Below are 52,483 nucleotides of genomic sequence, written 5' to 3'. Positions count from 1 at the left end.
ACACATCTCCCGGTACCTCCATATATTTTCGGGCCCGGGAACTCTGCAAGCTTAACCTTGAGTTCTTCAATTGTTGTATTTTTAAATTCCCTTTTTCCATTGCCAAAGACCGAATCCAAAGCTTCCATATATTCATAGGGCCCAAGGTCGTCGGAAAAACCTACGTAAAAAGCTGTAACCTCGTAGATCCGGTCCCATTTCTCAAGAAGTTCAGGCTCACTCTGGAGCTGGGAAGCGATCAGGCTTGCTTGGATAGTCTGGATGCGGGCATCCTTTGCAGGATCTTCCGATTCAATCAGCTTCTCCTTCAAGAGCATGCTCATTCTGCCATGCCACATAAAAGCCTTGAAATAGTTTTGCAGTTTTTCGGAACGAGTATAGTGGCCTCGCGGGGCATACTGGGAATAGTCTTCCTGATATTTGAAAATAGGAGAAAGTTCAAAACCCTGGTGGGCTTCGATAAGGGCAAGTTCAGCTTCAACCTCTTTTTTTACGAATTTTGAAATTTCGAACTGATATTGCTTTTCTGCACCTCCAGGGAAAAGGGATTCTTTATCCATATCCTCATAAAGATCTACTTCTTTCACGTCTTGATAAAGATCCTCTTCTGCTGCCTGTATCTGTGCAGGTTTAGGCTGGAGAAGGCTCAAAGCAACTGAGAAGTAAGCTGCATTTCTTTTTGCAGCTTCCTTTTCGTCCCCGGAAGCGCTGTTATACTTCTCGATAGAAGCATTTAGCAGGGCAAGGTCGGTCTTCCAGAGAGTATCGTAAAACTCCTGTTCTTCGATCTGGCGCAGAGTCTCATCAAACTGGATATGGTAAAGATGCAGCAGGGAATCCGTAGTAATAAAAACAGGAATTTCCTGGTCTTTGAGTGTCGAATACATTCTAGTTATGTCTTCTTCGGCGGAACCGTAAGGATTTTCGATTACTACAAAACCATTGCTTTCCAGCATTTTAAGAGCTGAGTCATCTAGGGAAATTTTCTCGGAAAAGTCTCCATAGTTCGAAATTTCGTTACTTTGTAAGGGCAGCTCATAAGAAGGCACTTTTAACTCAACATCAAGAGCCTCAAGCGTGTAATTTCCTGCAATGTAGGAAGTTCCTGCCTCTGAACCTGAAAGAGTTACTTCTTCGGTTTTAAGGCGGCCCTCTTGAGAGAGTCCGTGGGTGTCAACTTCTCCTTTAACTTCTGTTCCGTTTTCCCTGCTTAACCCGGAACCCTGCCCCAGGCATCCTTCTGTAAGTAGGGAAGCTAAAACAATTAAAAGAATTAAGCTAGTTACAACTATCTTTTTTCGATGCTTCATTATCTCATCCCGGTAGTTTTGGATTCTATATTGAACCGGAGCCTGCCTGCCCGAAAGGTGGGGGGTTTACTGCAAGCCTTTTTAAAAAAGGCTTGAGCGAAAAAGCGAATTTTACTTTTTCCGCCTTATTTCTCAAGCCTTTTAAAAAAGGCTTGAGAGAAAAATGGTTTTTATTTTTCCATTTTTATTGATACAGATATTTCTATTATTTATTCAGATTTCCCATTATTTATTCAGAATTTTCCCGTTTTGCGATTGAAGGAGCGTATAAGGACCAGAGGGGTCAAAACTTTTAAAGGTTAACTTTCTTATATAGTTATCAACAAAAATATTTAAAATTATTTAGAATCAGTTAATTAATTCATAAGCGTTATTATGTGGATCAAAATCAGACAAAATAGAAGCTAACTGTAAAATGTAAAAAGTAAGAAAAATTCCAGAATGGATAAAATGCTGTAATCTTGATAATTAAATTTTTGAGATTTAGGCAAAGAAAAGAGAGCCTTTATTTCTCCCTTTTCTCCTTCGTTTTCTCCTTTCTTCTTTTTCGTATTAATCGTTCGGACTTAGAGGATCTAGCCTGAAAAGCAGAATCATGAATAGTGCAGTTACAGTCCCAGTTCCCCATATAAGCGGGTCTTTGGTAAAATTCAGGAGCAAGCCCATTACCAGCAATAAAGCTCCGATTGTCAGTAAAATCTGAAATTTTCTCTCCAATTTTTCCCCCTCACACCTTTTGAGTATTAATTCTAAGTTTCTGTTAAAGCGCCGAAAAGCGCCCAACAATTTTCCCTAAACTTAATTGATTTTTCTTCATTATCAATTTTTTGATATGATTTTTTATTTATATATCCAGTAAAAATAATATTAATATAATTAGAAAGTGATGCATAAACCAGAAAAATATCACGGTGTGAATATTAATAGTTGGTAAGACAAAAAATATTGTAAAAACGCTAGAAAATAATTCTGTTTTATTTTCAGGTCTATCTTCAGAGGGAGATTATAAATATTTTGATCTTGGAATTGGATAGGCGGATATGGAACTTTAAATAAAATACAAAAGATTTTATGATCGATATTTCCTGCACTTCCCTTTTATGAATATTACGGAAAGCCCGGGAAGCGCAAGTTTTGCCTGGATCAATTCAGGAAGTTTGGGATTTGATATTTGCTTTTCCATTTCACGCCCTGCTTCCTTCTTATTTCCAGTTTTATCCATCATTTTCTCAGTTCCATCTGTCATATTTCCAGTGTCATCTGGCGCTTCTTTCTCATTAGTATCAATATCGAAGACTGAAACGTCAAGGGTTATTGCCTCAACCACTTTCCTGAGATCAGAGACTGACTGTCCGCCAGTCATGGCTGCAACCTCATTTTGGAGTACAAGCACAAGCACATTGCAGCCTGTAGTCGCCGCACTTAAAAGCCCGAGAATACCCGAATGTGCCAGGGCGAAATCTCCGATTACGGCTATGCCCTTTTTCTCAAAGCCACATGCAACAGAGATTGCCGAGCCAAGAGCAAAGCTAACATCGACTGCCGCAAGGGGATCAGGTGCGCTCCGGACGGAACAGCCCATGTCGCCGGCAACCCGCACATCAAGAGTGTTGAGAAAACGGTAGAGGGGAAGGTACGCGCAATCGTCGCAGATTCCGGTCCTATTATTTTTCTTTGCGGCTTTGAGAGAAGTAATATCTGCAGGTTCTAAAATTTCGTCTTCAAGGTGTTCAAGGGCGAATTCAATATCTTCATGCCTGACCTGCCCGTATGGGAGGTGCCCTGTCTTTTTCCCATAAACGTTGCCTATGATCCGGATCTGTTCTTCTATAAAAGGCTCGGACTCTTCGGCGACGAGTACCTTCTGGTTAGACCTCAGAAAAGCCTTTATCTTTTTGAGGGGAAGAGGGTTTACAAGGCCAAGGGACAGGTGAGAGATTTCAGGATAAAAAACCTCAGCGCGGAACTCTTCCTGCGTATTCAGTATTTCTTCAACGATCGAAGATGTGAAGCCTGAGGAAATAATCCCTATATGTCCATATCTCGAATTTAATCCGTACCCTGTATTTCCGGCTGTCCTTTTCTTTACCACGTTAAGGTCAGTGTTTTCAGCTTCCTCTTCCAGCAGAGGGTAGGTTCTGGAGTGAAAAAGTCGGTGTTTTTCCACCATCCGATTTTTCCAGATTGCACGGTCGAACTCAGGATGAGGAGCTGAAGACTTTGGAAGGCGTATTATATTTCCTTTACTTCTTTCCAGGCCTGCAGTGATCCTCAGAATAACAGGCGTCTTTGTCTCTTCCGAAAGCTCATAAGCCCGTCTTAGAGCCCTGTATGCCGTATCGGGAGAGGCAGGATCAAATACAGCTATTTCTGCTATTCGGCCATACCAGCGGGAGTCTTGTTCATTCTGAGAGCCCTTTGCGCCAGGATCATCACCTGCAATTATTACAAGGCCGGCTCCTATGGTATGTGTGACCGAGGTTATAAGAGGGTCTGAAAGCAGATTCATTCCCACATGCTTTACAAGCACAAGTGCCCTTCTGCCCGAAACCGATGCCCCTAGAGCTGTTTCAAGGGCAACTTTCTCGTTTGTGAGCCATCTGGCACTATAATCTAGCACTATCTTGGAAGTTGCTGATCCGGAGACAAGCGTCTTCGCTTTTGAGGCATTTAAAAGCTCTTCTTCCGCGGGTTTTCTCAAAAAAAGTTCCATAAGCGAGGTAACAGGATATCCGGGAACACCTGTTATGAAGCTGACATCACTGTCAAGAGCTGCAAGATAAAGGGCTTCAAACCCGGTACATTTTGATGCTTCTTTTTCTTCTTTCAAAGTGATCCCACGCTGCTGGAATTTGAAGGATGCTGAATTCAAAATTTCTTATAACTTGAGATTCCATGTAACCAAAGATTCTAATGACTTAAATCTCAATTTGAAGCTTCTTTTCAGCGTTCTTGCTTTCTGGTTTCTTTTTCTTAAATGTTACTTTTAGTCTTGTCCATGGCAAGAGGCTTGATCTCAGTACCAGGAATTATGGACTCCTCAGGCCTTCCGAACCAGGGGAGAGAGGCAAGTGCACCTATTACTCCGTTGCCGTCAAGAAGGACTTCCACACCGTTTTCGATTGCACATTGCAAAGCCTCGGCTTTCGAAATCCTTTCAGTCCGACAGCGGTTGCTGTACTTGTATAGTCCTTTTGCATAGAAATCCGAAAGGACAACCATTCCGGTTTGGGATGAAGCAGTATATTTCTTAAGTGCTTTTTTGAAATTGTCTACAAGCCTTGATTTTGCTTTTTCATCTACACAGCCAAATTCAAGCACTGTGGACATGCAGTTCTGGGTCTTTTCTGGAACCGGAAAAAGCTGGACAAGAGCATGGGAAAGATAAACGGCTTCCTGGCAGTCCAGTTCCTTTGCAATATTGTGAGTCAGAGTCCAGGTAGCTCCGATTTCTTTTGAGTCGGTATCATCTATACCTATGAGGACGCGGTTCCTGCGTGGAACTGTAATCGTCCCCCTTGCGCATTTCTCGCCTCCTGACTCGGAAATCTTGTAGCGAAGAATTCCGTCTGCAAATGCCCTGCACCGTGTTGCGCCCACACCTCCGCCTCCTAACCCGGCATAGGTGATTTCTACTTCATCCCCCTGCACGATCACGGATTCAATACCTGCAGCTGCGACGGAAGGTTTAAGTTCGAGCTCTGAAGTCCCGGTTTTCATTAAATAACGGATCATATTTCCGGTTGAATGGGCTTTCAGGACAAGGGGTGCTTTTGCGTAATGGTAAAGGGACCAAGAGGCCCCGCTATAACAGTTGGAGTGCTCAATTATCTCCGCATACTCATTTGCCGCGTCACAGATAGCATAAATGCCCTTATAAGGCACAGTATAGGGATCATCCAGGATTACTTCCTTAATGTCTCTGCTGTCCAGTGCACAGGCGTTTATATGTTTTGTAATTCAGAAAACCTCCTTTTTAAGGGAAATAGAAACAGGGAGGGAAATTTGTTTGATCGAAAAGCCCATTTCTTATAGATATATATAGATATCGTAATTTTAGTAAGTTATTAAAGTGGATTTTACAGGTGATCAGGCTGAATACAAATTATTAATCATATTTGACTATAATCCTTGAAAGTAAATTTTCGGCAGGCTTTGGTCAATAAAGTCATATTCGACAGAAGACTGTAATCCGTGAAAGACACTATTCTAAGCGGGCAGATATGGCTAAGAGTATTCAGGTAAAAAGTTCTCTTCTATAGGAGTTCGGATTCACATTTTTACCTTACAAAGCCTTCATCCTTGAGGCTTACATATCTGCCATCTCCAATAATAATATGGTCAAGCACGTCAATTCCAAGGAGTTTTCCTCCTTCGACTATTTTCTTGGTGACCATTATGTCCTCTCGGCTTGGGCTTGGATCCCCTGAAGGGTGATTATGTACCATAATTACCGATGCTGATGATTCCATAAGAGCAGACTTGAAAACCTCACGCGGATGAACGATGCTCGCGTTTAAGCTGCCGATAGATACTACTTCTTCTTTCAGGATCTGGTTTTTTGTATCAAGACAAAGCGTTATAAATTTTTCTTTTTTTTGTTCACGCATTTTAGGATACATGAGCGTGTATACATCTTTTGGGGAGCAGATTTTCCTTTTTGGCTCTTCCACAAAAGTCTCAAGTCGGCGGGCAAGTTCGAAAACCGCAGCTATCTGGGCAGCTTTTGCCTTTCCAACTCCATTTTCCTGCATAAGCCTTGAGACATTTGTAAGACTGAGCTGCTTGATGCTATATTTTGAGAGTATCCGGTTTGACAGGCTGACAACATTCTCTTCTTTTGACCCTGTCCTCAGGATTATTCCCAGCAGTTCTGCGTTAGAAAGCGATTCCGGCCCATTTCGAATAAGCCTTTCCCTTGGGCGTTCCTCTTCAGGAATATCATGAATCCTGACATTATTAATTTCCATAATTGACCCCCTTTTTCCCATCTTTCCTTCTTTCCCGTTTTTTCTGTCTTTTTTCGATTAACAGACAGTAAACTCATGTAGAAAATTCTATAAAAACAAATTTGCTATAAAACTAAGATTTTGAAGGTACCTAACTCTTACTAGATAATATTGAAGTCTCAATATTTGAATCTTCACAAAACATTCTGTAAAATGAATAAGAGATATATAAATATGAGAGGCACGAAAGTGCCGACCCTTACTTATACCGGAAAGTCCATAACGCTCTTTGATGAAAGTCATTTCAGTTGTCGGGTATAAAAAATCGGGTAAGACATCCGTAGTTTCAGCCCTTGTTCGGAATCTTTCCGGGTTCGGGACAGTAGGCACTATAAAACATATGGGTGAGCAGCGTCTCAATCCAGCAGAGACCGATACAGGCAGGCACTTTGATGCCGGGGCTGATATGGTAATAGGAATAACGGGCACAGAAGCGATAGGCACTGAAGTTGTCAGCTTTTCCAGGAATTTGAACCTTGAAGACGCGCTTGACCTGCTTTGCGACCAGGGGCTCGATTTTGCTGTGGTAGAAGGGTTTAAGGAAAGCAATCTTCCGAAAATTGTGATTGGTAACCTTCCTAACGTTTCCAACGTTGTTTTCAGGATGCCGGCAGACATTGATATGCACGAAGAGCTTATAGCTTCCCTTGTAGGACTCTCCCTTGCTCAGCCTGACCGCTATACACTGGAAGCTCTTATAAAGAAAGCCAGAAAAAACCCTGTCATCCGAAAAGCAGGCGCAATCGGCACCTTTACAGGCATCGTTCGCGAGCTGGCCGAAGAAGAGAGAACTTCCAGGCTCGAATTCGAAAAGTACGAGCCAAAAGCTTCAAAAGTCCTTGATCTGATCCGGGAAGAACTCAAACAAAAAGAAGGCATCCTTGAAGTCCTGATCCACCACAAAACAGGCGTTATCAAAGCCGGAGAAGATATAGTATACATTGTTATCGCATCTGCGCACAGGACAGAACTTTTCCCTGCTCTCAGCGAAGCTATAGAACGTATAAAGTCTGAAGCTCCAATTTGGAAAAAGGAATTCACGGAAAAAGAGGAATTCTGGGTTCACGATAAAGAGCAAGATAAAAAGCAGGCATGAAGTCTAAAGACAAGCCGAAAGAAAAAAATGCAGGTAAGCAGAAAGGAAAAACGAAAGTTAAACCTAAACCATAAAGTCCCGGAAATGATCAAATGGGCGAAAAAACAGAACCAGAAAGAGAACAAATAAAATTCAAAAGTGCAGTCGTGCTGGCGGGTGGCAGGGGCAGGCGGATGGGCATGGTCGAAAAAGCCCTTCTCGAATTTGAAGGAAAAACAATTCTTGAGCGCCTGCTTGAAAGCCTTTTTCGGGTTGTGGACGAGGTTATTCTCTCGGTCCGGGACAAAAACCAGGAAAAAAAGTTCAGACCTGTGCTTGAAAAATTCCCTGCTCGTAAAATTCTTTTCTGTTTTGATACTCTGGAAGACGCCGGCCCTCTTGAAGGCATCCGGGCGGGACTGCTTGAATCTAGATCAGAATACTCTTTTGTGTGCGCCGGAGATATGCCTTTTGTAAACCCCGAAGTTGTAAACCTGCTGTTTAAGAAAGCAAGCGGACATGATGCTGCCCTTCCAAAATGGGAAGATGGAAGGTTCGAGCCTCTGCATGCAGTTTATTCAAAAAAAATGATTTCTGAAATCGAGAAAGCCTTTAAGAAAGGAAAACGCTCAGTACTTACGCCGGTTTTTGAAATGAAGGATGTGGTTTTTGTTGAGATTTCGGAAATTCGTGAAATTGATCCTGAGTTAAGAACTTTTGCGAATATCAATACGGTTGAAGATATGGAATTTATTATAGGTTCTTCTGATAAAAATGAGAAACTGAAACAAAATTCGATCAACAGTTGTTGATCAAATTCTATTGACTAAAAACCAGAATGTTTTTCTCTGTCATTTCTGTCCCGTATATTGCGCGGCTTTCTTAGCCTACATCTTAAAATCGAAAGTTATTTCGACAACAGCATCTCTTATTTTTAAAATCAGTTATCATTTGCTTAATAAAGCTTTATTGACGGTAATTTCAAAAGCTTATTGAGTTTTCGATTATTTTTACTTAACGCGGTATCATATGGAAATGAATGAAAAAGAAATCCTGAAGATACTTCAAAATATACAAAAAATTGAATCGGAATCAGATGTAGAAGATTCTCTACTGGAAAAAATCAATAGAAGTATCACGCTAAACCCCAATATTTGTGGTGTAGGGCCGAACATTAACGAAATGATCAGATTATATTTAAAGAGGAAAAAGCGGCGGTCATAAAATTTCTTAGTTTTTTACTTTCCCGCATCCTCTATCTCAAACTTTACATTCCTCTTTTTAAGCTCTTTTATAACTTCTTCCATAAACACCCCAGGTCCCGGTGCATGCCTGTGATGGAATTCTTTTACCTTGCCTGGCTCTCCACCAATGCTGGTTATATCCACGCCGCAGGAGGGACTTTTCGGGACGCCGAGGATTTTTATTTTTACACCGTTTGCTGCAAGATCTTCGAGCAGGTCTGCAAAATGGGTAAAGATTTCTCTGCAAAAGCGCCTGTAGGCTGGGTGGTCGAGCTGGTCTTTAGTAATTTCCCGGCGGCTCATGCCGAAAAACATTGCTTCAGGGCAGGGGAGCTGGATAACATTCGCACCCTGCGTATCGATAGGTTGGACTGGTTTTACTCCTTTTACCCTTACAAGAGGATTAAGCAAGCAGTGGCTTATAACCAGAACTTCGTGTTTATCGTCGCCTGCCGAGGGTTTTTCGGGAACCTGAAAACATTCGTAAGTTTCCAGCTTTTTCATACAGTCACCATAATATCGCCTTTTATTCACCTGCTAATACACATATTCACTTTTCGTTTAACTCCAATATTAAATTAATATTAACCTGATACTTACATGAGTATTGGTCTTTATGAAAATAAGAGATTTTATATTTATCTTCCGCATATGTATTCGAAAATAGTATCTGTGAGCCTGCATACCAGCTATATTTTTGCGGTATGTCAGGTATATTTGCAAGAGAAATGCAAGAGCATTGCTCTTATAATTGGAAGGTCACGGCACATGTATGAAGATTTTGGAACAATACTTAACAAAGGATTCAACAGCTGGATTAGAAATTTAAATATCTGTATTCCGTTCATCCTTAATTTTCTTATCAATATGATTCTTTATTTCCTTTTCTTCGGCTTGATAGGCATTCTGCTCTTTACTTCAAGCACCGGAAGTATAATAGATCCTGCTACTCTTTCCGAAGAGGAAATTGTTACCATGGTGTGGAAAGGGTTTTCTGAGAATCTCGGACTGTCCTTAGTTTTGATTCTTGGATTTTACCTATTTGCGACGTTCGTACAGTCCTTTTTCACAGCAGGAGCGATAGGGATGGCAAAAAAGGCCTCCGAAACCGGAGATGCCGGGTTCTATGATATGCTGGTTTCGGGTTCAAAAAATACATTCAGGCTTTTCCTGACATTCCTGCTGATTACCCTACTCCTGCTTGTAGGAATAATATTTATAGTGCCCGGAGCCTTTGCAGTAGGGGATATGAGTACGCTTATAGAAAATCCAGAAGCCTCGGTAAATGGCGTGGCCGCGCTCGCCATAGGAGTCATCCTCTGGACGGCTTATATAATAATTCTCAATCTTGTACTTTCCCTCAGTAGATATGCCCTTGTAATAGACGAGCTTGGGCCCCTTGAGGCTTTGAGTGAAGGCTTTCGTTTCTTTACTAATAATAAGCTTGACGTATTCTTTATCTGGATAATCACTATTGGGCTAGCTTTAATTAATAGTTTTGTCAGCGAATTTGCAGGCTCGGGAAGCATCATGTTCGCAGCAATTGCATCTCTAGTTCCGATTGTGATCCTGGAGCCTCTCACCGCTGTCCTGTGGACGCGCCTCTACCTTACCAGGAAAGGAGGAAAGCTCTATGATCCTTCATATCTGCTTTCTGACCCAGATAGCTTCTAAAAGGGCTTCTTAGAAGCTACTATTTTATTTTTAAGCCCGGCCGAGCAATTTGCAGGCCTGGCACACATCTTCGGTGCATGTTTCCCCGCAAATCCTGCATTTTCCAATTTTTGCCGGTGGCATCTCCTTTGCAAGCGCTCCTGCAAGCTTGTCAAAGCCCCTGAGCAGGGAATATTTGGTTCCCGGATGGTTTGCCTCAAAATTATTCAGAAGCTCCCTTATCTCCCCCCGCAGGGCTTCTCCTGCATACGGGCATTCACTGAAGTCCACAGGAAGGGAATTTACAAGGGCGTAGAGTGCCACTTCTTTTTCAGGAATTTTCCTCAGAGGTTTTGCCCGCAAGACAAGACCTTCAATAGCTGCAGGCGGAGCAAGCCTGACCATGCGCTCCATATCTCCCCTGAAGTGATTGAGAAGAATTGTCTGGGCTTCATCATCTAGGTTATGCCCTGTGACAAGTTTTGTTGCCCCGATTTCAAGCGCAGCCTTATTGAGGACGTTTTTCCTGAGGACGCCGCAGTAGCTGCATGCGCCTTTTTCCCGGTCCATTGCAGCCAGCTCATCCATAGTTACTCCGTGTACCTCTTTGAAGGATTTTATTATATGCCGCACTCCAAGCATCTTAGTGAGACTTTTTGCAACTTCGAGAGAATGGGGACGATATCCTTGTATTCCTTCGTCTACTGAAATTGCAACGATTTCAATGTCCGGCCTGTTCCCCAGAATTTTATGCACTACATAGAGGGCAACCGAGCTGTCCTTACCCCCACTCAGGGCAACAGCTACTACATCATTTTTACAGATGCTGTACTCTTTTCGGATTGTCAGTTTGATTTTCCTCTCGACATCTTCTACAAAATGCTTCTTGCAAAGGTGCATTCCGGAATATTTCTGAAAAATGATGGCTTCATGATTGCATTTTTTGCATCTGATTGTCATTTGAATCCTTTTTTCTATCAATTGCCTGAAAATAATCTAAAAAGCTGAAACCTAACAAACACGCATAATAAATTTTTTTAATTATGCTGTGCTAGAATTCTTTTAGGAAAGGAATCGCTCTTATATATGGCTTTTTATATTTTTTACGGAAAAAAGTTTTTACAGCTTTTTTTGTTTATTTACCATATATTTTTTCTGTTTATTTTCTGTTTATTTTCTGTTTGTTCTTTCAGGGGATATGAACATTGTTTAGAATCTCTGTTTCCGGATGTATTATCCATGTCAGTAAATAAAAGTTAATTATTATGTAAATAATTACATATTATTTAGGCAGCAAGGAGATTTAATAATAAGATTATTCAATAAAAATAGGGCACAATTCGGATAAGCCTAGGTTAAAGGTTTCTTTCTTTTCACTTATCAGGAATATTGTAATCCGGGGAAAATTTTCAGTAAGAGGACTTACACGCTTTTACTGATTAATTTTAGAACCAATAAAGGGATTTTCATTTCCTCTTCATACTAAAAAAATAAAAGTGAAGCAGAGAAAAATAGAGAAAAGTAAAACAAAGAAAAAGAGGCATTAAATGAATCAGGATATTCCTGAAAGAGAGAATGACAAAGAAGAAGGAAAAGAACAACCTCGAAGGGGGAGTGATGGAAAAAGAGAGCAATCAGGAGAAATTGAACAGAACCAACCTCGAAGAGAAAGTGCTGAAAGGCAGGAAACATCAAAAGAAAGCGAGAAAGAACAACCAGAGAGAGGAAGTGATGGAAGGTCGGACCAGTCAAGAGAAGCTGAAGAAGAAAAACCTGATAGAGGAAGTGACAAAAAACAAGAACTGCCGGGGAGAGGAAGTGACAAAAAACAAGATCAGCCTAGAAGAGGAAGCGGCTGAGGAATAAATGATCAGAAAAGGGGGTAGGCTAGAAGTTAAAGGCAGATTCAAAAATATCCTATAGAAGTTAAGGGCAGACCCAAAAATATTCGATAGAAATCAAATGAAGGATTGCAATAAGAAGAGAATTGAAGTGAGAGGTAAAAATAGTTAAGAGAGGGATTTGCCTCTCACTTCTTTTTTGCTTCTGATATTCCGGGAACATGGAGTGAGGAATGGCGAACCTCATTTCCGTTCCCTTCTTGAAACCTCTTCCGAACTGAAGATTGAGGAATGGCAAAAACCTCAATACATTCTGTTCGAGTGGGATTTCGTATTTGTGGAGGGCAGGGTTGAGGAATGGCGAACCTCATTTCCCTTGCTCTACGTTTTCGCTAAATGCTACTCATGAACCCCATTCAATATTAGCATTTAGAACTGCATTTAATAGAATATCAATCACATATAAAACATAAGTGGAAATGATTTTTTATTTTCTTTGATGTAATAAAGAATGCCCAAAATTTTTAAGCGGCTTATCATTACACACAGACTTAAATTATCTCCTTCCGCCAATCTCTATGAAAAATAACCCGGTTCTGAGCACAAGATATATATATTATAAATTTTTGAATTAACATGTTACATTTTCTGATTCCAAGTAGATTTATTATTTTCTGATATGTAGTTTTCTCTCTATCTTTTCTAATGCTAATCTTGAATAAAAATTAATCTCTTATACATGAGATTTAAAATATCTATAAATAGTGATAATTGTAACTACTGTGTATAGATCCTTAGGCTTTAGATAAGTTTTAAAGAAAAAGATCCTGAGGGATGGTCAAGTGGAAGATATCTCTTTACTCTTGCTTTTCTTTTCAGTTCTAGGAGGTTATCTGCTTGGTATAATTTCCGGGCTCCTACCTGGAATACACAACAATAATTTTGCGCTTGCACTTGTAGCCCTTGCGCCTTTTCTTGCTGAGAAAGGGCTTTCACCTTTTTACATAGCTGCGATTATTCTCTCCAATGCTGTCTCTCAAACTTTTCATGATACAATCCCCTCTATATTTTTAGGGGCCCCAGACGGAGACACAGCGCTAATGGTCCTGCCAGGGCACAGACTTCTTCTTGACGGAGCAGGAGCTGAGGCAGTCCGGCTTTCAGCACTAGGAAGCGCAGGCTCGGTAGTTGCTTCCCTGATATTCGTGCTACCATTTTCTCTTTTCTTTAAGGCTGTTTATCCTTATATTGAAGCGCATATGGCATTGATTCTTATTTTTATCGTCTTTCTGATGCTTGCAAGTGAAAAAGGTGAAAATGTTGAAGATTCAGAGGAGAAAAGACCATTTGCAAAATATAAGTACAAAATTTTTGCCCTGATTTTGTTTTTGATTACAGGCGTACTTGGGCTTTTTGCTTTTGCCAGGGAATCGCTTATGGTTCCGGTTGTTAATTTTGGAGAGCCTTCCATACTCCTGCCCCTGCTGAGCGGGCTTTTCGGAGCTTCCCAGCTAATTATAAGCCTTCTCACAAGCTCGAAAATTCCCGAAGAATCCGTATCAGCACTCAAGCTTTCTCGAAAAAGAATTCTAAGAGGGATCCTTACAGGCAGCGCAGCAGGCTCGCTTGTAGCATGGCTGCCAGGTCTCTCTTCTGCAATTGCGGCACTCCTTACGGGTCTTGTTGCAAAAGTAGATTTTGACAGAATTCATCTTAAGAAAAAAACCTCCGAACCTGAGCTTGGAAGGTTAAAAACCTCTCTATATTCGGACCCTTATGCCAGTAATCCTTCAACGCTTGAAAGTTCAAAAGAATTCATAATTTCAAATTCCGGAGTAAACACTTCTAACGCGATTTTCGGGCTGGTCGCCTTTGTGGTGATTGGAAGGACTCGAAGCGGGGCAATGGTTGCCATAGAAGATATGCTAGGAACAAATAAGCTTGATATACCTGTATTATTGCTCTTTTTTGCTGCTATCGTATTAACAGCCCTGTTTTCCTACTTTTCCACGGTCTGGATAGGGAACAATGCTCATCTCCTTCTAAAGAAAGTTGATTATAGTAAGCTCTGTGCAGGTGTCCTTATCGGGCTTGCAGTAATGGTTTACCTTTTCACAGGGCTTTTCGGTTTTTTTATTTTTGTAATTTCGACTCCTATAGGCATGTTAGCCTCTTTTATGAATGTCAGGAAATCTCATGCAATGGGAGTCATCTTACTGCCTGTGATTCTGTATTTCTTGTAAAAAAACCACTTTTTGAAATTTAGCTTGTATTTAGAGAAAATTTTTTGTGTTCCAAAAATTTTATTTTTTCAATACGATGGCATGTAAAAATATAAAACTTAAAATGTATTGGGCTGGAAATGTACAGAAAGCAAAAAAGCACATGATATAAGAAGAAAACAAAAAGTTGGATAATGATGGATAAAGTCAAAAATATAAAGTCGGGCTACAAAGGAAAAGAGTTAAGCCAGGTCAAAGTCAAAAAGTAATGTCAGGTCACGAAATCAAAAAGTGAAGCCAATGCAATAAAGATAGAAATAATGTGAAGTAGTAGATAATGACTGGTTTGAGTCTAAATTGAAGACCAAGTCCGAATTAATAGATAGACCCAAGTAAAGTGGAAAATCCGAATAAAATGAAAGTTATCGACCGGGGTTGCAGGATATGGAAGTAAAACTTGAACAGCGTTTAACTGAGCTCAGGGCAGAATATGAATCAGGGCAGAAAATCCTCAAAGACATTGAGTTAAAGCTTGCAGAGCTTGAAGATCGGAAAAAGAGCCTAAACGAGACCCTCCTTCGTATTAGCGGGGCAATCGACCTACTCGAAGAAGTGCTGGAAGGAAAAGCAGGTACCGAGGGGCCAGAAACCAGGGCAGGGCCAAGAACCATCACAGGAAACATAGAGGTTCCGAATGTTGTAAGACAGCCCCTTGAAAAAGCTATTAAAACTCTGGAAGAAGCCGGGCTTACCGCAGGAGAGATCGTTGAGCAAAAAGGAATTCTTCCAATAGGAGTTATGGCAGGAGAAATCCTTAGGCAGGAACCGAAGCCAGGCACGAAATCCCCGGCCGGGTCAGCCGTAAAGCTCGTAGTTGCGATAAAAGGCAAGCTTTTGCCACATAACAAATACTCGCTGTGCGACTCTTTTTCCGACCGCACATGAACAAAGCTGAGGAGGGTTTAAAACGGAGGCTTATTCTTCCAGAGCAAACATTTCCCTGAACGAACTTAGGGAACACTGCAGGGCAGCAATTTCAGCCTTTTCCGCGCTTGAGCATTCCGAGAGTCAGGCATCTCAGAGGCTCTGCTTGGAAAAATTCCTCAATGAGTGCCAGGGCGCTTCAATGGTCTTATGGCACAATAACGATAGAAAACTTGAGAAACATCTCAGATCCGTATTCTCAGTCTCGAACAATTCTCCTCTTTCTCCAGCAGCTTTTTCCGAGCTGAAAGCCGTGATTAAAGGAATAGAAAAAGATAAAGTGGCAGAAGTAAAAAAAACTGAAGGAATAGAGAATAATGAGGAAATAAAAAAAGCTGGAGAAAACGAAAATGCTCGAGAAATAGAAAAAATCTTGAGGAATAAAAAGAAGCAAGGTTCAATGGGAGAAGATGCCGATCAAGGAAAATCGGCCGCTTTTCTGTATAATACGGACGCAAAAAAACTTATCTTTCACGGGAAAAACTATAAAATCCTGCCTCTTTTTCTGGTTGTAAGGGACCTTTACGCCTCCCTGCCCTTTTTTGAAGAGCTTCAGGCCTGCGCTGAGTGGCTTGAAAAGGATCCCCAGGACGCCACAGCCCTCTTTCAGAAAGCCGTACTCATGTATAAGGCCAGGCGGTTTGAAACTGCCCTGCAGCTTACTGGAAAGATTCTAAAAATCATTCCTGACGATCACAGAGTCTGGTATAACCGGGGCGTCATTCTTGCGGAAATGGGCCTGCTTGAAGAAGCACTTGCGGCTTATGACAGGACAATTGAGCTTGAACCGGCTTTTGAAATTGCCTGGGACAACAAAGGAGTTGTACTTGCAAAGCTTGGCAGGCTTGAAGAAGCCCTCGAAACCTACGATAAAATTCTAAGGAGATATCCTGAATATGCTGAAGCCTGGGCAGGAAAAGGATCTATCCTTTCAGCCCTCGGCCGAGAAGAAGAAGCCTTTGAAGCTTACAGTTCAGCACTTCGGATCAGGCCTGAATACCTTGAGGCACTTACTTCGACCGGAAGCCTTCTTTCCAGCCTGGGCAGGTACGAGGAAGCCTTGAAGATTTACGATAAGGCGCTTCAGCTTGCCCCTATAGAGCCTCGCCTCTGGGCAGCAAAGGGTTTCGTCCTTTCGGAAATGGACAAACAGGAAGAAGCACTGAAAAATTGCAATCGGGCCCTTGAATTGAAACCTGGCTTTGTTCCTGCGCTTGAAACCAAGGTAAAAATCCTTTCGGAAATCCACCTACGGAACGCCAGATCCTCGAAGTAACTTTTCCTTTTTGCTTTTTGAGTTTAAGAGTCGAATTTACTCCCTTTTTTACAGGGCAGCTTTATATTCGGTAAAATTCGAATCAGAAAAGGTATATCTCATTGAAAACAAAAATGCAGAATACCAGTTTTAGCTCTGGTTCCATGCGTGTGATGTAAAAATGGCCAGGTGTGGTAAGCCCTGAAGAGTACGGAATGAGCTTTCACTGGAAAAGCGAGGATTCCGATATGACAGAAGAAAATGTGAGTGCGAAGATGGATAAGACGAAGCAAAAGGAATCGGACGCGGTGGAAAGAACCGGAGAACCTGAAGATCTCAGGCAACTCCTTATGAAGGCTGGCGAGACTGATAATTACGAAGACAAACTTAGACTGTATGATAAAGCCTTAGTTCTGGACCCTCTATACCTCGATGCGTGGATCCAGAAAGGTTTCGCCCTGGACAGAATGGGAAAATCAACAGAAGCTCTTGCCTGCTATGACAAGGCTCTTGAAATTGATCCTGAAAACCTGGGTATAAGGTGCCTCAAGGGTTTTGCCTTCAATAATTTAAAGGAGTTTGAAAAGTCGATAGATTCTTACGACGAAGTCCTGAAAATAAAACCTGACGATGTATTCTCACTATATCAAAAAGGCTCAGCTCTAGAAAGCCTTGGCAGATATGGGGAAGCTATGCAGTGTTACGACAAAGCGCTTGAGATCGATCCTACTGATGTCCTTATTAGAGAAAAGAAATTAAGGCTTCTAGAAATTATTTATAAAAAAGGAACTTTAGAGGACTCTCCGGACAGCGGATTCAACTGAATAAGAAATTATAAAGATTAGAAAGGAATTTATAATCAGAGACAAGTTGCAACACAGGTCAAAGAATCGCAGGGATCAGTAAAAGTGAGGAAGTAGTATCAAAAAATCGAAAAAAATTCTGAGAAATATAAGGCCGAAAATCGGCCTTTAATTTTTACTTGCTTTGCTAGCTTCTTCTTCTGTCCTGATTTCCTCAACGACTTCCGTAAGCTTTTCCTTAATTTTTATTATGGCGTCAACAGCTTCGCCGCCTACCTCAATCGGAGCTCGTTTCTCCAGGTCAGCCTGCATTAACTTAGGGTCAAAGGGAATCTCTCCAAGCACCTGTATGCCCAGCTCTTCAAGCTTATCGTTGACTTTTCCCGAGCCTCCTTTATTAATTACGGCAGCAAGGTGTTTTATCCCTATTTCGGAAGAAAGCTTTTTTATTCTCTCAGCCGTTTCAAGCGATCTTGCCCCTGGCTCAACTACCACTATCATGAGGTCCATTCCCCTTGTAGTGCCTCTTCCGAGATGTTCAATCCCTGCTTCCATATCAAGAATCACTGCACTCTTTTCCCTTAACATAAGGTGCCTGAGAAGAGCCCTCAGAAAAGCTGAGGCAGGACACATGCACCCGCTTCCGCCGCGGTCAACAGTGCCCATAACAAGCATTCTGACTCCATCGGGCCCTATTACTCCATATTTACTTGCAATGTCATCTACTTTGGGGTTGTAGATGAAAGCTCCGCCTTCGGCACCTGCCCTTTCCTGAATTAGGTCTTTGAAATCTGTCAGGGGCTTTGGGGGATTTTCTACTCCAAGTGAAGATGCCAGATTCATATCCGGATCTGCATCTATTGCCAGTACCTCGTATCCATCCCTTGCAAGTAATCTGGCTAGAGTGCCTGAGAGAGTTGTTTTTCCAACGCCGCCTTTTCCGGTAATTGCTATTTTTATGAGGATTCCCCCTGAACATTAATTAAGATCAACTATTTTAGATTTATAAATGATTCAGATTAATTGTTAATTCAGACTAATTATAATAATTTCCTAAGCAATAATTTCCTAAGCAGGGATATAGCCATCAAGCTGTTTATACTTATTCATTTATCCCTGGCTTCATCCCATTATTCCTAAAAGAGTATTTTTTAAACTCCTTTCATTTGAGAAGAGTTTAAAAATGAGTTTATCTAACATAAAGTAAAGAATTGATTTCCTGACTATAAAGTAGAGAATTAATTACCTGACTACTATAAGGTAAGTGATTCCTTATCCAATTATGAAATCGAACCCGTGGTCTGCAGCGACCTGTTTGAGATACTTCTCTATATGGTTTCCTTCCCGTTTTGAAAAGCCTGCATCGCGGGCAAGCCTGTCGAGCACTTTTTGAACCCCTGTCCCATACTGGATTGCTTTCTTTTCTTTCCAGAGAAGTTCCGAAGGAAGCAGACCATCTGCGGCTTTTCTAAGAATATACTTTCTTATATAGAGGCCGTCTCTTTTAAGGACTTTAAGTTCAGGGCAGATTGCAAGCCCTGTTCTTATTACTTCCTTATCCAGGAAAGGCACCCTAAGTTCCACAGAATTGGCCATGGTAACCATATCGTCCCTTTCAAGGTTAACAGCTGAAATATTTTTGATGTCTGAGCAGATCTCCCTGTCAAGCACCTCAGGCCCCTGCTCAAAGAAGCCCTCATGCCTGCTGTAACCAGCAAAGAGTTCGTCTGCACCCTGACCAGTAAGAAGGACTCTTTTTCCGTCTTCTTTTGCAGTCTTCGCAACAAAGTACAGAGGAAGTCCAATTGCAATTTTCATAGGGTCCGTTGATTCTGTCGAATAGATTACATCCGGAATTGCGGCTTCGATTTCTTCGGGATAAATTATGCGAGTCTTGAGGGAATCCTTCATGTCAGCAGCTTCAGCAGCATATTGAGCCTGAACAAGATCATGGGAATTCTGAAGCCCGACGGCATAAAGGGAAATTGAAGCATCAATACTTTTTGCAAGGGCCGCTAAAAAAGTACTGTCAATACCTCCGGAAAATGCAATTCCTGAATTGTTTGTAAGCCTGATCTCCACGGCTTTTTCAAGTGCCGCCTTCAGGTAGGAGGCGGCTTCATGCTCTCCCGAGATTCTTTCTTCAGGAGGTTCAATATTAAGGGATTTTTCTTCAAGCCTTCCGTTCAGGATATTGAAAGTCATGACTCTACCAGGCCGGAGGGGCTTTATACAGCTTATCTGGCTGGAAAAAGCCTTTTTTTCGGAGGCAAAATTGATTTTCGGTTTTTCTACTTCATTATCTAGGGAATAGAAAAGAGGTTTGACTCCTACAGGATCTCTGGCCAGTACAATCTCTTTATCCAGAGCATAGGCAAGAGCGTAATCTCCATTTACTCCGGAAAGCGTGGAAAAGACTGCATTTATTGGGGTTTCTCCGTTCTTAATTTTCGCTTCGATGAGGGAAAAAAGCACTTCAGTGTCAGAATTGGTTTTTATCCCCTGCTCAGCCGCAAGTTCCCTGAAATTGAAGATTTCTCCATTGAGTATTAGCGCCCCTTTTCCAACCAGGGGCTGGGGCATATCGCCTGTGATTTTAAGCAGGGTATTTCCTATACTAAGTCCTTGGGCCTGATAGGTTCCGCAAGCATCAGGTCCCCTATGCCCAAGGGCTGCAAGCATTCTTTTTGTATCTTCACTCGTGTCAGGAGTGCCGGCTGCTCCTGCTATTCCGCACATGTTTACTCCTTTTTTCTTTCTGTTCAGTGTATACACGCGCTCTATCTCTATTTATCATTTTTCCACATCATGAGAGCATATTGAACTCAGAATAGCAAGACTGTGAACTTAAGAGTAATAAAAAATGGAGTAACTATCAGCTCGAGTAAAAAAGTATCATTAGCCTTCTTTATGAAAAATTAAAGGGGAAAAATTACCCTAAATCAATTTTCTTTAGTCATTGACGACTGATATTTTTTCATTGGTCGTTACTCGCGTTTATTAGTTAAGTTACAATCGAAATTAACAGATTGAATTTATATAAACTATATAGGTATAATAAGATAAGTTTATTAACCGTCGGCTGTTATTGGAACTGGAAATCACTTATAGAGAATAGCCACCTCTGAGATGATATCAATGGATTCAATGGAAAAAATATTTGGAAAAACCGCACAGATGACAGTCCTTAAAAACTTGATTGATAACCGAAACGAGCCGACATATCTTTCAGGGATAGCTGAAGAGACTGGATTATCCCACTCCAGTGTATCAAGGGTTATCGAACCTTTGGTATTGTCAGGCATTGTTCAAGAAAAACCCCTGGGAAGGCAAATCCGAACTTTCCAGCTGAACATGGATAATGAGGCAACAAATGTTATAATAGATTTTTACAACAAAATAAATCAGATGATAAATTAAGTCTGAATAATAAGTAGCATGGGAAATTTCGATTTCCCAAGTATTTTTTGTTCCCAATTGCTTTTTGATTTTGTTCCCAATCTCTTATTTCTAGTTTTATCCTCAATCCCTTTATTTCTAGTTTTGTCCTCAATCCCTTATTTCTGTTTTATCCTCAATCTTTTGTTTTTCAAAACTACACATACTAAAAACTATACATACTAAATATAGAGATAATCAATAAGAGATTCTATAGCTAAATTATAACTTATTTTTCTTCTGCCTTCCTTCATACGATTCAGTGCTTCCACTTTCAGGATATATTAAACAGATCCCTCTGAGCCTAGTGTCCCTCAAAGATATAAACCATTTTAAACAGTAATTTAGAGCAAAGGACCAGAAAATAAACATTTTAATGAAATTTAAAAATTATGAACATTCACATCTTAATCCAAGACTCATCTCTGATACCCAGCCACCCTCCTACATTCAAACAGATAAAGACCCATAAGATTAAATAGCTTTTATCCTTATTTCCCTTGAAATCGGTGATGGAAAGGCGAGTTAAAAACTAGCTAACGCCCAAAAATAAATAAAAGGTATGTTAGAATAACCAGATGCTTTATGATTATTTATGGTACATACTGATAATTATTTACCTTTAAATCTTATTTAATCCCGCATTAGGATCCCGAAAAATGGGGATATAGGTTAATTTCAAAATTTAAAATTGAGGCTTATAAAAATGCAGTACCAGGCAACAGTTAGAATTGAACAGAAAGCAGGTATGCTTGACCCTGAAGGCACCACTGCAAAAAGGGCTCTCGGACAACTTGGCTACCAGGTCAGCAGCGTAAAGACAGCAAAGCTGTATGAAATCGTGCTAGAAGCCGAATCTGCCGAGATTGCAGAGCAGAAAGTTGATGAGATGTGCCAGAAACTTATCGCAAATCCAATCGTCCACAATTACACAATCAAGCTCAAGGAACTTAATTGAGACATTGCTGAGAATCGATTGAGACGTCAGAAAAGCCAAAACTTTGAAAATTGAGGGAAAAAAATGAAAATTGCCATTCTTCAGTTCGGAGGCACAAACTGCGACCTGGATGTCCTGCATGTCCTTAAAGACGTAGTGGGTGTTGATGCCGAAACTGTCTGGTACAAGCAGGAAGATCTGACAGGTTTTGACGGAGTCGTTGTTCCTGGAGGCTTCTCCTACGGCGACTACCTCAGGGCAGGAGCTATTGCAGCCCGTACTCCAATAATGAACTCAGTAAAAAAACTCGCCGCAGAAGGCAAGCCTGTGCTTGGAATCTGCAATGGCTTCCAGATTCTCACTGAGGCCCGGATGCTTGAGGGAGCCCTGACAACTAATGAGTACCCGAAATTCCGGTGCCACTGGACTAACCTCAGGGTAGAGACCGTTGATACGCCTTTTACCTCGAAGTTCAGGAAAGGAGAGGTTATCAGGATGCCTATCGCCCATATGGAAGGACAATTCTATGCCGAAGAAAAAACCCTGGCCGAGCTTGATGAGAATGAGCAGGTTGTCTTCCGCTATGTGGATGAAAATGGGAAAGTAACGGATGCAGCGAACCCTAACGGTTCTCTTGAAAATATTGCAGGAATAATAAATACTTCAAGAAATATATTTGGTCTCATGCCTCATCCTGAAAGAGCCTCGGAATCGATCCTGGGCTCAGATGACGGGCTGAAGGTTTTCGAGTCCATGGCGGACTATATTACTGAGAACTTCTGATTGTCCGCTTTTATTCTTTAGTTTTATATTTCCTAACTCATTTTACCTCTTTAATTTTATTTAATTTATTTTAATTTAGTTTAATTTAGTTTAATTTAGTTTAATTTTCCTTTAATTTGTTTTATTTTAAATTAATTTGCTTTAATGACACCCTTTCCGAGTTTTATGCGTTTGTCCCTCACAATCTTATATTAATCACTTTTATCTATCTCGGTTTTCTTTCTATAACCTTTCTTTTTTTCTAAGATAATTTAATGCAGCTCCAAGCCTTAAACGTCTGGTAAAGTACATGATTTCCGATTGAAGGAGGATTTATCGAAAATACAGATAAAGATAAGTTCAGGCTCATTTTTCAGAATATATATTTCAAAATCTTTTTATCATCTCAGATTATTATTCATACGAGTTATTAAAAAACAATACTTGTCTTTCTATCTATATAGCTTAAAATTAAGGGGAGTATTAGGTTATGAAAGGAAAATTAATTCAAAATGTTTGCATAGTTTTCCTGCTTGTGCTTGGGGCAACAGCTACTCAAGCTAATGCTGCGGTTTTTACCGTAGGCATTAATGGAGGAGAAAACTATAGTTCCATTCAGGAAGCTGTCAATAATGCACAGAATGGAGACACAATCCTTGTAAGCCCTGGTGTATACAGGGAAAATGTAAACGTGAACAAAGAACTTACAATTATCTCAAGCGAGCTTTCTGGTGACCGGGTTAACCGTACTTATGTGATAGGCGCAGTTCCGACAAATGATGTCTTCGGGATCAGCTCAAGTAATGTGACAATAAGTGGTTTCCATATCGTAGGAGGACCCTCAGGAATTGATGGATATCAGGAGGTTGGGCTTTACCTTGACGGCGTACAGAATTGTTTGTTAAGTAACAATACCCTAATGTTGAATGATGCTGGTATTGCCCTAAACAATTCTCAGCGTAATCTCCTTGACAACAACATAATCGGCCTTGGGAATGATGGAATTTCCCTGTCCAGATCTAACGAAAATCGGCTGTTAAACAACATGGTAACGACAAACAGCGAGGGAATCAGGATGGACAATTCCACTAACAATACCTTCCTGAATAATACTATAGATTCAAATGAAATAGGGATCGTCCTGGCCACGTCAAGAATGAACATGCTTGAACACAACTTGGTCTCAAGAAACAATAATGGACTAATCCTCACTGAGATGTCGGAATCCAATACCCTGTTTAATAATAGCCTGTACATGAATGGTGTTGGGATATATCTTAAAGGATCATCCGGAAACATGATTTACCTGAATAAGTTCTTCAACTTCCTTAACGCCGAGGACGAAGGAAAGAATACCTGGAATACCAGTTCGGCAGGCAATCTGTGGGAAGACTATAATGGAACAGATGCTGACGGAAACGGTATAGGAGACACGCCTTACATTGTCAACCAGACAACCGGAAGCATAGATTACTTGCCCCTCGCAAATAATATTTCCTCAGGCGGCACCCAGTGAAAAGCGAGTGGCAACAATAGTACCTGAATGTGTTACAAGCGAACGAATGAAAACAAATGATTGAACGAAGAGACAGGTAAATTATTACCAGTAAGATTTTAAAATAGATTTTCTCTTTTAAAGTCTTTATTTTTTAGAATGATTTTTATTTTTAAGACCTTTACAAAGGATCTTTTAAGGTTTTTAATTTGAAGATATCTTTTAAATGTATTTTCAGTAATCTTTTTTTTCCAGCTTTTTTGCAGTCTCAGGATTAATTACTTCGATTCGTCCTTTTTCAACTCTTCCCTGATATTTTCTACAGTCTGCCAAGAATGTCTGACAATATTGGGAAATTCCCCAGAATGCTCTTTTCCCCATTTCAGTAGGAATTCTTTTGTCTTCGGGTCTGATGGGTAACCGCTGCCGAAATCCACATCCCATTCTTTCTTGAGTTCCTCTATCAGCTCATCCCTGCGCACCTTTGCAATAATAGAAGCTGCCGAAACCGTGGGATAAATTGCATCTGCCTGATGCATGGAGATTATCTCTATTTTTTTTGCGTGGTCAGGGCTGGTTTTTGCATACTGCCTGCGAAGGTTTTCTGCAAAACGTTCGGCTTTGACATCAGCAGCATCGGCACATACGAGATCAGGTTTTAGCTGTTCAAGAACTTTTGAAAAACAGACCACCATAATTTCGTTCATTGTCATGATCTTTCGTAGTTCGTCAATCTGTGAAGGACTGACCTCAAGAATAAAAAAACCGTCTGCGTGTTTTTTAATCTGAGCTGCAAGTTGCTCCCGCTTTTTCGGCGTCAGTTTCTTGGAATCCGCAACTCCGAGCACTTTAAGGATATGGGCTCTGGATTCCTCAATTTTTACGCCTCCTATGCACATGGGCCCGATTACAGGACCTTTTCCGGCTTCATCAATTCCTGCGATCATCATTTTCCGGTTACCTCCTGATTTAAGGGAAGAGGACCTTTATTATTTATAAAAGTAGGTAAAGGTATAGTTTACCTACCAAACCATGAAAACTATTTATAAAAGTATGTACGGGTTTGAGTACTATATCCCGTAGCTGCTTTTAACAGTATGGAACCTTTTTAAGGAAAATCTCATATTACACTACTCGGTTTTCCCTCGTCCAGTTCTTCTTTTCCGGGTTGTGTTTCCGCCCGTAATATATATTCTCCTAAGTTTCCGGCCTGTAGGCTTTCAAGAACTTAAAGTCACGCTGGAGTTCTTCAAAAAACTCTTTAAACAAAAACATTAAATCTGAAGCTGAGTATGTTTGGAGTTAAATTATCCATATCTAAGGGACGAATCACTAATGCCAGTAATTACCTTACAGTACGATGATCTCGAGAAACTCACAGGAACCGATAAGGAAACCATCATAAAAAGGGTGCCCATGATAGGGGCTGATGTCGAAAGGGTTGAAGACGAATATATCGATATTGAATTTTTCCCAGACAGACCTGACCTTTACAGTGTAGAAGGGGCAGCCAGGGCAATGCGGGGTTTCCTGGACCTTGAGACCGGACTGTCCGAATATGAAGTAAATCCCCCTAAAGTTTCAATTTCGGTCAGCGAGGAAATCCTGAAAATCAGGCCTTTTCTTGGATGTGCGGTCGTAAGTGGCATGAAATTCACATCCTCATCCATAAAATCCCTTATGGACCTTCAGGAAGACCTGCACTGGGGACTTGGAAGAAACAGGAAAAAAGTGTCTATAGGCGTGCACGACCTCACAAACGTTAAGCCGCCTTTCAGGTATATGGCAGTCGACCCGAGTTTCGAGTTCGTGCCGCTTGATTATACCGAAAAGATGAGCATGACCGAAATCCTGGAAAAGCACCCCAAAGGAACGAGATTTGCTCATCTTGTCAGGGGTTTTGAGAAATACCCGATAATCCTGGACGCAAACGATAATGTGCTGTCCTTCCCGCCTATAATTAATGGAACACTTACAAGTGTGACAGAGCGCACAACCGACCTATTTATTGATGTCACAGGGCTTGGAGAAGCCGTATACACCGCCCTGAACATTGTTGTTACCGCCCTTGCGGAAAGAGGTGGACAGATCGAATTCGTAAGGGTTTTCAGGCCAGACTGCGGAGAACTTATCCTGCCTGACCTTGAACCGAAGACTAGGTTCCTTACAAAAACTGAGGTAAAAACCCTTCTAGGTATGGAACTCTCTTTAGAAGAAATCGTTAAACAGCTTGAGAGAATGCGCTTTGGGGCAAAAGCCCTTGATGAAGAAACCATCGAGGTAAAAGTCCCGGCTTACAGGGCCGATATTCTTCATAACTATGACCTTGTAGAGGATATCGCCAAAGGCTATGGGTATGAAAACATCAAAGTAAGCATTCCTGAAACCTATACCGCAGGAAAGTCTCACCCAATTTCCCTGCTTCGCGATCCTGTAAACGATATAATGGTAGGGCTTGGCTATTATGAAGTCATGCCTTTCACGCTCACCAGCGAAAAAATCAATTTTGAGAATATGCGCAGGCAAAAAACGGATGATGTTACCTACGTCCTCCACCCGATAAGTGAAGATCAGACAATGATCAGGACAACCCTGCTTCCGAACCTTCTTGAAATCCTTGCCTTAAACCAGCACAGAGAATTGCCTCAAAAGATTTTTGAATTCGGCGAGGTAGTAAATAACGAAATAACCGGCCAGCATGTAGCTGCAGTCTCGATTCACCCTCAGGCTAACTTTACCGAGATTTATGAGGTTGTAGACGCCCTTATGAGAGAAATGATGCTTCCGTATGAAGTAAAAGAGTCAGAAGACCCCGCATTCCTCGAAGGCAGGCGGGCCGATGTCTATGTCAACGGCAAAAAACTCGGAGTCTTCGGAGAATTCCATCCTGAGGTCATAAGCAATTTTGCCCTCGGATATGCAGTTGTCGGATTTGAACTTGACCTCAATGACCTTATTGGTTAACATTGGTTAAAGATTAGATTTTCAATTGAGAGGAGACTCTTATTTTATTTTATTTTATTTTATTTTATTTTATTTTATTTTATTTTATTTTATTTTATTTTATTTTATTTTATCTTCTCTCCTCTCCTTTTCTTCCCTCTTCTATTCTATTCGACTCTATTCGACTCTATTCGATTCTATTCGATTCTTCATTTATCTCTCAACATTTTTTCCATATCGGCTGCTATTTTTCGGACTTCGGAGATATCTTCAGTCTCAGCCAGCATGTATGTAAGCTCAAGCAGCCTTTCTTTCAGGGAGCCAAGTTCATCAAGGGCAAAATTAAGTTCTTCAAGAAGGACTCCCAAGGGTTTTGTCTCGGATATATCTGAAAATTTTTCAGGGCCTGATTCTATAAGGGAAAGTGTCTCAGGAGAACTGAGGTCAAGATCATATTCTTCCTCGAAATCTCCTTTCGGGAGCGTTTTAAGCCATCTCACACTCCTGACGTGACTGATAAAGTCGCTGAGCTGTCGGTATTCGTAATCTCCTGTAACCTTTCCGATAAGTATCTCGTTCCTTGTTTTAAGCGGAACTGCTACAAGGTCTCCTTTCTTTATTCTTTTGATAAATGAGTATATCTCTCCTGCCCAGGCAGAGCTACGGTCTTCCTGCATCCCGGGAAATTTTTCAAGCATTATTTTCTTTACCTGCGCTTCGTTTTTAATGCCGGAAAAATCCGGGAATTCAGCCCATCCTATTGTAATTATACTGTTTTCCAGAATAATCTCTTCATCTTCCAAGGTGCCTGCAGCTTTGAGCAACCAGAATTTCATAACCTGCCTCCTTTTCATTTTAATTTTCCATTTTTCTAGAAATTCTACTTATTATTTCCATTCTTACCGATTCGCAGGTTTTTATAATTAATTAATCATTTTACTGCGTTTCCTAATCTCCACTACAAAAAGCTTTAAATTTTTATTTCAATTTGCATGTGTGAACAAAGAGGTATTTGTCGGGGTTGACGGCTGTCGAGCCGGGTGGTTTGCAGTGTTCCTGGCTGTCGGACATGATCAAAATTGCGAGTGGGAAATTGGGCTTTTCCCAAATTTTTCGTCCCTTATTGATTTCCTGGATAATAATTACGGACAGGCTGATCCCCTTATCCTGATTGACATCCCTATCGGCTTAAAAAACGGAGGCTTCGAGGAGTGGATCTCTGATAAAGTAGCACGCCACATCCTGAAAGCCCGAAAGTCCAATATTTTTCCGGTGCCATGGAGGGAAGTGGTATATGCGGAAAGTTATGAGAAGCCTGTGAGATCAATAAAAAACTTACAGGAAAAAGCATTTCCATGCAGTCCTGGAACATAATTCCCAAAATCCTGGATGTGGATACTTTTCTGGTAAAAATGAAGTTTTCAGGGAAAAAGTAAAGGAAACAGCGCCTGAAATTTGTTTTCAGGCATTTAATGGGTCTCCTATGAAATATCCAAAGAAGAGTCCAGAAGGCTTTTCTGAAAGGGCGAAGGCTCTTAAATGTATTTGCCTGGATGCAGAAAAAATCGCGGAATCTGCATTTTCAAAGTACAGGCGGAACGACCCGGTATGTGGCTGGCAATGGTCCCGGTCCTGCCCTCTCGAAGCCGTAGGAAAAACCGTAGGCGACTATCTCCAGGGCTACCTCGAAAAATCAATGAGTCCCCAGCACGGGGCTATGTATTGGGCAACAGGAATACGAAACTGGACCTGTTCAGGCACACTCTAAGAAAAAACAAAAAAACCGAGTCAATTAAAAGCCCTACAAAACGATATTTTCTCAAGGGCGTAATATCAGCCTTAACCGGCTTCAGATCGTCTCACAGGAAGGACAGCACAAACCCATTCTCACACAAACCAGCCACAGAAAAGCCTAACAAGCCCAATAAAGAAAAAGCCGTAAAACCAGAAAAGCTAGATCTCTCCTTCAAGACTGCCAGCATGATAACACAGGCATACCTAAAACATCCAGGGGGCTATAACACGGCATCCCTAAGAGACAGCCTAACACAGGCAGAAAGGGTAATTACATTCCAGGCAAAGCCCGTAAGATCACTAGAAGAAGACCCTATCCTTAAACGCAGGCGCAGGGAGCCTTTACCCTCAGAAAAAGAAATCTGGAAACAAGACCTAGTTAAACAATCCAGGGGGCTTTAACCAGGCAAGCCGGCTTAAATCCAACACAGAGCCAGCAAAAAAAGAGCCCTATAACACAAAAATGAAATATCCTGGAAGAGGCTTATCACTTTCCTGCAGGATCCTCCCATACCTCCCCTTACATGAGCCCGTACTTCAGATCTAAGGAATACCAAGCAAAAAAAGCTCAATGGATGCTCGAAGCAGGGATCACAGCAGGCTCAGCAATTCCCAGAGAACAGGACCATGACGAAAAACCAGACGAAAAAGAAACCGAAGAGGGAGATTATGATAATTAAAATCCTTATCACTCTTTCCTTTTTACTCACTCTTCTATAGATTTATCTTACACAGAGTAATTCTATTTACGAAATTTATTTTAATTTTCTTAATCGAAGATTGGGGGCCATGGTCCCCATGGTCCCCATTGTCCCCATTGTCCCCATGGTCCCCAAGTTATAGTACTTCCAGCATTCGGGCCAAAATTACATGTGCATCCTGAATCAGAGCTTTCTGAGTCAGATCCTCTATTAATTGTTGCTCCTGCGTTTGGTGCAAGGTTTACTGTTGCTCCTGCAAACGGTCCTATGTTAATTGTTGCTCCTGCAAACGGTCCACGGCTTTGTGTGGCTCCAGCATTTATCCCTCTATTGAAAGTTTGTCCTGAGTCTATCCCTCTATTAATAGTCGCCCCTGCATTAATCCCTGAATTTTTGGAAGGCGCAGTAAAGGAATTTCCCGGGTTGGGTCCAGTATTATAGGTATTTCCTGTTTTCGGTCCAATGTTATTTGTAGTCCCTGCGTTCGGCCCACTATTGACGTAGCTCCCAGCTTCATGTCCAATGTTTGTGGTTTTTCCGGATCCTGGCCCAATGTTAGCTACATTCCCCGGGTGCGACCCAAGGTTAAGGGTATCAATTGTCGGGTTCTCAGCTGCTGCTGCAACCGCTACAGGTAATAAAAAAGAAAGCACTAGCAAAAGAAACAACGTCATTTTTTTTCTGTCAAATATTTTTCTTTTTATTTCCATCACTCCCCATCTTGTTATTTAATTAACATAATTTTATGCTGTTATTTTCCAAATCCGTTTTTGCAGCTTAAGGTAAAAGATTAAGTTCCGTTTTAAACTTGCATTTATTTTCGAAATGCAATAAACATTGAGAGCATGTTTTATAAATTTACAAGGATTTTCGACTTTTATTAGCTTAGTAATACTATAAATGAGCGATATATTAAATGCGAGGAATTTATAATAAGAATTTTATACATATGATTATATTTGAGGTCGTCATAAAATTAGTCTAATTTTTCAGAACTATGAATTTTGCAAACTATTTCTTCGTTTCTCAAAAACAAAACGGTCAAAGAGTTCATCTTGAATAAGCAAAGCTCACCGAAGACCAAAAACGCAAGCAGTAAACACTATGAAAAACTTGACGGTCTAAAAAGATCCGGTCCCGAAAGACTTGAAGCCAGTCTAAAATTAAACAGAATAAATAAATTCGGATATTATAACTAAGAAACTAAAGAATTCGTCTATACTAACACCATCAAACAAGAAATAGACGAACTCTTCCAAACCTATTGTAACCAGGTCCGCAAAGAAAAAATAGTTCTCTCCCGCGCTCCCGATAAAAACCCAGTCTTCGCTCAGGATATAGTAATCAACTATCAAACCCGCTTTACCTCTCCAGCCAGGCAGAAACAAAACCTAGACGGATTCAGAGCAGCCTGTAAAAAAGCAAGCAGAAGGCACGTAAAAGGAGTCTTCTTAACTCTCACCTCAAACCCTAAAGGCGGTTCCCTCTGGCAAATAAACAAAAAAACCCAAACAGCTTGGGGAAAATTCTCGAAGTTTCTTGGCCGATGCCTGCCGAAGCGTGCCGAATGGATCAAAGTAGCAGAATTTCAAAAAAACGGAATGCTACACTATCACGTCTTAATTGTCGGTATAAACTGGCTCCTCCACAAATCCTTAATACAATATGCTTGGGTCCACTACGGAGGCGGGCCGGTCCTGGACATACACACAGTAAAGAAAGAAGTCGCAAAAGATGATGTCCTTGATACACTCGCGGCGGCAGTCACCGCAAAATGGGTCAAATGTATGGGTTTCAGTACGTACCCAGCGAATCCGAAAAAGACTCTGAAGGGCTGAATATCCAGATGGTTTTTATATTCCATAAGTGAATACTCTATAAATCTCACAAGCTTGAATTTCAGTGTAAAGCTTCCTTTGAGTATATCCGTCGTCTGTTATGATTAAACAATTTTGGGTTTCAAATTCATGGAAGCAGTCAACAGCAAAGGAAAAAGATAAAATCTTAGAGAATATCTTTTTTTATCAAATCAAAGTGGTGAGAACACTGATTCCTGAAAAAACTATCTCTGCAAACTGTAAAGGTTCAGAAGAAATTAAACTTCCTATATCTGACGATTTAATTGATAGTTCAATCAGTAATTCAACCCACAGTTCTCTTGGCATTCCAGTGAATAGCTTAAAGGATTATGAAGCCGGTAACTCAACAAATGATTTAATTAATACTTCAATGGAGAATTCAATCGAGAATTTATCCAGCAATTCACTAATTAATTCTATCGGAATGGAGTTTATCCTGATCCCTGCCGGAGAGTTTGATATGGGCTCTCCTATACGCGAAAAACGGAGAAAGCTTTGGGAAAGCCCTGTGCATAGAGTAAAAATCGAAAAACCATTCTACCTGGGTAGGTATCCTGTGACACAGGAACAATGGCGGAAAGTCATGGTAAATAACTCTTCATATTTTAAGGGCGAAAAGCGCCCGGTTGAAAACGTTTCTTGGACTGAGACTCAGGTCTTTTTCCGGAAACTCAATGCTCTGGAAGATGCCGAAGGAATTAACCAAGCTTACCGCCTTCCTACGGAGGCGGAATGGGAATATGCAGCCAGGGCAGGGACTAAAACCGCTTATTTTTTTGGAGATAACGAATCGAAACTTATAGAATATGCCTGGTTTCTGGAAAATTCAGGGCTTGAAACCCATATGGTAGGCCTGAAAAAACCAAATCCCTGGGGGCTTTATGATATATATGGAAATGTAGGGGAATGGGTACAGGATGAGTACCATATCAGTTACAAAGGCGCCCCGGTAAATGGAAGGGCATGGGAAAATCCTTTCCCAAGCGTATCCACTCCAGTTAGGGTAAGGAGAGGCGGAGGATGGAACGGAAACGCAGGCTGCTGTAGGTCGGCTGAAAAACTTTTTGCGGCTCAGGATAAAAGGTTAAATAGTCTTGGGTTCAGGGCGGTCATGGAAGTATAATTCCGGAATGACAATGGAACCCGAATAGTTCAGGTATTCTGGATAAATAACTGAGATAAAACAAATAATACAACATTAACCTTATTTTTTGAGTTTAAACAATTATTCGAATTGACTGATTTAAGTGGCTAATTTGAACTGACTTATTTAGATTGACTCATTTGAAAAACTGGTTGATTTTCTTCTTGTTTATTTCTTCTCACTCCGAAAAAGTCAGTTATAACTTATAATCCGAAATTTCATCTTCAGAACTCTTGCCCCTGTCTATTTTACTTTGCAGGCAGGGGCAAAAGAGTCTCAGACAATTTCGACAATCTAGGAGGCAACTTAGATTCCGTGTCTGTTTGGTAGAGACACTTACCTATACTACTAGCTGATATTTAACACTTTTGTATATTTTCTTATTACTTCATATTAAAAATAAGTAATAAATACATACACAATTTAAAGAATCTATTTTAAAGACATACTGATTATTGATTGACACTTTAATTACCTACGCTGTCTGAGCAATTGCTAGCCTAACAGTTATTGACTGCACAACGATCTGACATTTACTGTCGACGCTAAGGCTTTGATCTTATACACTCGACCTCAGGTTAAGGCTCCCCTTCAAGCACATAAGTTGTACCTACCGTATTGAGCAGGAATTTTTCTGGCATCACTTCTGCAAACCGGTTTATAGCTTTCCAGCCCTTACAGTGCATGGGTATAATATAATCAGGATTTATCCTTCTCATTTCGTCAATTGTGGGCTGAATTAGCGGGTCAAAAATCCCACCTGTCAGATGGAAACCTCCGAGTACTGCATGAATCTTATCCATTCCTGTAAGTTTCTTGGCATACTGAACTGTATTGATAATCCCAGCATGTGCACAGCCGCTAATTACCACTAGTCCCTTGCCTTTCAATTTTATTACAAGCCCCTGATCATCCCGAAAGGGGTCAGCAACCCAATTTCCATCAATTTTTGCTTCAGCCCATGGGAATCCTTTTTCAAATGCTGTTGTGCGTTCTACTTCTCCTGTTGTATAAATCAGATCACCTGCAACAGGAACAGGTTTTTTGGATTTTATAGGAATGGCTCCTGAAGCTTTTAGGACAGCTTCTTCGAGTGCGGGCATTGTGGACGGAACTCCAACTGCTGGAATATTAATACGCCTTTCAAGAAAAGCCTCGGGATGAAGAAAAAGCGGGATTTCTTTTCCTTCCTCTTCATGTATAAACTTTAAGAGCTCAACAAGTCCGAGAAAATGATCTGGATGCCCATGACTAAGGATAATGGCTTCAAGCTTGCTCAGGTCAACCTTCAAAAGCTTTGCATTATTAAAGAGGCAGGCTGGAGTTACTGCTGCATCCATCAGTATTGTATGTTCCTCAACCCCGGAAAAGACTTTGATTAAGCACGAAAGCCCATGTTCGGCAAGAAATACGTGAGGGAGAAATAAATGTGGCCTTCTACAGATGTCATTACTCTCTGTTACCAGCATGTCCGTGTAATTATCCACCAGGATTGTTACCTCCAGCCGGTCGGCTTCCCGAATGTTCAGTTTACTCATATAAACCACCCTGTATTTTTATAATATGGATTAATGACCTTAATGTATTTTCAATATTTTCAGCTAATTCATATGACCTTCAGGAGGGGATATTTTATATTTTTTTAAAGTTGTTTAAAAAATTGTTTATGAAGTATCTGAAAACTTCTATGAAGCCTGAAAAATCTATGACATAGGACACTTTTAATTATAATATAAACTGTCATTCGGCAGTACTTTCCATAAATCTCATGCTTATCCGGTTATTTAAAATAGGTTAGCAGGATCAGTTTAAAATAAGAGAAGGGAGTCTGAAATAAGATTTCTCCTGGAATTTGCCGCCCAGAGGGGAAAGGGTGGAGTGCAATCAACTTTGAAAAAAATATCACCCCTGACAAATGATACCGGATAGATAATATGGAAAAGAATCCCAAAAGAAAGACATACAGCACAATAAAGGCAGGCAAGCCAGAAAAAGCAGATAAGGAAAGCAGGAAAGGCAGAACACCCGGGAAAGCTGCAGTTAAAACTCGTGATACCGCATATGACCGCCTGAATAAAGCCCTTGCAGCCCACGAAAAAGCCCTTAAGAAAAACCCGGAGGATGCAGCAGCCTGGGCAGGCAAGGCGGCAGTATTTCTAAAACACAGGATGTACAAGGACTCACTTAAATCGATTAAGAAAGCTCTTGAAATCGAGCCTGAAAATCCTCGTTACCTTTACGAAGAAGGTTTTGTACTTCTGCAGCTCGACAGGGAAGGAGATGCATTACAGGTTTTTGACAGATTGCTCGAAATAAAACCTGATAGTGACAAAGCCTGGAATCTCAAGACTTCAGTACTTTGCAGGCTCAGACAGCACAAAAAAGCCCTTGCAGCCTCTGAAAAAGCCCTTTCTGACAATCCGAAGCTTACAGGTGCCTGGCACGCAAAAGGTTCAGTGCTTGCGGATCTGGACCGATATGAAGAAGCTATAGAAGCCTATGATGCCGCGCTTAAGCTTAACCCAAACCTTGCAAGAGCCCTTGTGGGTAAAGGATTTGCTCTCTACAGCCTGAACAGGCCCGTAGAAGCCATGATAGCTTATGACGCTGCCCTCAAAATAAATCCTGACAATGCAAAGACCTGGATAGGAAAAGGTCTTGTCCACCTCAAACTCGGCAAATCCAAAAGAGCCCTTGCAGCCTGCAACAAAGCAATTTCAATAAAACCTGATTCTGCTGACGCTTGGTACTGCAAAGGCATGGCCCTTTCCGGCCTAGATAAAAACGAAGAAGCTCTTGGAGCCCTTGAAAGAGTCCTCAAGATCAATCCAGACCATGTCGATGCTAGAAAAGCCAGAGCCTCCGTAAATTCCAAACTGGGAATCTATCTGGATGAAGACGAAGAGGAAAGAATGGAAGACGAAAAGGCAAAAATGAAACGGAGTGTGTGGACAATAAAAAAGCCAACAAGCGAGATAATAAAGAAAATTCGGGATCAGGAACGAGAGAACAGAGGGAAAGGAAGCGAGAAGAGCGTAAGAGCAGGAAAAGAGCACAAGACAGGTGAACCTAAGAAAATTTCGGCTAGAGGAAGAGAGAAAAAGAAATGATTATCCTTCTCCCTCTTGAGTATTTTAGGGGTTGTTAGTCAGGATGTTAGTATTATTATAAGGGACAGTACTCTTATTTATTATAAGGGACAGTACTCTTATTTTCCTGTACTTAACTTTCCCGTGCGATTAGTGACTTACCTCTTCATTTGTCTTTTCTTCGACCTCTTCTTTTACCATTATTTATCTCTTCTGCATCAGGCGACTTAGAAATCATATAACTCAAAAATTTGCTTTTAAAATTTTCCTGGAATAGAGCCAACATGTATATATCATAAGGGAATAACTTTGACTGTTGGAACTAAAATTAAAAAAATTGGAAGAGATGTCCAACAAAGTTAGGTGAGAAATTAAAAGAATTAGATGAGAATATAAAAAGAATTGAATGAAAAAATAAAATATTAACTGAAGAAATAGAATTTAAATGAAAAAGCGTTGATCTCGATAACAGACAGAGGAAGTATGCGGGAGAAAACCCTTAAAATCGAGAGGATTGCAGGCTACCTTCTGCCAGTGGTTATATTTTCCCTGGCTTTGTGGACCCTGGATAAACAGATACATCATTTACACTCGATGTATATCGTCAAAGGTATTACCAGCATTCCACTAAGCCATATAGAGCTTGCATTCTTTTTAACTTTCTTGAGCTATCTTACTTTAACAGGTTACGATTACCTGGCAGTTCGTCATATTAACCACCCTATGCCTTATAAACAGACTGCCAGAGCATCTTTTATCAGCACGTCAATAAGTTATAGTGTTGGTTTTAATGTCCTGACAGGAAGTTCCCTGAGATACAGGCTGTATTCAAGAAACGGGCTGAATTTACGTCAGATATGGGATATTATAATTTTTTGTATTCTTACCTTCTGGATTGGCTTTTGCTTTGTAGGAGGATTGCTCTTCACATTTTATCCTGTGAAACTGTCGGATTACGCACCTGAAATTCCTGTCCCGTTAAATCTTGTTGGAATTCTATTACTGCTTGTTGTTGCAGTTTATTTCTTTTTCTCATTCAGAAAGTTGAATTTCAAGGCAAAAGGGTACCAGATCAGCGTTCCTGAACCGAAAATAGCTTTCTTGCAGCTTGGCTTATCTTCAGTAGATTACCTGCTTTCGGGAAGCATTGTCTATTTCCTTTTGCCCTCAAACCCACAGCTTACCCTGCTTCACGTTCTTGTGTTCTTTGCACTGGCGCAAATTATAGGGCTGATAAGTACTGTACCTGGCGGACTTGGTGTTTTTGAGACCCTGATGCTGTTTATGCTAGAACCGTATTTCGGTACGATCGATATAATCAGACCTCTTCTCCTTTTCAGGACAATTTACTATTTCGTGCCTTTCTTATTTGGGTTACTGGCCCTCATATACTATGAATATAAAGAAAGAGACGAATTTCTAAGGAAAATTGAGAAAGCTACGTGTTCAAGCTTATCCGAGTTAGCTCCTCAGATTTTTTCGATTCTTGTTTTCCTTGGAGGCACCTCCCTCCTTTTTTCCGGAGCGCTGCCTTCAAACCCCAGATACCTTTATGACCTGACTTACATTGTCCCTCTTCCATTAATCGAAGTTTCCAGGCTTTTTGGAAGCATTATGGGGGTATTACTCCTGCTTCTGGCAAACGGGCTCTGGAAAAGAATCGATGGAGCTTATGTTCTCTCGCTTGCCGTACTTTTGATGGGAGGGGTTTTTGCTCTCCTGAAAGATTTTGATTATCATGAAGCTGCAGTGCTTTTTACCTTATTTTTCTTTTTGCTTCCCTGCAGGAAATATTTTTACAGAAAATCCTCGCTTATGCATCAGTCTTTTAGCAGCAGGAATATGATTGCAATAACTCTGGTACTTGTAAGCTTCGTCTGGCTTGGCCTCTTTTCATACCAGAATATAGAATATTCAAACGAGCTCTGGTGGCAGTTTGGGGTTAATTCCCAGGCCTCCAGTTTTTTAAGGGCTACATTCGGAGCTTTCGTCCTGCTTCTTGTTTTTGGGGTGGCAAAAATGCTGAGCCCTTTTTCCAGGGACATTCACATGCCAGGAACAGAAGAGATGGGGCTTGCAAAAACAATCATTAACCAGAGTAAGGAAACGGCTGGAAACCTAGTGTTTACCGGGGACAAGTATCTGCTTTTCGATGATGAGAAAAAGGCATTTTTGATGTATGGAGTTTCCGGAAAGACCTGGGTTGCAATGGGAGATATTGTTGGAACTAGCAATCAGGCAAAAGAGCTGATCTGGGACTTTTATGAAATGAGTAAATTGCATCAGGGAAGGACTGCTTTTTATGAGGTGAGCGAAAAACATATTCCTATTTATCTTGACCTTGGCCTTACCCTGATAAAAATAGGGGAAGAGGCGAAAGTTCCTCTTGAGACTTTTACCCTGGAAGGAAGTGCAAGCAAAGACTTCCGCTATACCGTAAGGAATGTGGAGAAAAAAGGCTACTGGTTTGAAATTGTCTCTAAGGAAGCGGTTCCAGGCCTTATGCCTGAACTCAGAAAGATCTCGGATGCCTGGCTGCAAATTAAAGCCGGGAAAGAAAAGCGTTTCTCAGTAGGCTTCTTTGACAAAAAATACCTAAGCAACTTCCCGCTTGCCCTTGTGAGGAACGAGTCCGAGATCGTTGCTTTTGCAAACATATGGTCAGGCGCGGATAATGAAGAAATCAGTGTTGACCTTATGCGCCATAGCCCCGATGCTCCCGACAGGACTATGGAATACCTTTTTGTCAAACTAATGCTCTGGGGAAAAGAAAAAGGATACAGGCGTTTTTCTCTTGGAATGGCTCCCCTTTCAGGGCTTGAAACGAGGCAATTTGCGCCCGTCTGGCATAAAGTCGGGTCTTTAATTTTTACACATGGGGAACACTTTTATAATTATAAAGGGCTGCGGGATTTTAAAGAAAAATTCAATCCTGTCTGGAGCCCGAAATATATCGCTCTCCCAAAAGGGCTCAAACAGGGCCTAGTCTTGAAGGATATTGCGGCCCTGATCTCAGGGGGAGTGAAAGGAATTTTCTCAAAAGAGAATAAACGAACAGCAAGCCGTATAGGGCATCATGCGCCGGAAAAGCTGTCAGAAGAACTCATTTAAAATCTCCAGTCGGTTAAATATCTGAATAGCTGGATATTCTTTAAATTATCTTCTCAAACTTATCCAGCACTAAAAACATAAATTCCTTTGTGCCGGTAAGATATTCTCTCTGCCCGAGCATTTCCTCTTTTTTCTGGATAAACGGCCCATTTTCCATTCCATTCCCAAACCGCTTGATCAAATTCATAATTCTGTCTTCATTCACTTCAGGGTGAAATTGAAGCGCTACAACCCTGCCCCTATAAACGAATCCCTGATTCTTGCAGCCCTCGCTTTCAAAAAGCTAAACAGCTCCTGAAGGTAGGTCAAAAGTCCTAGAATGCCAGTGAAAAACCGAGATTTCATCCGGCAGCCCTTTGAGAAATTCCGGCTTATTCTCGCTCCTGGATGCCCTTACGGGAAACCATCCCATTTCCATGTGCAGGTTTTCATAAACGCGAGCCCCGAGGATGTCGGCAAGCAATTGAGCGCCAAGGCAAATTCCAAGTATCGGTTTTCCTGCTTCGATTGCCTGCTTGATAAACGCTTTTTCGTCTTTCAGCCAGGGATTTTCTTCATAGTCATAAACTCCAATAGGGCCGCCCATGATAATAAGAAGGTCAAATAAATCAAGTTTGGGAGGGTTTTTCGTTTCGTAAAAGCGAGTTGATTCAAGCCTGTGGTTTTTGATTTTTGCGTATTCTTCAATGGTGCCGAGAGTATTTATTGAAGAGTGCTGAATAACTTGGATTTTCATGAGAGATCAGTTATAACTTAGGACTTAAGTATTTGTATTTGATTTACCAATGATTTACTCAAAATAATGTGTAAATCTCAAAATAATGTGTAAATCTCAAAATGATGTATTAAATACTGCTATATGAAGAAAGTTTGCCCGCGTCTCCTTTTTTAATGTTTTCAATATTTCTATAGCCATTTTCTCTTTCAAAATTGATGAAGGAATAAAATAGTTGGCTATAAAGGAATGATTTCTGCTACTAGACCGTTACAAAGTCTCATTTTTACTAGTTTTTTAATAGAAAACGATCGGTTCCAGCCTCTCCGGACGCAAGATCAAAATAAGTTTAATTTCTGAGGTTCGCGGGAAGGTATCATCTTTTTCAAGAAACACTGAGAGTACCCGACTGAAAATAAACTTATTTATATTCCAGAGTGCAGTTATAAAGCTGATAAAGAATGAAGTTTGACACTATAATACGCAGTTTTTTGATAGCCATTTTAGTATCACTTATAGCATTAATTATAGAAGGAGCTTACTACGGACTACGTCTTGGGAATACTTATGCTCTCACTGCTGGTTTTGTCAATAACTATTCAGATTTAAGCAGCCCCATAAATATGACATTCCTTGCTATAATATTCGTCGCAGCGCTTGTGATAACCTTAAGTAAGATCTCTAAAAGAGAAAGATTGTAAGAAGATAGGAGAAATCCGACAATGGATGAAATGGATTAATACAGAAAATCTGACAATTATATTTTTACAGGGCGTTGGATATTTTCTTTTTTATTTTGTTTAAGGTAACCGGTTACAACCTCGCATTTGCGCTGGGCTGGAATGATAAATTTGCAGATATCAATATCGGTTATTATAATAATTATATAATGATATGGATAAAATACCCTGTGCCATAATTAAAGAACCGAAAAGACAAAGAACCCAAAATTCTGCGCCCATGAAACCTAAAATAAATATGATAACAGTATTTAGGTATAGCATATATTCATTCGTTTTGAAACCGGCTTTTTCCCTGATGAGAGTATTTCTTTCGTCTTTCATTTCAATTTCGAGTTGTTTCTTCTCCTCTGTGGATTCCTTAATTACAAAAAGCTTCAAAATATTGTCAACTGAATGTCCGAATATCAGTAATGCTATTACAAGTGGAATAATAACCCGAATATCCCTGCCATATAATTTTATAGTAAATAAACACCCTATAATAATTCCTGCACTTATCCCAACTAATATATAATTTTTAACTTGACTATTAATTTTTATCATTTTTTTCCTCCTCATAAATGAAGATTTCTTCAATTGTAGTGTTAAAATATCTAGCAAGTTTAAAGGCTAAAATGATAGACGGGTTATATCGTCCGTTTTCTAGAGAACCTATTGTTTGCCTGGAAACTTCCAGCGCTTCAGCGAGTTCTTCCTGCTTGATTCCTTTTTGTTTTCGTAATATTTCCAGCCTATTTTTCAAACTGGGATCTCCCCCGATGGAAAGTAAGCTTTCCATATACTTAATCGTATCGCTCTCAAGCAATTTATGCATACTTTCCATAATCCGGTAAAAATAAAAAAGTTTCAAATTTCAATGATTGTTCAGCCAACCATAAATTTTGATTATTCACAAAGCTAAACTTGAAATTGAGGACTTTATCTTCTGCCCCCAAAGTTACTTGGTAAAACTAATTTACGAAGACTAATATACAAAACATCAACCTGCAAAAAATAATATATAAAATTAGCTTGCAAAGTATAATTTACAAAAACGAACTTACAAAGCTAACATGCAAAGCTAACTCACAAAAACTAATTTACTAGAGCTGGAAACATAATTTTTCCTTTCAAAATTTGCGGTGTGCTGGGAAAAAGAATTCGGATTTTAAATCCTCCGATTATTCAAAATTAACTGAACTTTCCTGAGTTAACTGAACCTTCCGATAAGCGCACTTATGCTTTCACTCGTAACCATACCTAGAATCCGATTTTCGGAATCAATTACAGGAAGTGCGGAAATCGAATAATCTTCCATTATTGAAGAGGCAGTCTCGATTTTTTCACCTGAGAATACGTATTTCACATCGCGAGTAATTATTTCATCTAGTTCGGTGATTTTGCAGGCGACAGCTTTTGTAATATCCCAGGAGGTAACGATGCCTTCAAGCTTTCCGTCTTCGGACACGACAGGCAGGTGGTTCACTTTCTTTTTTACCATAAGGACTGAGGCGTTTTCTATTGTTTCATCTCTGGAAACCGAATAGAAATTCTGGTTCATGATGTCACTTACAAGAATCCGAGAGAGAAAGCCCCGTATAAGATAGTTAAGCTGTCCTTCCTCAAGCAGGAAAGCATCATGCCCGTACTGAGACCTGATTTCCTCGTATTTGGCATCAACCCCGTTTGCGGTAAGTGCAGATACTATCTCCTGGGATTGATAAGGAGGGTAGAGCCAGTCTGAGGTTATGGAAATCACAAGGAATTTTGCAGTAACTTCAGAAAAACCTTCTATAAGGGACCCGCTCTTTGAAAGGTCAAAAAAATCTACGGCTTTTGTAATATAAAGATAGGAATTGGCATCAAAACGTTTCGTAAAGGTATCTCCCTGGTGATTCAGGTAACTTTCGACCTGAAAATACGAAGAACGGTCCGGGAAGGTTTCTGAAGAAGTTTCTGATGATGTTCGCGAAATATTCGGGCCTGCCTCAGTCTGCTGAGCTCTCCCAAACTTCTTTTGCATCGAAGCATCGCTTAAATAAGTAATATGACCTATCATACGGGCAAGTGCCAGACCCTGTACAGGTATCTTTTTCCCGTAGTAGTTTCCCCCGTTCCATTTCGGATCATCGGTTATAGCTTTCCTTCCGATCGCCCCAAATGCAATTTGCTGTGGGGTCGTGGACGCAGTTGTTGCGATTGCAATTGCCTTTTTTACCATTTCAGGATAGCTGACCGTCCATTGAAGTACCTGCATACCGCCCATCGAACCGCCTGCGACAGCAAAAAGCTGTTTTACTCCCAAGTGCTCAATAAGTTTTTTCTGAGCATTTACCATATCCGCAATAGTAATTACAGGAAATGAAATACCGTAGGGCTTTTCGGTTTCAGGGTCAATAGAAGAAGGGCCCGTAGAACCTTTACAGCCCCCCAGTATGTTTGAACAGATAACACAGTATTTTTCCGTATCAAAGGCCTTATTCGGGCCAATTACGATGTTCCACCAGCCTGGCTTTTTGTCTCCTGCATGAAACCCGGCAGCATGGGCATCGCCTGTAAGAGCATGACAGATCAGGATAACATTACTCTTATCGGCGTTCATTTTCCCATACATCTCGTACTCTATCCTGACATTTGAGAGGGTCTTTCCGCTCTCAAGCCTGAAAATTCCAGGGATTTCATAGTTTATAGAACGGACAATCCCTAGATTCTGGCCCTTTTTTGTTGAAAGAATGTTTTTATAGGAAGAAAGCTGGGAAGGAAGCTGGTTTGAGACTTCCATATTCAGGCTCCGGAGAGTGCCTGATCAATATCGAAAATCAGGTCTTTTGCATCCTCAATTCCTATGGAAAGCCGAATAAAATCCTCAGTTACACCGCAGGCAAGCTGTTCTTCCTTTGAGAGTTGTTCGTGGGTGGTTGAAGCCGGATGGATTACAAGGCTTTTTGCGTCCCCAATATTTGCGAGGTGGGAAAAGATTTCAAGCCCCTCAATAAACTTTTTGCATTCTCTGGCTCCGCCTTTGATCCCAAAGCCTATTAATGCACCGTAACCTGATTTAAGATATTTCTTTGCAAGCTCATGGCTGACGTGGGACTCAAGTCCAGGATAAGAGACCCAGGAAACCTTTGGATGCTTTTCCAGGTATTTTGCAATCTCTAGAGCATTGTCACAGTGTTTTTTCATCCTGAGGGGCAGGGTTTCAAGTCCTAGGCTTAACAGAAATGAGTTAAAGGGAGAAATACACGCTCCGGTGTCCCTAATGAACTGCACTCTGGCTTTTGCAATAAAGGCTGCCTTTCCAAAGGCTTCTTTATATTTCAGGCCATGATACCCGGGATCAGGCTCGCAGATCTCAGTGAACTTTTCAGGGCTCCAGTCAAAATTTCCGGAATCAACAATTACCCCTCCTATGGAAGTCCCGTGGCCGCCTATGAATTTTGTCGCTGAAAGTACGACTATATCTGCCCCGTGCTCAATTGGCCTTAAGATCAGGGGAGAAACCGTATTGTCCACGATAAATGGAATTCCTGCGGCATGGGCGATTTCTGCGAGTTTCTCAAAATCAGGAATATCAAGCCCGGGATTTCCTATTGATTCCACGTAAAAGGCTTTTGTTTTTTCGGAGATTGCATTTTCGAATTCTTCAGGTTTACCGGCATCTACGAATTTTACGGTTCTCCCAAGCTTGGGGAAAGTATAATTGAAAAGTTCGTAGGTTCCTCCATAAAGCTTGTCTCCTGAAACAATCTCGTCTCCGGGTTTTGTAAAAGTGAGAAGTGCGGTTGTGATTGCAGCCATTCCTGAGGAGGTTGCAAGAGCGCCTATACCTCCTTCAAGGGCAGCGACTCTTTTTTCAAAGACATCGGTTGTAGGGTTCATCAGGCGGGTATAAATATTACCTTCTTTCCTAAGCCCAAAAAGGTCGGCTGCATGCTCGGTGTCATCAAATACATACGCCGCAGTCTGGTAAATCGGAACTGACCTTGCTCCTGTAGTGGGATCAGGTTTTGCACCTGCGTGCACGGCAAGGGTAGAAACTCCCAGGCTTTTAGACCTCTTTTTTGTCCAACTTTTCTTACTCCCCTTGCTTTCTTCTTCATTCGGGTTTCTATTCTTGTCAGTCATTTTGTCTTATCTCCAGGCTAATTCTCTATCCTGCCAGGCTGTTTATCAATATATTTCAATTCTAATTACTTATTTTAAAAGTCAGGAGTGAGAATCGAACTCACATAGTTCCGGGTTGCAGCCGGAAGCATAGCCACTCTGCCATCCTGACACTCATCCTCTTTTCATACATTCACAATTGTGAACAATCATCACAATTGTGATCTCAGTATATATAGTTATCCATATATAATTAAATGCCAAGTGGTTAATTACTTCTAATAATAAGTATTGGTATAAATAATTATCCATGGTAATGGCCAAGGCGCGAATTTAAGAATTCCAGGAATCTCTCGTGAAAAACTCGAGGAAAGGGTCAGAAACCCTTTCCTGTGTTTCAATTTTATAACAATAGCTGGTGAGAAATGCAAAAAGCTCCATTTGAGATACTAATAATGTTGCTTCGGCTCAACAAATCTCAATTTCCTGAAAGATACTACTGATAGAAGAAACTTATGGAAGCAGTTGTCGGGGATTTGTTAGAAGGTGCCGCCGCCGAAATATAGAAAAGAAGTCATAAAACACCCTATAGAAAATAAGTCATAAAACACTCCGAGAACCATATTCGCTATATTGAACCTGTCTTTTCACCGAGCGCTAGCTCGGGCCAGTCCGAAAAAGCACAAAAGAAGACAGGTTTTTAGCACATAGAATCCCATACTTACTTTTTTATCTATGCTGAATTCGGGGTTTTTTGATATAATTGTTCCCTGGCAACCAGAAAATACATATTTGCTCTACTTTTGATGCTAACTCCTATGAATATATATCAGTACTTATCTATATAGATATCAAGTTAATAAATATTTTTCAACAAAAAGATTATCTTGTTTTGAGATATATCTAGATATAATCTGGGAAAAAAGCTAAATGATTGAAAATTGGTCATTGATACTTTGAGCATCCATAAATATGTAGAATTTCCAGTAGGTGTAAACAAAAGATGCCTTGATAATTACTGCTATGAGCTGGATAGGAGTACTGACACGTTAACAATCACATCAGAAGGAGATTTTTATCATTTTCCAAAAGAACGGGCTCCTTACCTCGTTAATAGTTTAGGTCTGGAAAGAATTAATACCGTAAAAAAGATATCAGTCCTATTGTCATTGTCTTCACTTCTTATATTACCCTTTCTTCAATTTTTTAGACAAATATTGGGAGAGGCTTACTGGCCTTTATCCATTATATTGTTTCTTGGAGGCATAATGTTTTTCTTTATTTCTTCAGATCTACTTGAAATCGAAGATTATTACAAAATATCAAAATGTAAAAAATGCAATCGAGATTTTGCCTACGAAGAAATTAAAAAGCCTCTTGTCAAAAAGGTAAGCACTTACGACGATTATGAAGAAACAGAGACAAGGTACTTTAAATGTAAGTACTGCAATGATGAGGATCTCAAGATAAAAAGCATAATTAAAAATTCTAAATCCAGAAAAAGAAGGGATCCTAAAAAAGGAAAAGCCTGTAAAGGATGCGGAAGACGATTTTCGTTACTAGAATACAGATACCCTGATACGCATTTGGAATCTATGAATACCTCAAGAACAATCAGACACTATAAATGCAGATATTGTAGATATATGGAAATCAGCATAAAAGATGAAGTCGTCTCCACAGACTAAGTAAAAATAATGCAGTAAAAGCTTCAAAAAAACATTTACCGTCAATTTACCTATTTTTTACCGAGCGCTAGCTTGGGCCAGTCCTAAAAATCATGAAAATTAAATAAAAGGTTTTAGAGGCACAATTCAGTGAATTTTCCTTTTTTATAAAAAGAGGACAAGAAACTATCCTTTTTCTTTATTTTATATTATGGTAAAGCCGCACTGCGTGCGGGACAATCTCCGTTTAAGATGCTAATAATGTTGTTTTGGCTCAATATAGCTCACTAATCTAGGCGGACTGCTGCCGAAAAATAGAAATTTATTTCTGAATCTCCGCCAAAAATTAGTCCTCTTGAGCGAAGCGCAGCGGAGCGAAAAGGACAGCACACTGTAGAGCCGCAACTCTGCTGAAACGGACGCCGTGCTCCCGAAGCGAAACTCGGGGCGTAATTCGGGTGCTTCACTTTCGGCTAATCTCAAGCATCCTGTCCAGGGCTTTTCTGGCTTTTACCCTTATATGCTCCGGGACATGAATCTCATATTCCAGATTCTGCAAGCTGTTCAGAATAGCCTCCAGAGTGATTTTTTTCATATTGTAGCAAAAAGCCTTCTCTGAGACAGGATAAAATTTCTTATCCGGGTATTTCGCTTTCAGGTTTCGAACAATTTCTCTCTCAGTTCCAATTATAAATTCCGTGGAATCTGAACTTCCCGCTTCTTTCACAATTCCTGAGGTACTGAGAATCCTGTCTGCATTATTCTTATTCTGTCCACGGCTCAAGCCCTTTTTTCTTTAGATAATTATTAATTGCCTCGTGGATTGCTTCTTCTGCAAGCATTGAACAGTGCATTTTTATTGGAGGAAGCCCATCAAGGGCCTCTGCAACGGCTTTGTTTGAAAGTTTCCATGCCTCTTCCAGGGTTTTTCCTTTAATCATTTCAGTTGCCATGCTGCTTGATGCGATTGCAGCTCCACATCCAAAGGTCTGGAATTTTACATCCGCAATCCGATTATCCTCAACCTTGAGGTAAATTTTCATTATATCTCCGCATTTTGAGTTTCCAACCTCTCCTACACCGTCACTGTCCTCAATACTTCCCATATTTCTCGGGTTTGAAAAATGATCCATTACTTTAAGGCTGTAATCCATGAACTGTCCTCCAGTGTTACCTTTTGATTATATTTTTTCAGTTTTCGAGTTATTCAAAAAATATTTAAAATTTTTAAAAATCTTTGAAAGACCTTTAAATGACTTTAGTTCTTTCAATATCATGAACGGTTACCCCTCAAATAGTCCTGTATTCTTTAGGGGTCAGTGGGGACATATTTCTCAGTTTCTGCACTATCTCAGGCAGAACCTCAAGTACCCTGTCCACATCTTTTTCGGAATTCATCCTTCCGAGGCTAAGTCTGAGTGAACCATGAACGATTTCGTGTGGGACTCCACAGGCTGTAAGCACGTGTGAGGGTTCGAGAGAAGATGAATTACATGCGCTTCCGGTAGATGCGAATATCCTCTTCGCATTCAATAGCAGTAGAAGCGATTCACCCTCTATGTATTCAAACGTGACATTTACATTATTTGCAAGCCTCTGTGTTGGATGTCCGTTGAGGTGAGTTTTCGGGATTATCAGAAGATTTTTGATAAGGCGCTCTCTCAGCTCCAGCAGAATTTTATTTGATTCTTCAATTTCGGCTGTTGCAAGCTCTATAGCTTTTCCAAGACCCACGATGGTAGGGACATTCTCGGTTCCGGCCCTGCGTTTTCTTTCCTGCGCCCCACCGTGCAGAAGAGGGTCGATTTTTGTCCCTTTTCGGATGTAGAGCGCTCCGCAGCCCTTGGGACCCTCAAACTTGTGCCCTGAAAGGGAGAGAAGGTCAATATTCATTTTTTTGACATCAATTGGGATATGGCCTATTGCCTGCACGGCATCCGTATGGAAGTATATCCGGTTCTCTTTCGCGATTTTTCCGATTTCCTCTACAGGCTGGATTGTCCCTATTTCATTGTTCGCAAGCATTATGGAAATAAGGATAGTATCGTCTCGAATTGCCTTCTTCAACTCCTCAGGGGATACCATTCCATATTTGTCCACAGGCAGGTATGTTACCTCAAAGCCCTGCCCTTCCAGCCAGGCGCAGGTATGCAGGACTGCGTGGTGTTCAATAGAAGAGGTGATTATGTGTTTTCCTTTACTCTGGTTTGCAAAGGCTATCCCCTTAATTGCCCAGTTATCGGATTCTGTTCCTCCTGATGTGAAATAGATCTCGCTTTCTTCAGCCCCGAGAGCATCGGCGACCTTTTTTCTTGCTTTGTCTATTGCATGTTTTGAGATTTTTCCAATCTCATAGATAGAAGAAGGGTTTCCGAAATTCTCAGTCATGTAGGGAAGCATCTCTTCGACAACTTCTTTCCGTACAGGAGTTGTAGCCGAGTTGTCCATGTAAATAGCCTTGTTTTCAATGGTCACACTTGCACCTTCACAATCGTGAATTAAACTAACAATTGTGACTATATAAGTTTTATTGTAAGATACCCAGGAAAAAATTATATACATACAGGAGAAATTCCGGAATTTTTTTCAGAAAATTCTGAAAATTGTTAAAAATCGAGCCATTTTCTTGAAAGTTTTACTGCTTTGGAAGTCGGCAGGAAATCTTATTATTATTTTTGATACTGAAAATAATATATATGTACATAAGATATATTCGTTCTCAATTGTAAAATCCAAAAAGTGATGATAATTATGGAAACTCCGTGTCAGAAGATTGTGTGGGATCTGGTCCCCGCAATAAGGGCCAGTCTTGCAATCGAACTTGTAAAAAAAGGACAGTCACAGGCAGCGTCTGCAAAGTTGCTGGGGATTGCCCCGTCGGCAGTTTCCCAGTATATTTCGGGAAAAAGGGGATACAGGATCGAGTTTCAGGGCGAGACGAAAGAATTGATTGAAAAACTTGCTCAGGACTTGATCGACAACACGGTCGCTGACTTTGTAGTAAGAATCTGTGAGATCTGCGTAAGTGCCAGAGGAATTGAAAAGAAGTGTAATAGCGGCTGCGGCCCGGAAAAACAAGATGAAAATAAAACAGAAGATAAAGCAGAAGATCAAGAAAAAACTGAAGCATAAAGCCGGAGTTTATCGGTTTATTTACTATTTTTCTGTATCCTGTTAAAATAGCTACTTAAAAATGGAAAGGGACCTTTCCCTTTATTATTTAACAACTACTTTATTACTGACACCCTTGTAAGAATTATCAATACTGTATACAGTCAGATAAACTTTATAAATCCCTGCTTTTTTATAAGTGTGGGTTGGATTCTGTACAGTTGATCGGGAACCATCACCGAAATTCCAGTTCCATTTCATGGGTTTAGCCCCTGAAGTTGTATCTTTAAAGGTAACTTTCTTTCCAGAGATCACGGATTTAAAACTTGGAACAAATTTTTTCGATTTTTCTCCAGATGATATTGTAATGGCTGCCTTTTTAACCATATTCACACAACAACTTCCTGAACCGTATGCAGTCACTTTTACATCATAGGTTCCGGATTCTTTTATAATGCACGAACAGGTACATATCCCTTTTTTCGTGCACTTTGAGCAGTAGGAACTGCAGGAACCGACTACCTTTCCGTTTTTGGAATCCATTACTGTATACTGAACAAGTTTAACAGGGCCTGATATATAACTTGTAAACCCGACTTTCGATGGTGCGGCTTTGCTTGTAGGATTTATTGTAACCTTGGTAATCTTTAAGTTACTACATGTACCTCCTTTGCAAGATACCTGTGGAGCGCTTGCCATTGCAGTAAATGGCATCAAAACCAATAGAGCTATTACAAAGAGAATTGCTTTTCGTTTCATTGTTTTCTATTATTTAACAAACTCGACCATATAATTTTGGAAGTGGGGTAAATAAATTTTTAAAGTTGTGTAAATTTATTTAGTATTTAATTTGAAAATAAAATGACATTTAGATAGTATAAGCGGGAAAAGTCAAAATTTTTACCAATTAAATATTTAAATTATTTTAATTTTTTAATTAGTGTCGGTTTATTTTTAATTTTATAGTAAGGAATATCAAATCGAATGATCGGTTTTCTTCCTTATCATTTATCATTTCACCAAGTAGCTATCAAAATCGTCAAACACTGTTAATATTAAATTGACAGGAGTGTATAAAAAAGAACTTAGAGCTTGTAACACTCATCCAAAAGCCTAAAAGCCTATTAGAAAAGACGATAATGACGCTGTAAAGTTACTACAATAGGTCTATAGTATCCAGGGTATCCAGGGTATCCAGCATGTCCAACGGCTCTGATTCTGATACTGCCAATTTTAAGGATACAGAAAATCATAACATTTTTTGGATATGCTCTTAATTAATCGGATTCCTTTTAGTTCTAAAGTATGGTTTTTCAATTAAGAAATTTCTCGATAACTATATTTAACATAAGATTAATTCACAATTGTGAATTTCTGTAAATTGCCTATATGCTGCAGCAGTATTAGCTACTCAAAACAATGATTGGTAGTTTATAATATAAGATGATTAATATAATTAATAATATATTAGGATCAAGTTAAAAATACATGGAGCCTTGAATAGATAGGCTACGGAAGACGGTAGATAACATGGGGCGAATATATTCCGATATAACCTGGACAATTGGGAATACTCCGCTTGTCAGGTTAAACCGCATAACAGAAGGTCTACATGCGGATGTGTTGGCTAAAGTAGAGTCCTTTAATCCGATGGGAAGTGTAAAGGACAGAATAGGGCTATCAATGATTGAAGAAGCCGAACGCGAAGGGAAAATAAAAGAAGGAACCACAATCGTTGAACCCACTAGCGGTAACACTGGTATTGGACTTGCATGCATCTGTGCCGCCCGTGGCTATAAGCTCATACTGGTTATGCCTGAAACAATGACAGTAGAACGAAGAAAATTACTAAAAGCGCTGGGAGCAGAACTTGTCCTGACTCCGGGAACTGAAGGAATGAAAGGGGCAGTCAATAAAGCCGAGCAGATGGCTGCTGACGATCCTTCGCTTTACTTCATACCCCAACAATTCCAGAACCCTGCAAATCCTGAAATTCACAGACGGACAACAGCCGAAGAAATCTGGAAAGATACTGACGGCAAAGCAGATGTTATTGTAGCAGGCGTGGGGACAGGTGGAACTATCACAGGTGTTGCAAGCGTCATCAAAAAAAGAAAACCCGCTTTTAAGGCGATTGCAGTAGAACCTGCCGAATCTCCCGTGCTTAGCGGCGGAAGCCCTGGCCCACACAAGATCCAGGGTATAGGTGCAGGTTTTGTTCCGGACGTACTTCAGCTTGAACTGATCGATGAGATAATCCGGGTTACAGGAGATGATGCCGCTGCCACAGCCAGGCGCCTGGCAAAGGAAGAAGGTATCCTTGCAGGGATATCCTCAGGCGCTGCCACTTATGCTGCAATTGAGGTCGCATCCAGGGAAGAAATGAGTGGGAAGACCATTGTTGTGATCTTGCCGGATACGGGAGAGCGTTATCTAAGCACTGACCTGTTTGACTGATTTATCAGTGACTATTTGATTGATCCATCTAACAGCTGGCTGATTAATCAATATGACAATTAACACCGGAAGATTTCAAATGGGAATCAGGGAAGATATCAGAACCGTTTTCAAAAAAGATCCCGCAGCAAGGTCTACGCTTGAGGTAATCTGCTGCTATCCGGGCCTGCATGCAGTCTGGGTACATCGGATATCTCACTGGCTATGGAATAGACACTTTTATTTTCTTGCCCGTCTGCTATCTCACATCTCAAGAATGTTAACAGGTATTGAAATCCATCCTGGGGCAAAGCTTGGACGGCGAGTTTTCATAGATCACGGGTCAGGAGTGGTAATCGGAGAAACTGCTGAGGTAGGTGATGACGTTTTGATATATATGGGAGTTGTATTAGGCGGAACAGCTCTGGAAAAGGTAAAGCGTCATCCTACAATTGAAAACGACGTAGTTATTGGTTCAGGAGCATCTATACTTGGGCCAATTACGGTTGGAAGAGGAGCTAAAATAGGCGCCGGCTCGGTTGTGATTCGGCCAGTTCCACCCGGAGCTACTGTCGTTGGAGTGCCTGGAAGGATTGCAGAGCCGCAGCCCTCGGTTTCTGTAGGACAGCTTGATCATGACAAGCTACCTGATCCTGCCCTTGTTATTATAAGCCAAATGCTTGACCGACTGAGCCGGCTGGAAGAGCAATTCAAGGAACATGAAATTTTAATTTCCGGACATGAGATGACTCCGCAGAGTACCGAAATAAGAAAAGAGGATCAAATCTATTCCCGACTAAAAGAGGTCATTGACCCTGAAGTTGGAATGGATATTGTCAAAATGGGCTTTGTCAAGGAAGTAAATGTAAACGGAACCAGTGTAGATGTAAACCTTGTATTAACAACAAGCGCCTGTCCCATGATTGAGTACTTTAAGGATGAGGTCAAGCGAAAAGTCCTGAGTATTGGCGGGATAGAAGACGTTAGCGTCAATATCCTTGATGAACCGTGGAGCTGGGATCGAATCAAAAAGCAAATAGCTCACTAAAATGGCTA

Annotated in this window: 49 protein-coding genes and 1 pseudogene; 27 read left to right on the top strand and 23 right to left on the bottom strand. The window is 40.7% G+C overall.

Translation table 11 applies throughout. The annotated features are described in order from the left end of the window. The 5 genes from BP861_RS03495 to radC all read right to left on the bottom strand — a co-directional run. The coding region (locus tag BP861_RS03495) for a DUF3160 domain-containing protein (protein ID WP_292372612.1) at positions 1 to 1,310 on the bottom strand (1,310 nt) is incomplete at its 3' end. Between the two features lie 552 nt (positions 1,311 to 1,862). Continuing rightward, on the bottom strand, positions 1,863 to 2,027 hold the full coding sequence (locus BP861_RS03490) for a hypothetical protein (RefSeq protein ID WP_292372610.1): 165 nt from the start codon (positions 2,025 to 2,027) through the stop codon (positions 1,863 to 1,865). Positions 2,028 to 2,379: 352 nt separating this feature from the next. Then, positions 2,380 to 4,140 (bottom strand): indolepyruvate ferredoxin oxidoreductase subunit alpha, encoded by a 1,761-nt coding sequence (locus BP861_RS03485; protein WP_292372608.1) that lies wholly within the window; start codon positions 4,138 to 4,140, stop codon positions 2,380 to 2,382. A gap of 143 nt (positions 4,141 to 4,283) precedes the next feature. Continuing rightward, positions 4,284 to 5,195 (bottom strand): methanogenesis marker protein 11, encoded by a 912-nt coding sequence (gene mmp11 / locus BP861_RS03480; RefSeq protein WP_292372607.1) that lies wholly within the window; start codon positions 5,193 to 5,195, stop codon positions 4,284 to 4,286. Between the two features lie 395 nt (positions 5,196 to 5,590). Beyond that, positions 5,591 to 6,280 (bottom strand): RadC family protein, encoded by a 690-nt coding sequence (gene radC, locus BP861_RS03475; protein ID WP_292372605.1) that lies wholly within the window; start codon positions 6,278 to 6,280, stop codon positions 5,591 to 5,593. Between the two features lie 271 nt (positions 6,281 to 6,551). On the opposite strand from radC, the gene BP861_RS03470 reads away from it, so the two are divergent. From BP861_RS03470 to BP861_RS03460, 3 genes are all read left to right on the top strand, one after another. Then, complete coding sequence (locus BP861_RS03470) at positions 6,552 to 7,415, top strand: molybdopterin synthase (protein ID WP_292372603.1); 864 nt, start codon at positions 6,552 to 6,554, stop codon at positions 7,413 to 7,415. 92 nt (positions 7,416 to 7,507) lie between these two features. Then, complete coding sequence (gene mobA, locus BP861_RS03465) at positions 7,508 to 8,206, top strand: molybdenum cofactor guanylyltransferase (protein WP_292372601.1); 699 nt, start codon at positions 7,508 to 7,510, stop codon at positions 8,204 to 8,206. A 217-nt stretch (positions 8,207 to 8,423) separates the two neighbouring features. Continuing rightward, a complete protein-coding gene (locus BP861_RS03460) occupies positions 8,424 to 8,618 on the top strand; it encodes a hypothetical protein (RefSeq protein ID WP_292372599.1) in 195 nt (64 codons plus the stop codon). Between the two features lie 14 nt (positions 8,619 to 8,632). Here BP861_RS03460 and BP861_RS03455 read toward each other — a convergent pair whose 3' ends face one another. After that, the gene (locus BP861_RS03455) at positions 8,633 to 9,142 is read right to left on the bottom strand and encodes a 2-thiouracil desulfurase family protein (protein WP_292372597.1); all 510 of its coding nucleotides are present in this window, start codon (positions 9,140 to 9,142) and stop codon (positions 8,633 to 8,635) included. A 363-nt stretch (positions 9,143 to 9,505) separates the two neighbouring features. On the opposite strand from BP861_RS03455, the gene BP861_RS03450 reads away from it, so the two are divergent. Continuing rightward, positions 9,506 to 10,312: a hypothetical protein gene (locus BP861_RS03450; RefSeq protein ID WP_292372595.1), complete on the top strand. Its 807-nt coding sequence runs from the start codon at positions 9,506 to 9,508 to the stop codon at positions 10,310 to 10,312. A 30-nt stretch (positions 10,313 to 10,342) separates the two neighbouring features. Here the strand turns inward: BP861_RS03450 and BP861_RS03445 are convergent, their stop codons facing one another. Further along, positions 10,343 to 11,251, bottom strand: a complete 909-nt coding sequence (locus BP861_RS03445) for a TIGR00269 family protein (protein ID WP_292372593.1) — start codon at positions 11,249 to 11,251, stop codon at positions 10,343 to 10,345. A gap of 615 nt (positions 11,252 to 11,866) precedes the next feature. On the opposite strand from BP861_RS03445, the gene BP861_RS03440 reads away from it, so the two are divergent. The 6 genes from BP861_RS03440 to BP861_RS03415 all read left to right on the top strand — a co-directional run bounded on the left by BP861_RS03440 (position 11,867) and on the right by BP861_RS03415 (position 17,417). Continuing rightward, positions 11,867 to 12,157: a hypothetical protein gene (locus BP861_RS03440; protein WP_292372591.1), complete on the top strand. Its 291-nt coding sequence runs from the start codon at positions 11,867 to 11,869 to the stop codon at positions 12,155 to 12,157. Positions 12,158 to 12,331: 174 nt separating this feature from the next. After that, entirely contained in the window at positions 12,332 to 12,541 is a 210-nt protein-coding gene (locus BP861_RS03435; RefSeq protein WP_292372589.1) for a hypothetical protein, read from the top strand. Positions 12,542 to 12,974: 433 nt separating this feature from the next. Then, positions 12,975 to 14,375, top strand: a complete 1,401-nt coding sequence (locus tag BP861_RS03430) for a tripartite tricarboxylate transporter permease (RefSeq protein ID WP_292372587.1) — start codon at positions 12,975 to 12,977, stop codon at positions 14,373 to 14,375. Between the two features lie 423 nt (positions 14,376 to 14,798). Further along, positions 14,799 to 15,299: a PASTA domain-containing protein gene (locus tag BP861_RS03425; RefSeq protein ID WP_292372585.1), complete on the top strand. Its 501-nt coding sequence runs from the start codon at positions 14,799 to 14,801 to the stop codon at positions 15,297 to 15,299. Positions 15,300 to 15,444: 145 nt separating this feature from the next. Beyond that, complete coding sequence (locus BP861_RS03420; protein WP_292372583.1) at positions 15,445 to 16,614, top strand: tetratricopeptide repeat protein; 1,170 nt, start codon at positions 15,445 to 15,447, stop codon at positions 16,612 to 16,614. A gap of 170 nt (positions 16,615 to 16,784) precedes the next feature. Next, positions 16,785 to 17,417 (top strand): tetratricopeptide repeat protein, encoded by a 633-nt coding sequence (locus tag BP861_RS03415; protein ID WP_292372581.1) that lies wholly within the window; start codon positions 16,785 to 16,787, stop codon positions 17,415 to 17,417. Between the two features lie 147 nt (positions 17,418 to 17,564). Here BP861_RS03415 and BP861_RS03410 read toward each other — a convergent pair whose 3' ends face one another. Together BP861_RS03410 and BP861_RS03405 are read right to left on the bottom strand one after the other, a co-directional pair. Beyond that, the gene (locus tag BP861_RS03410) at positions 17,565 to 18,362 is read right to left on the bottom strand and encodes a carbon monoxide dehydrogenase accessory protein CooC (RefSeq protein WP_292372624.1); all 798 of its coding nucleotides are present in this window, start codon (positions 18,360 to 18,362) and stop codon (positions 17,565 to 17,567) included. Between the two features lie 306 nt (positions 18,363 to 18,668). Continuing rightward, positions 18,669 to 20,135, bottom strand: a complete 1,467-nt coding sequence (locus tag BP861_RS03405) for an asparagine synthetase B family protein (protein ID WP_292372579.1) — start codon at positions 20,133 to 20,135, stop codon at positions 18,669 to 18,671. A 399-nt stretch (positions 20,136 to 20,534) separates the two neighbouring features. Between BP861_RS03405 and BP861_RS03400 the strand changes: the two genes are divergently transcribed. The 4 genes from BP861_RS03400 (at position 20,535) to BP861_RS03385 (ending at position 24,049) form a co-directional block, all read left to right on the top strand. After that, positions 20,535 to 20,816 carry a MarR family transcriptional regulator gene (locus tag BP861_RS03400; RefSeq protein ID WP_292372577.1) on the top strand — a complete coding sequence of 94 codons (282 nt, stop codon included), beginning with the start codon at positions 20,535 to 20,537 and terminating at the stop codon, positions 20,814 to 20,816. Positions 20,817 to 21,540: 724 nt separating this feature from the next. Beyond that, positions 21,541 to 21,792 carry a phosphoribosylformylglycinamidine synthase subunit PurS gene (gene purS / locus BP861_RS03395; RefSeq protein WP_292372575.1) on the top strand — a complete coding sequence of 84 codons (252 nt, stop codon included), beginning with the start codon at positions 21,541 to 21,543 and terminating at the stop codon, positions 21,790 to 21,792. A gap of 63 nt (positions 21,793 to 21,855) precedes the next feature. Beyond that, the gene (gene purQ, locus BP861_RS03390; RefSeq protein WP_292372573.1) at positions 21,856 to 22,554 is read left to right on the top strand and encodes a phosphoribosylformylglycinamidine synthase subunit PurQ; all 699 of its coding nucleotides are present in this window, start codon (positions 21,856 to 21,858) and stop codon (positions 22,552 to 22,554) included. Between the two features lie 469 nt (positions 22,555 to 23,023). Then, positions 23,024 to 24,049, top strand: a complete 1,026-nt coding sequence (locus BP861_RS03385) for a right-handed parallel beta-helix repeat-containing protein (RefSeq protein ID WP_292372571.1) — start codon at positions 23,024 to 23,026, stop codon at positions 24,047 to 24,049. 257 nt (positions 24,050 to 24,306) lie between these two features. On the opposite strand, the gene rnhB is transcribed toward BP861_RS03385, so the two are convergent. Next, on the bottom strand, positions 24,307 to 24,978 hold the full coding sequence (gene rnhB, locus BP861_RS03380; RefSeq protein WP_292372568.1) for a ribonuclease HII: 672 nt from the start codon (positions 24,976 to 24,978) through the stop codon (positions 24,307 to 24,309). A gap of 385 nt (positions 24,979 to 25,363) precedes the next feature. Here rnhB and pheT point away from each other — a divergent pair, with 385 nt between their 5' ends. After that, positions 25,364 to 26,992 (top strand): phenylalanine--tRNA ligase subunit beta, encoded by a 1,629-nt coding sequence (gene pheT / locus BP861_RS03375; protein ID WP_292372566.1) that lies wholly within the window; start codon positions 25,364 to 25,366, stop codon positions 26,990 to 26,992. A gap of 188 nt (positions 26,993 to 27,180) precedes the next feature. Here pheT and BP861_RS03370 read toward each other — a convergent pair whose 3' ends face one another. Next, positions 27,181 to 27,807: a restriction endonuclease gene (locus BP861_RS03370; protein ID WP_292372565.1), complete on the bottom strand. Its 627-nt coding sequence runs from the start codon at positions 27,805 to 27,807 to the stop codon at positions 27,181 to 27,183. Between the two features lie 160 nt (positions 27,808 to 27,967). Here BP861_RS03370 and BP861_RS03365 point away from each other — a divergent pair. The 4 genes and pseudogenes from BP861_RS03365 (at position 27,968) to BP861_RS03350 (ending at position 29,445) form a co-directional block, all read left to right on the top strand. Further along, positions 27,968 to 28,407 (top strand): annotated as a pseudogene (locus BP861_RS03365) (DUF429 domain-containing protein). Continuing rightward, a complete protein-coding gene (locus BP861_RS03360; protein WP_394339159.1) occupies positions 28,335 to 28,739 on the top strand; it encodes a DUF429 domain-containing protein in 405 nt (134 codons plus the stop codon). Before BP861_RS03365 ends, BP861_RS03360 begins: the two are co-directional and overlap by 73 nt. Further along, the gene (locus tag BP861_RS03355; RefSeq protein WP_292372561.1) at positions 28,694 to 29,167 is read left to right on the top strand and encodes a hypothetical protein; all 474 of its coding nucleotides are present in this window, start codon (positions 28,694 to 28,696) and stop codon (positions 29,165 to 29,167) included. The genes BP861_RS03360 and BP861_RS03355 overlap by 46 nt, the downstream gene beginning before the upstream one ends. 122 nt (positions 29,168 to 29,289) lie before the next feature. After that, the gene (locus BP861_RS03350; RefSeq protein ID WP_292372559.1) at positions 29,290 to 29,445 is read left to right on the top strand and encodes a hypothetical protein; all 156 of its coding nucleotides are present in this window, start codon (positions 29,290 to 29,292) and stop codon (positions 29,443 to 29,445) included. Between the two features lie 89 nt (positions 29,446 to 29,534). Here the strand turns inward: BP861_RS03350 and BP861_RS03345 are convergent, their stop codons facing one another. Next, complete coding sequence (locus BP861_RS03345) at positions 29,535 to 30,140, bottom strand: hypothetical protein (protein ID WP_292372557.1); 606 nt, start codon at positions 30,138 to 30,140, stop codon at positions 29,535 to 29,537. Positions 30,141 to 30,695: 555 nt separating this feature from the next. Between BP861_RS03345 and BP861_RS16165 the strand changes: the two genes are divergently transcribed. Together BP861_RS16165 and BP861_RS03340 are read left to right on the top strand one after the other, a co-directional pair. After that, positions 30,696 to 31,304 carry a rolling circle replication-associated protein gene (locus BP861_RS16165; protein ID WP_422656681.1) on the top strand — a complete coding sequence of 203 codons (609 nt, stop codon included), beginning with the start codon at positions 30,696 to 30,698 and terminating at the stop codon, positions 31,302 to 31,304. 196 nt (positions 31,305 to 31,500) lie between these two features. After that, positions 31,501 to 32,448, top strand: a complete 948-nt coding sequence (locus BP861_RS03340) for a formylglycine-generating enzyme family protein (RefSeq protein WP_292372554.1) — start codon at positions 31,501 to 31,503, stop codon at positions 32,446 to 32,448. A 599-nt stretch (positions 32,449 to 33,047) separates the two neighbouring features. Here the strand turns inward: BP861_RS03340 and BP861_RS03335 are convergent. Then, positions 33,048 to 34,007, bottom strand: a complete 960-nt coding sequence (locus tag BP861_RS03335; RefSeq protein WP_292372553.1) for an MBL fold metallo-hydrolase — start codon at positions 34,005 to 34,007, stop codon at positions 33,048 to 33,050. Positions 34,008 to 34,403: 396 nt separating this feature from the next. On the opposite strand from BP861_RS03335, the gene BP861_RS03330 reads away from it, so the two are divergent. Together BP861_RS03330 and mprF are read left to right on the top strand one after the other, a co-directional pair. After that, positions 34,404 to 35,579, top strand: a complete 1,176-nt coding sequence (locus tag BP861_RS03330) for a tetratricopeptide repeat protein (protein ID WP_292372551.1) — start codon at positions 34,404 to 34,406, stop codon at positions 35,577 to 35,579. Between the two features lie 462 nt (positions 35,580 to 36,041). Then, the gene (gene mprF, locus BP861_RS03325; protein ID WP_292372549.1) at positions 36,042 to 38,669 is read left to right on the top strand and encodes a bifunctional lysylphosphatidylglycerol flippase/synthetase MprF; all 2,628 of its coding nucleotides are present in this window, start codon (positions 36,042 to 36,044) and stop codon (positions 38,667 to 38,669) included. Positions 38,670 to 38,709: 40 nt separating this feature from the next. On the opposite strand, the gene BP861_RS03320 is transcribed toward mprF, so the two are convergent. From BP861_RS03320 to BP861_RS03295, 6 genes are all read right to left on the bottom strand, one after another. Then, the gene (locus BP861_RS03320) at positions 38,710 to 38,856 is read right to left on the bottom strand and encodes a hypothetical protein (protein WP_292372547.1); all 147 of its coding nucleotides are present in this window, start codon (positions 38,854 to 38,856) and stop codon (positions 38,710 to 38,712) included. Positions 38,857 to 38,952: 96 nt separating this feature from the next. Then, on the bottom strand, positions 38,953 to 39,405 hold the full coding sequence (locus BP861_RS03315) for a type 1 glutamine amidotransferase (protein ID WP_292372545.1): 453 nt from the start codon (positions 39,403 to 39,405) through the stop codon (positions 38,953 to 38,955). 839 nt (positions 39,406 to 40,244) lie between these two features. Beyond that, positions 40,245 to 40,670 carry a hypothetical protein gene (locus tag BP861_RS03310; protein ID WP_292372543.1) on the bottom strand — a complete coding sequence of 142 codons (426 nt, stop codon included), beginning with the start codon at positions 40,668 to 40,670 and terminating at the stop codon, positions 40,245 to 40,247. Next, positions 40,657 to 40,869 (bottom strand): helix-turn-helix transcriptional regulator, encoded by a 213-nt coding sequence (locus tag BP861_RS03305; protein ID WP_048106925.1) that lies wholly within the window; start codon positions 40,867 to 40,869, stop codon positions 40,657 to 40,659. The genes BP861_RS03310 and BP861_RS03305 overlap by 14 nt, the downstream gene beginning before the upstream one ends. A gap of 447 nt (positions 40,870 to 41,316) precedes the next feature. Then, on the bottom strand, positions 41,317 to 42,888 hold the full coding sequence (metX, locus tag BP861_RS03300) for a homoserine O-acetyltransferase MetX (protein ID WP_292372539.1): 1,572 nt from the start codon (positions 42,886 to 42,888) through the stop codon (positions 41,317 to 41,319). 2 nt (positions 42,889 to 42,890) lie between these two features. Further along, on the bottom strand, positions 42,891 to 44,234 hold the full coding sequence (locus BP861_RS03295; RefSeq protein ID WP_292372538.1) for an O-acetylhomoserine aminocarboxypropyltransferase/cysteine synthase family protein: 1,344 nt from the start codon (positions 44,232 to 44,234) through the stop codon (positions 42,891 to 42,893). Between the two features lie 935 nt (positions 44,235 to 45,169). Between BP861_RS03295 and BP861_RS03290 the strand changes: the two genes are divergently transcribed. After that, positions 45,170 to 45,901: a hypothetical protein gene (locus tag BP861_RS03290; RefSeq protein ID WP_292372536.1), complete on the top strand. Its 732-nt coding sequence runs from the start codon at positions 45,170 to 45,172 to the stop codon at positions 45,899 to 45,901. A gap of 442 nt (positions 45,902 to 46,343) precedes the next feature. Here BP861_RS03290 and nadA read toward each other — a convergent pair whose 3' ends face one another. The 3 genes from nadA to nifS all read right to left on the bottom strand — a co-directional run bounded on the left by nadA (position 46,344) and on the right by nifS (position 48,328). After that, on the bottom strand, positions 46,344 to 46,664 hold the full coding sequence (gene nadA / locus BP861_RS03285) for a quinolinate synthase NadA (RefSeq protein WP_292372534.1): 321 nt from the start codon (positions 46,662 to 46,664) through the stop codon (positions 46,344 to 46,346). Then, positions 46,645 to 47,034, bottom strand: coding sequence for a Fe-S cluster assembly scaffold protein NifU (gene nifU, locus BP861_RS03280; RefSeq protein ID WP_292372533.1), 390 nt, complete (start codon positions 47,032 to 47,034; stop codon positions 46,645 to 46,647). Before nifU ends, nadA begins: the two co-directional genes overlap by 20 nt. A 136-nt stretch (positions 47,035 to 47,170) precedes the next feature. Further along, entirely contained in the window at positions 47,171 to 48,328 is a 1,158-nt protein-coding gene (nifS, locus tag BP861_RS03275) for a cysteine desulfurase NifS (RefSeq protein WP_292372620.1), read from the bottom strand. A 303-nt stretch (positions 48,329 to 48,631) separates the two neighbouring features. On the opposite strand from nifS, the gene BP861_RS03270 reads away from it, so the two are divergent. Then, positions 48,632 to 49,012, top strand: coding sequence for a transcriptional regulator (locus tag BP861_RS03270; RefSeq protein WP_292372532.1), 381 nt, complete (start codon positions 48,632 to 48,634; stop codon positions 49,010 to 49,012). 84 nt (positions 49,013 to 49,096) lie between these two features. On the opposite strand, the gene BP861_RS03265 is transcribed toward BP861_RS03270, so the two are convergent. After that, positions 49,097 to 49,750: a PKD domain-containing protein gene (locus BP861_RS03265; protein ID WP_292372531.1), complete on the bottom strand. Its 654-nt coding sequence runs from the start codon at positions 49,748 to 49,750 to the stop codon at positions 49,097 to 49,099. A 771-nt stretch (positions 49,751 to 50,521) separates the two neighbouring features. On the opposite strand from BP861_RS03265, the gene cysK reads away from it, so the two are divergent. After that, the gene (gene cysK, locus BP861_RS03260; RefSeq protein WP_292372530.1) at positions 50,522 to 51,448 is read left to right on the top strand and encodes a cysteine synthase A; all 927 of its coding nucleotides are present in this window, start codon (positions 50,522 to 50,524) and stop codon (positions 51,446 to 51,448) included. A 79-nt stretch (positions 51,449 to 51,527) separates the two neighbouring features. After that, positions 51,528 to 52,475 carry a serine O-acetyltransferase gene (gene cysE, locus BP861_RS03255; protein ID WP_292372529.1) on the top strand — a complete coding sequence of 316 codons (948 nt, stop codon included), beginning with the start codon at positions 51,528 to 51,530 and terminating at the stop codon, positions 52,473 to 52,475. Positions 52,476 to 52,483 lie beyond the last annotated feature (8 nt).

This window comes from Methanosarcina sp. UBA411 (assembly GCF_002495725.1).
Lineage (GTDB): Archaea > Halobacteriota > Methanosarcinia > Methanosarcinales > Methanosarcinaceae > Methanosarcina.
This window is presented reverse-complemented; position numbering and strand designations above follow the sequence as displayed.

Bases quoted from the DNA above. Each gene is read 5' to 3' on its own strand.
- BP861_RS03315 (WP_292372545.1), bottom strand. From the start codon at position 39,405: ATGAAAATCCAAGTTATTCAGCACTCTTCAATAAATACTCTCGGCACC.
- mobA (WP_292372601.1), top strand. From the start codon at position 7,508: ATGGGCGAAAAAACAGAACCAGAAAGAGAACAAATAAAATTCAAAAGT.
- rnhB (WP_292372568.1), bottom strand. From the start codon at position 24,978: ATGATGATCGCAGGAATTGATGAAGCCGGAAAAGGTCCTGTAATCGGG.
- BP861_RS03320 (WP_292372547.1), bottom strand. From the start codon at position 38,856: ATGAATTTGATCAAGCGGTTTGGGAATGGAATGGAAAATGGGCCGTTT.
- BP861_RS03370 (WP_292372565.1), bottom strand. From the start codon at position 27,807: ATGAAATTCTGGTTGCTCAAAGCTGCAGGCACCTTGGAAGATGAAGAG.
- BP861_RS03345 (WP_292372557.1), bottom strand. From the start codon at position 30,140: ATGACGTTGTTTCTTTTGCTAGTGCTTTCTTTTTTATTACCTGTAGCG.
- nifS (WP_292372620.1), bottom strand. From the start codon at position 48,328: ATGGACAACTCGGCTACAACTCCTGTACGGAAAGAAGTTGTCGAAGAG.
- BP861_RS03270 (WP_292372532.1), top strand. From the start codon at position 48,632: ATGGAAACTCCGTGTCAGAAGATTGTGTGGGATCTGGTCCCCGCAATA.
- BP861_RS03460 (WP_292372599.1), top strand. From the start codon at position 8,424: ATGGAAATGAATGAAAAAGAAATCCTGAAGATACTTCAAAATATACAA.
- BP861_RS03335 (WP_292372553.1), bottom strand. From the start codon at position 34,007: ATGAGTAAACTGAACATTCGGGAAGCCGACCGGCTGGAGGTAACAATC.
- BP861_RS03405 (WP_292372579.1), bottom strand. From the start codon at position 20,135: ATGTGCGGAATAGCAGGAGCAGCCGGCACTCCTGACACGAGTGAAGAT.
- BP861_RS03330 (WP_292372551.1), top strand. From the start codon at position 34,404: ATGGAAAAGAATCCCAAAAGAAAGACATACAGCACAATAAAGGCAGGC.
- BP861_RS03385 (WP_292372571.1), top strand. From the start codon at position 23,024: ATGAAAGGAAAATTAATTCAAAATGTTTGCATAGTTTTCCTGCTTGTG.
- BP861_RS03440 (WP_292372591.1), top strand. From the start codon at position 11,867: ATGACAAAGAAGAAGGAAAAGAACAACCTCGAAGGGGGAGTGATGGAA.
- BP861_RS03445 (WP_292372593.1), bottom strand. From the start codon at position 11,251: ATGACAATCAGATGCAAAAAATGCAATCATGAAGCCATCATTTTTCAG.
- BP861_RS03350 (WP_292372559.1), top strand. From the start codon at position 29,290: ATGAGCCCGTACTTCAGATCTAAGGAATACCAAGCAAAAAAAGCTCAA.
- BP861_RS03295 (WP_292372538.1), bottom strand. From the start codon at position 44,234: ATGACTGACAAGAATAGAAACCCGAATGAAGAAGAAAGCAAGGGGAGT.
- purQ (WP_292372573.1), top strand. From the start codon at position 21,856: ATGAAAATTGCCATTCTTCAGTTCGGAGGCACAAACTGCGACCTGGAT.
- pheT (WP_292372566.1), top strand. From the start codon at position 25,364: ATGCCAGTAATTACCTTACAGTACGATGATCTCGAGAAACTCACAGGA.
- BP861_RS03425 (WP_292372585.1), top strand. From the start codon at position 14,799: ATGGAAGTAAAACTTGAACAGCGTTTAACTGAGCTCAGGGCAGAATAT.
- BP861_RS03400 (WP_292372577.1), top strand. From the start codon at position 20,535: ATGGATTCAATGGAAAAAATATTTGGAAAAACCGCACAGATGACAGTC.
- purS (WP_292372575.1), top strand. From the start codon at position 21,541: ATGCAGTACCAGGCAACAGTTAGAATTGAACAGAAAGCAGGTATGCTT.
- nifU (WP_292372533.1), bottom strand. From the start codon at position 47,034: ATGGATTACAGCCTTAAAGTAATGGATCATTTTTCAAACCCGAGAAAT.
- mprF (WP_292372549.1), top strand. From the start codon at position 36,042: ATGCGGGAGAAAACCCTTAAAATCGAGAGGATTGCAGGCTACCTTCTG.
- BP861_RS03450 (WP_292372595.1), top strand. From the start codon at position 9,506: ATGATTCTTTATTTCCTTTTCTTCGGCTTGATAGGCATTCTGCTCTTT.
- cysK (WP_292372530.1), top strand. From the start codon at position 50,522: ATGGGGCGAATATATTCCGATATAACCTGGACAATTGGGAATACTCCG.
- BP861_RS03470 (WP_292372603.1), top strand. From the start codon at position 6,552: ATGAAAGTCATTTCAGTTGTCGGGTATAAAAAATCGGGTAAGACATCC.
- metX (WP_292372539.1), bottom strand. From the start codon at position 42,888: ATGGAAGTCTCAAACCAGCTTCCTTCCCAGCTTTCTTCCTATAAAAAC.
- BP861_RS03455 (WP_292372597.1), bottom strand. From the start codon at position 9,142: ATGAAAAAGCTGGAAACTTACGAATGTTTTCAGGTTCCCGAAAAACCC.
- radC (WP_292372605.1), bottom strand. From the start codon at position 6,280: ATGGAAATTAATAATGTCAGGATTCATGATATTCCTGAAGAGGAACGC.
- BP861_RS03310 (WP_292372543.1), bottom strand. From the start codon at position 40,670: ATGATAAAAATTAATAGTCAAGTTAAAAATTATATATTAGTTGGGATA.
- cysE (WP_292372529.1), top strand. From the start codon at position 51,528: ATGGGAATCAGGGAAGATATCAGAACCGTTTTCAAAAAAGATCCCGCA.
- BP861_RS03265 (WP_292372531.1), bottom strand. From the start codon at position 49,750: ATGAAACGAAAAGCAATTCTCTTTGTAATAGCTCTATTGGTTTTGATG.